At 30.3% G+C, this 54,628-nt stretch carries 45 protein-coding genes and 1 other annotated feature; of the genes, 36 read left to right on the top strand and 9 right to left on the bottom strand.

Annotation, left to right across the window (positions count from 1 at the left end):
- The first annotated feature begins 399 nt into the window (after positions 1–399).
- Entirely contained in the window at positions 400–1,860 is a 1,461-nt protein-coding gene (gene mobQ / locus HMPREF0629_RS00795; RefSeq protein WP_009221471.1) for a MobQ family relaxase, read from the top strand.
- A 66-nt stretch (positions 1,861–1,926) separates the two neighbouring features.
- Positions 1,927–2,568, top strand: a complete 642-nt coding sequence (locus tag HMPREF0629_RS00790) for a hypothetical protein (RefSeq protein WP_009221470.1) — start codon at positions 1,927–1,929, stop codon at positions 2,566–2,568.
- Positions 2,569–2,811: 243 nt separating this feature from the next.
- Here HMPREF0629_RS00790 and HMPREF0629_RS00785 read toward each other — a convergent pair whose 3' ends face one another.
- Positions 2,812–5,706 carry an insulinase family protein gene (locus tag HMPREF0629_RS00785; protein WP_009221469.1) on the bottom strand — a complete coding sequence of 965 codons (2,895 nt, stop codon included), beginning with the start codon at positions 5,704–5,706 and terminating at the stop codon, positions 2,812–2,814.
- Positions 5,707–5,971: 265 nt separating this feature from the next.
- Between HMPREF0629_RS00785 and HMPREF0629_RS00780 the strand changes: the two genes are divergently transcribed.
- From HMPREF0629_RS00780 to HMPREF0629_RS00765, 4 genes are all read left to right on the top strand, one after another.
- Entirely contained in the window at positions 5,972–7,291 is a 1,320-nt protein-coding gene (locus HMPREF0629_RS00780) for an NCS2 family permease (RefSeq protein ID WP_009221468.1), read from the top strand.
- Between the two features lie 121 nt (positions 7,292–7,412).
- The gene (locus tag HMPREF0629_RS00775) at positions 7,413–8,987 is read left to right on the top strand and encodes an S-layer homology domain-containing protein (protein ID WP_050747979.1); all 1,575 of its coding nucleotides are present in this window, start codon (positions 7,413–7,415) and stop codon (positions 8,985–8,987) included.
- 106 nt (positions 8,988–9,093) lie between these two features.
- Positions 9,094–9,450 carry a class II SORL domain-containing protein gene (locus tag HMPREF0629_RS00770; protein WP_009221466.1) on the top strand — a complete coding sequence of 119 codons (357 nt, stop codon included), beginning with the start codon at positions 9,094–9,096 and terminating at the stop codon, positions 9,448–9,450.
- A 55-nt stretch (positions 9,451–9,505) separates the two neighbouring features.
- The gene (locus HMPREF0629_RS00765) at positions 9,506–10,252 is read left to right on the top strand and encodes a nitroreductase family protein (RefSeq protein WP_009221465.1); all 747 of its coding nucleotides are present in this window, start codon (positions 9,506–9,508) and stop codon (positions 10,250–10,252) included.
- A gap of 39 nt (positions 10,253–10,291) precedes the next feature.
- On the opposite strand, the gene HMPREF0629_RS00760 is transcribed toward HMPREF0629_RS00765, so the two are convergent.
- Positions 10,292–11,005 (bottom strand): hypothetical protein, encoded by a 714-nt coding sequence (locus tag HMPREF0629_RS00760; RefSeq protein WP_009221464.1) that lies wholly within the window; start codon positions 11,003–11,005, stop codon positions 10,292–10,294.
- A 497-nt stretch (positions 11,006–11,502) separates the two neighbouring features.
- On the opposite strand from HMPREF0629_RS00760, the gene HMPREF0629_RS07610 reads away from it, so the two are divergent.
- The gene (locus HMPREF0629_RS07610) at positions 11,503–12,957 is read left to right on the top strand and encodes a copper amine oxidase N-terminal domain-containing protein (protein WP_141553384.1); all 1,455 of its coding nucleotides are present in this window, start codon (positions 11,503–11,505) and stop codon (positions 12,955–12,957) included.
- Between the two features lie 422 nt (positions 12,958–13,379).
- Here HMPREF0629_RS07610 and HMPREF0629_RS00750 read toward each other — a convergent pair whose 3' ends face one another.
- Positions 13,380–15,266, bottom strand: coding sequence for an ABC-F family ATP-binding cassette domain-containing protein (locus tag HMPREF0629_RS00750; RefSeq protein ID WP_009221462.1), 1,887 nt, complete (start codon positions 15,264–15,266; stop codon positions 13,380–13,382).
- An 88-nt stretch (positions 15,267–15,354) separates the two neighbouring features.
- Between HMPREF0629_RS00750 and HMPREF0629_RS00745 the strand changes: the two genes are divergently transcribed.
- The 3 genes from HMPREF0629_RS00745 to HMPREF0629_RS00735 are packed head-to-tail and all read left to right on the top strand — an operon-like array spanning position 15,355 to position 17,616.
- Positions 15,355–15,996, top strand: a complete 642-nt coding sequence (locus HMPREF0629_RS00745; RefSeq protein WP_009221461.1) for a redox-sensing transcriptional repressor Rex — start codon at positions 15,355–15,357, stop codon at positions 15,994–15,996.
- A 41-nt stretch (positions 15,997–16,037) separates the two neighbouring features.
- Positions 16,038–16,913 carry a DNA-3-methyladenine glycosylase gene (locus HMPREF0629_RS00740; protein WP_009221460.1) on the top strand — a complete coding sequence of 292 codons (876 nt, stop codon included), beginning with the start codon at positions 16,038–16,040 and terminating at the stop codon, positions 16,911–16,913.
- A gap of 4 nt (positions 16,914–16,917) precedes the next feature.
- The gene (locus tag HMPREF0629_RS00735; RefSeq protein WP_009221459.1) at positions 16,918–17,616 is read left to right on the top strand and encodes a DUF554 domain-containing protein; all 699 of its coding nucleotides are present in this window, start codon (positions 16,918–16,920) and stop codon (positions 17,614–17,616) included.
- A gap of 145 nt (positions 17,617–17,761) precedes the next feature.
- On the opposite strand, the gene HMPREF0629_RS00730 is transcribed toward HMPREF0629_RS00735, so the two are convergent.
- Complete coding sequence (locus tag HMPREF0629_RS00730; RefSeq protein WP_009221458.1) at positions 17,762–18,004, bottom strand: glutaredoxin; 243 nt, start codon at positions 18,002–18,004, stop codon at positions 17,762–17,764.
- Between the two features lie 111 nt (positions 18,005–18,115).
- Between HMPREF0629_RS00730 and HMPREF0629_RS00725 the strand changes: the two genes are divergently transcribed.
- The 12 genes from HMPREF0629_RS00725 (at position 18,116) to HMPREF0629_RS00670 (ending at position 29,463) form a co-directional block, all read left to right on the top strand.
- On the top strand, positions 18,116–18,475 hold the full coding sequence (locus tag HMPREF0629_RS00725) for a hypothetical protein (protein ID WP_039856371.1): 360 nt from the start codon (positions 18,116–18,118) through the stop codon (positions 18,473–18,475).
- A 15-nt stretch (positions 18,476–18,490) separates the two neighbouring features.
- The gene (locus HMPREF0629_RS00720; RefSeq protein WP_009221456.1) at positions 18,491–19,258 is read left to right on the top strand and encodes an alpha/beta fold hydrolase; all 768 of its coding nucleotides are present in this window, start codon (positions 18,491–18,493) and stop codon (positions 19,256–19,258) included.
- Between the two features lie 8 nt (positions 19,259–19,266).
- Positions 19,267–20,802 (top strand): UDP-N-acetylmuramoyl-tripeptide--D-alanyl-D-alanine ligase, encoded by a 1,536-nt coding sequence (murF, locus tag HMPREF0629_RS00715; protein WP_009221455.1) that lies wholly within the window; start codon positions 19,267–19,269, stop codon positions 20,800–20,802.
- A gap of 9 nt (positions 20,803–20,811) precedes the next feature.
- Complete coding sequence (locus HMPREF0629_RS00710) at positions 20,812–21,981, top strand: D-alanine--D-alanine ligase family protein (protein WP_009221454.1); 1,170 nt, start codon at positions 20,812–20,814, stop codon at positions 21,979–21,981.
- Positions 21,981–24,080, top strand: coding sequence for a ribonuclease R (gene rnr / locus HMPREF0629_RS00705; RefSeq protein ID WP_009221453.1), 2,100 nt, complete (start codon positions 21,981–21,983; stop codon positions 24,078–24,080). Before HMPREF0629_RS00710 ends, rnr begins: the two co-directional genes overlap by 1 nt.
- Complete coding sequence (gene smpB, locus HMPREF0629_RS00700) at positions 24,058–24,525, top strand: SsrA-binding protein SmpB (protein ID WP_083763136.1); 468 nt, start codon at positions 24,058–24,060, stop codon at positions 24,523–24,525. The genes rnr and smpB overlap by 23 nt, the downstream gene beginning before the upstream one ends.
- A gap of 109 nt (positions 24,526–24,634) precedes the next feature.
- Positions 24,635–26,239: a hypothetical protein gene (locus HMPREF0629_RS07605; RefSeq protein ID WP_009221451.1), complete on the top strand. Its 1,605-nt coding sequence runs from the start codon at positions 24,635–24,637 to the stop codon at positions 26,237–26,239.
- Positions 26,240–26,365: 126 nt separating this feature from the next.
- Complete coding sequence (locus tag HMPREF0629_RS00690) at positions 26,366–26,620, top strand: Veg family protein (RefSeq protein ID WP_255263838.1); 255 nt, start codon at positions 26,366–26,368, stop codon at positions 26,618–26,620.
- A 74-nt stretch (positions 26,621–26,694) separates the two neighbouring features.
- Positions 26,695–27,543, top strand: coding sequence for a 4-(cytidine 5'-diphospho)-2-C-methyl-D-erythritol kinase (gene ispE / locus HMPREF0629_RS00685; RefSeq protein ID WP_009221449.1), 849 nt, complete (start codon positions 26,695–26,697; stop codon positions 27,541–27,543).
- On the top strand, positions 27,533–28,252 hold the full coding sequence (locus HMPREF0629_RS00680) for a hypothetical protein (RefSeq protein ID WP_009221448.1): 720 nt from the start codon (positions 27,533–27,535) through the stop codon (positions 28,250–28,252). The genes ispE and HMPREF0629_RS00680 overlap by 11 nt, the downstream gene beginning before the upstream one ends.
- Before the next feature lie 12 nt (positions 28,253–28,264).
- On the top strand, positions 28,265–28,633 hold the full coding sequence (locus HMPREF0629_RS00675) for a metallopeptidase family protein (RefSeq protein ID WP_009221447.1): 369 nt from the start codon (positions 28,265–28,267) through the stop codon (positions 28,631–28,633).
- Positions 28,630–29,463 carry a DnaJ domain-containing protein gene (locus HMPREF0629_RS00670; RefSeq protein WP_009221446.1) on the top strand — a complete coding sequence of 278 codons (834 nt, stop codon included), beginning with the start codon at positions 28,630–28,632 and terminating at the stop codon, positions 29,461–29,463. The genes HMPREF0629_RS00675 and HMPREF0629_RS00670 overlap by 4 nt, the downstream gene beginning before the upstream one ends.
- 38 nt (positions 29,464–29,501) lie before the next feature.
- On the opposite strand, the gene HMPREF0629_RS00665 is transcribed toward HMPREF0629_RS00670, so the two are convergent.
- Positions 29,502–30,770: an amidohydrolase gene (locus HMPREF0629_RS00665; protein WP_009221445.1), complete on the bottom strand. Its 1,269-nt coding sequence runs from the start codon at positions 30,768–30,770 to the stop codon at positions 29,502–29,504.
- A gap of 46 nt (positions 30,771–30,816) precedes the next feature.
- On the bottom strand, positions 30,817–31,707 hold the full coding sequence (locus HMPREF0629_RS00660; RefSeq protein ID WP_009221444.1) for a fructose bisphosphate aldolase: 891 nt from the start codon (positions 31,705–31,707) through the stop codon (positions 30,817–30,819).
- A 140-nt stretch (positions 31,708–31,847) separates the two neighbouring features.
- Between HMPREF0629_RS00660 and HMPREF0629_RS00655 the strand changes: the two genes are divergently transcribed.
- The 5 genes from HMPREF0629_RS00655 to HMPREF0629_RS00635 all read left to right on the top strand — a co-directional run bounded on the left by HMPREF0629_RS00655 (position 31,848) and on the right by HMPREF0629_RS00635 (position 35,980).
- The gene (locus HMPREF0629_RS00655) at positions 31,848–32,441 is read left to right on the top strand and encodes a viroplasmin family protein (protein WP_009221443.1); all 594 of its coding nucleotides are present in this window, start codon (positions 31,848–31,850) and stop codon (positions 32,439–32,441) included.
- A 7-nt stretch (positions 32,442–32,448) separates the two neighbouring features.
- Complete coding sequence (locus HMPREF0629_RS00650) at positions 32,449–32,880, top strand: cytidine/deoxycytidylate deaminase family protein (RefSeq protein WP_009221442.1); 432 nt, start codon at positions 32,449–32,451, stop codon at positions 32,878–32,880.
- Positions 32,881–32,987: 107 nt separating this feature from the next.
- Positions 32,988–34,133, top strand: a complete 1,146-nt coding sequence (locus HMPREF0629_RS00645; protein ID WP_009221441.1) for a patatin-like phospholipase family protein — start codon at positions 32,988–32,990, stop codon at positions 34,131–34,133.
- Positions 34,130–34,750 carry a CoA pyrophosphatase gene (locus HMPREF0629_RS00640; RefSeq protein ID WP_009221440.1) on the top strand — a complete coding sequence of 207 codons (621 nt, stop codon included), beginning with the start codon at positions 34,130–34,132 and terminating at the stop codon, positions 34,748–34,750. The genes HMPREF0629_RS00645 and HMPREF0629_RS00640 overlap by 4 nt, the downstream gene beginning before the upstream one ends.
- A 228-nt stretch (positions 34,751–34,978) precedes the next feature.
- Entirely contained in the window at positions 34,979–35,980 is a 1,002-nt protein-coding gene (locus HMPREF0629_RS00635; RefSeq protein WP_009221439.1) for a 3D domain-containing protein, read from the top strand.
- Positions 35,981–36,246: 266 nt separating this feature from the next.
- On the opposite strand, the gene murJ is transcribed toward HMPREF0629_RS00635, so the two are convergent.
- Positions 36,247–37,821: a murein biosynthesis integral membrane protein MurJ gene (gene murJ / locus HMPREF0629_RS00630; RefSeq protein WP_009221438.1), complete on the bottom strand. Its 1,575-nt coding sequence runs from the start codon at positions 37,819–37,821 to the stop codon at positions 36,247–36,249.
- A 115-nt stretch (positions 37,822–37,936) separates the two neighbouring features.
- Between murJ and HMPREF0629_RS00625 the strand changes: the two genes are divergently transcribed.
- The gene (locus HMPREF0629_RS00625; RefSeq protein WP_009221437.1) at positions 37,937–39,685 is read left to right on the top strand and encodes an ABC transporter ATP-binding protein; all 1,749 of its coding nucleotides are present in this window, start codon (positions 37,937–37,939) and stop codon (positions 39,683–39,685) included.
- A 42-nt stretch (positions 39,686–39,727) separates the two neighbouring features.
- Here HMPREF0629_RS00625 and HMPREF0629_RS00620 read toward each other — a convergent pair whose 3' ends face one another.
- Positions 39,728–40,408 (bottom strand): endolytic transglycosylase MltG, encoded by a 681-nt coding sequence (locus HMPREF0629_RS00620; RefSeq protein ID WP_009221436.1) that lies wholly within the window; start codon positions 40,406–40,408, stop codon positions 39,728–39,730.
- 71 nt (positions 40,409–40,479) lie between these two features.
- Here HMPREF0629_RS00620 and HMPREF0629_RS00615 point away from each other — a divergent pair, with 71 nt between their 5' ends.
- Genes HMPREF0629_RS00615 through HMPREF0629_RS00595 form a run of 5 tightly spaced genes read left to right on the top strand, consistent with a single transcriptional unit; the run spans position 40,480 to position 50,972 of the window.
- Complete coding sequence (locus HMPREF0629_RS00615) at positions 40,480–41,469, top strand: RluA family pseudouridine synthase (protein WP_009221435.1); 990 nt, start codon at positions 40,480–40,482, stop codon at positions 41,467–41,469.
- Complete coding sequence (locus HMPREF0629_RS00610; RefSeq protein ID WP_009221434.1) at positions 41,457–44,171, top strand: PD-(D/E)XK nuclease family protein; 2,715 nt, start codon at positions 41,457–41,459, stop codon at positions 44,169–44,171. The genes HMPREF0629_RS00615 and HMPREF0629_RS00610 overlap by 13 nt, the downstream gene beginning before the upstream one ends.
- The gene (locus HMPREF0629_RS00605; protein WP_009221433.1) at positions 44,171–47,281 is read left to right on the top strand and encodes an exodeoxyribonuclease V subunit beta; all 3,111 of its coding nucleotides are present in this window, start codon (positions 44,171–44,173) and stop codon (positions 47,279–47,281) included. Before HMPREF0629_RS00610 ends, HMPREF0629_RS00605 begins: the two co-directional genes overlap by 1 nt.
- Before the next feature lie 30 nt (positions 47,282–47,311).
- Positions 47,312–49,573, top strand: a complete 2,262-nt coding sequence (locus tag HMPREF0629_RS00600; RefSeq protein WP_009221432.1) for a cation-translocating P-type ATPase — start codon at positions 47,312–47,314, stop codon at positions 49,571–49,573.
- 55 nt (positions 49,574–49,628) lie between these two features.
- On the top strand, positions 49,629–50,972 hold the full coding sequence (locus HMPREF0629_RS00595) for a butyryl-CoA:acetate CoA-transferase (RefSeq protein WP_009221431.1): 1,344 nt from the start codon (positions 49,629–49,631) through the stop codon (positions 50,970–50,972).
- A 38-nt stretch (positions 50,973–51,010) separates the two neighbouring features.
- On the opposite strand, the gene HMPREF0629_RS00590 is transcribed toward HMPREF0629_RS00595, so the two are convergent.
- Positions 51,011–51,898, bottom strand: a complete 888-nt coding sequence (locus HMPREF0629_RS00590) for a YitT family protein (protein WP_039856356.1) — start codon at positions 51,896–51,898, stop codon at positions 51,011–51,013.
- 107 nt (positions 51,899–52,005) lie between these two features.
- Positions 52,006–52,246: a binding site (T-box leader), on the top strand.
- Positions 52,247–52,304: 58 nt separating this feature from the next.
- Here HMPREF0629_RS00590 and HMPREF0629_RS00585 point away from each other — a divergent pair.
- From HMPREF0629_RS00585 to HMPREF0629_RS00575, 3 genes are read left to right on the top strand one after another with little or no spacing between them, the layout of a single operon-like run.
- On the top strand, positions 52,305–53,147 hold the full coding sequence (locus tag HMPREF0629_RS00585; RefSeq protein ID WP_039856354.1) for a transporter substrate-binding domain-containing protein: 843 nt from the start codon (positions 52,305–52,307) through the stop codon (positions 53,145–53,147).
- Positions 53,148–53,155: 8 nt separating this feature from the next.
- Positions 53,156–53,878, top strand: a complete 723-nt coding sequence (locus HMPREF0629_RS00580) for an amino acid ABC transporter permease (RefSeq protein ID WP_039856353.1) — start codon at positions 53,156–53,158, stop codon at positions 53,876–53,878.
- Between the two features lie 8 nt (positions 53,879–53,886).
- Entirely contained in the window at positions 53,887–54,612 is a 726-nt protein-coding gene (locus tag HMPREF0629_RS00575; RefSeq protein WP_009221429.1) for an amino acid ABC transporter ATP-binding protein, read from the top strand.
- The last annotated feature ends 16 nt before the right edge of the window (positions 54,613–54,628 follow it).

Here is a 54,628-nt window from a genome sequence, read left to right as displayed (position 1 = left end):
TAAAAACTTCACCAAAGATGAATTTTATCAGCTAATCACATCTCTAATTCGTAAAGAAGAAGCCAATCTTAAAATACTAAAAATCATTGAAAGCAGAGAAGAAACAGAAAGTAAAAATATAGAAAACCAAGAGACTGTAACGGACATCGAGGAATAGTCCCTTGTTTACAAGGGCGCACATATACACCTTAACAGGTGCGTGCGTTCTCCGAAGGCTCTTAGCAGAGGGCATATCGGCTAACGCTGATACAGGGGAGCTACACTCCCCTACGGAAATAAATTTCCTACCCCTTGTGTACTTCCCAAAAGAAATCGGATAAAAAGCTATCCGATTTCTTTAGGAAGTTCTATCTATCGCCACCATAACCATATCGGAAAATGGAAAGGAGGTTTTTTACTATGGCGATATATCATCTTTGCATAAAGATTATTTCAAGAGGCAAAGGCAAAAGTGCAGTAGCAGCTTCCGCCTATCGTAGTGGCGAAAAGATAAAAAATGAGTATGATGGCGAGGTTCACGACTTTACAAGAAAAGGCGGAATAGCCCATACTGAAATTCTTTTACCACAAAATGCACCACAGGAATTTTCAGATAGAGGGACATTGTGGAACAGTGTTGAGAAAATAGAAAAAAGTAAAAACTCACAGCTTGCAAGAGAAATTAAAGTTGCCCTACCTAAAGAATTAGACCGAGAAAAACAAATAAATCTTGTAAGAGAATATGTAAAAGAAAATTTTGTAAAAGTAGGTATGTGTGCCGATATTGCCTTACATGATAAAAATGATGGAAACCCACATTGTCATATCCTACTAACCATGCGACCACTAAATGAAGATACAACATGGGGAGCAAAATCAAAAAAGGAATATATCCTTGATGAAAACGGAGAAAAGGTAAAACTTAAAAATGGCAATTACAAAACAAGAAAGATAAATACAACAGATTGGAACGAGCAAGAGAAAGCGGAACACTGGAGAAAAGCATGGGCAGATATTACAAACAAATATCTTGAAGAAAACAGCATACAAGACAAAGTGGATCACCGCTCTTATCAAAGACAAGGCATAGAGCAAATACCAACAATCCACATGGGCGTATCAGCAACCCAAATGGAGAAGAAAGGCATAGCCACAGACAGAGAAAATATCAACCGAGAAATCAAACATCAAAATATGATTTTAAGAGAAATCTCAAGAAGAATAAAGGCATTACTAAATTGGATAAGAGGAATTGGAAAAGAAGAAAAAACAGAAAAAGAAAATACAAAATCCACCCTCTCACCCAAAGAGAACCTGTTATTCATCTTTGAAAATCTTATTCGTAAAAATGCAGATAACAACAATGCAGACTTGGAAAAATATATTGAGAGTTGTCAATTACTAAAAGAGAAAAACATCAATTCATTATCTGAACTGAAAGAAAGCATTACCGATTTACGAGATAAGAATTATAAGACCACAAGAGCTTTAAAAGACACTGAAAAGAAGATTGATGAAAAAACACAACTCATAGACCAATCAGAAAAATATTTGAAGTACAAGGACACCTACAAAGCCTATACCAAAACCAAGAAAAGCAAACAGGAAGATTTTTATAACGAGCATACGGCAGAGATTCTTTTATTTGAAAGTGCCAAGAAATATCTGAAAAAGCATTTAGGTGAAAGTAAGACCTTGAATATATCAAAATGGAAATCAGAAGTTGCCAATTTGAAAAAAGAGAAAATGAGCCTTTACAATCAGATATTAGAGATACGAGAAGAAGTAGGACAGGCAGAAAAAGTTAAGACCTGTATAGAGCAGTTACAGGAACGAGAAAAGCGACCATCACAGGTAAAGCAAAACGAGTTAGACCTATAAAACTAAGTGAAAAAATGCTATAATGATTTAATATAAACAAAATTTGAATTTGGCGGAGAATAGAAAATGAAAGTATTTCTTGAAAAAATAAGAATACCTCAAAAGGGTGTTACTTCAAAATATATATTGGCAACGGTAGGGTTCATGTTATTTGGGTTTGCACTTGGAGTATTTCAGAAATGGATTGATGGTACAGCAAGCAATTATTTCCCAATGATTTTTCAACAACTTGATGTTGTAAATTATTTTGGCAGATTATCTATATGGATTTTGCTTGGAACAATAATATCAGTTTATTCTAAATCTCCTTTGAGAGCATCAATTAACACAATTTCGTTCTTGATTAGTATGCTGATGGGGTATTATTTATATTGCAATTATGTTTTAGGTTTTCTGCCGAAAACTTATATGATGATATGGGTAGTGATTGCTTGTGTATCCTTTTTTATGGCATACATGTGCTGGTATGCAAAAGGAAAAGGGGTTTTTGCAACTGTTCTTTCTGGAACAATTATTGGAGTGTTATTTGCTCAGGCTTTCAATCTTAATCCCCTACAAGGCTTTTATATGTATGACCTTATGGAGGTTATAACATGGATAATAGGTGTTCTAATCTTGTATAGAAAGCCAAAAGAATTTGTTTTAGAATTAGGAGTATCCGTTATAGTTGCATTTATATTTCAATTGATTATTCCACATTGGGGATAACTAAAAATCCTAGCTTTTGTAAAAAACAATTTTTTAATAAAAACTAACACAGAAACAGTAAATCAAAAAGGTTTACTGTTTTTTCTTGTCCAAAAGTGAAAAATATCCTACAGAAAAAGCATCCATAAATATAAAAAGGTACTTGACAAAACGCTCTCTGCGGAACATGTTTAAATTAAAAAATGAAGTATTTATTATTAAATAGATACTTCATTTTTTATTAAAATATTTTTCAATTATTTATTATTTTTTTAAATTTATTATTTCATTAAATAAATCTGAATGTTCTTTAATTTTTTCTTCTCCTCCGATTACACACAGATAGTTTTTATCCATTGCTTTTTTAATTAAAGGTGCGAATTTTTTTAGATCTTCAAGTGTTGCGGATAGAGCTTCTTTTTTATGTTTAGAGAGTTTTTCTTCTGTGATATTTGACAAGTAACGCACAAGATTTATATCACCTTTTGCTGATGGACTTAAAAGCGGGTCAAAACTATTTACAGAGCCTATTATGAAATTTTTAAGTTCTGAAGTGCTAAGTGTCAGCTCTTCCAAGAATTTATACATATTGTCATATACATCAATAGTATTTTTTAAATGTGGATCTCTGTAAGAATAGCTCATCATGTCAGAAGACATTGTAAATTTAACTCCTGCACCATAAGCGCCACCTTTTGCACGAATATTGTAGTGCAAATAATTTGTTGAAAGTATGCTTCCGAGAACTGTAAGAATACCTGAATATTCTTCTCCAAGAGCTTCTATGTCGTATCCCTTAGATACATACTGAACACCCGCTGATGTTGTAAATGCTTGGTTTTTAGGTGTAGGTTCCATTTCAAATTCACTTATTTCATATTTTGAGTCATCTAATTTTTCTGCAAGTTCTAAGATATATTTCTTATTTATTTCAAGTGATTTTCTTGAACCTGTGTAGTTTATTACTAAGTTATTCTTGTTAAATACAAGTTTTTTAAGTTCTATGAGCGAAACTTTAAATTTTTCAAATTCTTCTTCAAAATTGTTTATCAAGTCGGAAAGGTAGAAATAATTTTCAAGTCCGTTAAGTTGTGCGTTGTATGCAGCTTGTCTTGAAAAATAGCTTTTTACTGTTTCCATTACTATATTATGACCATTTTGTAAAATTGTAGCTTCATCAGATGACTTTTCCATCAACAATAATTCTCTTATTCTGTTTTTATCATCAAATGTCGTAGAATTTATTATTTCTTCAACAAGTTGAACTGATTTTTCAAAGTTTACGTCGAGAGTTTTAAAACTCAAATTCAATCTTGGGGAGAAATTGTTTTTTGTTGAGTAGTCTTTGTAAGTCGTAGGGTTTATTACAAAACCGCCCATTGTTTTATAGATTTCGGAATCTAAGCAATGATAGTTGTATTTTTCGGTTGATAATTTTCCGATGAGATCTGTCATAATTGACATATCTTTTAATTTATCTTGTGATATATGTGCTATGTCAAAACTTAAAGTTATATATGAAATTTCATTTGTGAATTGTTCATTAAATAACAGTTTTGCATGTTTTTCATCATAGATTTCATGAGGTATGTGTGTTATACCGTCTTTTATATCGGATAATTCAAGAGAAGGAATTGTATTTTTATCTTCTTCGGAGTCTTCGGTCATTTGAAATTCAATAAGTTCTTGATGTTGTTTGATTATGTTTTCAAGTTCTTCATCCGATAGAGTCTTTTTATATGCTTCAAGTTTTTTAGCACATTCATTTTCTTCAATAACACTCTTATTAACTTCAGGAACAACTGAAATTAAGATTGAATAGTTGTTGTTTAAAAGTTTTTTTTCAATGTAATCTTCAATGAAGTTTGAGTTTATTTTTTCCCTTATTTCATTGATTAAATCATTTGCCTTTAATCCGTCTATTGGACTTAAATCATACAGCCATAAATTTAGAGCACGTATATAATATATAATTGAGCGTTGCGTACCGCCGCCTTCCCTAAAAGCAAATTCAAATTTGTTTAGTGTAGCTTCAAGTAAATTTTTATCTATTCCATTTTCAACTACTTTTCTTAGACAGTTTTCTATGATGCTTTTAAACTCATTAATTTTTGAACTGTCGGTATTTTTGGCAACAATTGATAAATCAAGAGCTTTTGAAGTTGATGTTTCCGCATATACATCTTCTGCAAATCCATTTTGAAGCAGTGCAGTTTTTATAGGAGATGAGTTTGAGTCGATTAAAAGCTCTGCTAAAAAATTTCTCATAAATAAATCAAGTTGATTATCTGCATTTCCAAGGCACCAACTATATCCGAGAAAATCTTTATTTTCTCCGAGTTCATTTTCAGATACGCTATATGTTTCTGTAACTCTTTCTTGTTTTTGAATAGGGTCATTTAAAATTATTTCAGAGTTAATTTTTTTATATTCAAAATTACTTAGATACTCTCTGTCGATATAATCAAGAGCTTCTTCCATATCAAGATCACCGTATAAATATATATATGAATTTGAAGGATGATAGAATTTTTTATGGAATGCTAAGAAGTTTTCATAGGTCAAATTAGGAATATCTTTAGGGTCCCCGCCGGAGTCAATTCCGTAAGAGGAGTTTTTGTGTAAATTAAATGTAATTGCATCAGATACTATATTTTGAGGATCTGAATAGACACCTTTCATCTCATTATACACAACACCGTTATATTTAAGAGGGGCTTCCTTATTTTCAAGTTCATAATGCCAGCCTTCTTGTAAAAATATTTCTTTTTTTTCATACATTCTCGGATAGAAAACGGAATCTAAATATACATCCATTAAGTTATAAAAGTCTTTTTTGTTTCTTGAACTCACAGGATATATTGTCTTATCGGGAAAAGTCATAGCATTTAAAAAAGTTTGCATACTTGACTTGATAAGATCCATAAAAGGTTCTCTTGTCTTATATTTTCTTGAACCGGAAAGAACACAATGTTCTACTATATGTGCAACACCGGTTGCATCTGTCGGAATAGTTCTAAATCCTATACCGAATGCTTTATTTTCATCATTATTTGATAGAGTGAGGATTTTAGCTTTTGTAGATTTATGTTCATACACTCTTGCAGTTGATGCAACCTCACTTATATATTCTTCATTTAAAAGTTTATAATTGTTCATACTTGCCTCCTTAAAATTATATTATACTCGAAAAAAATTATTTTAGTATAAAAATACAACATTTTTAAAAGATATTTTTCTATAAATTTGTTGAAAAATAAATATTCCAAGAGTCATAAAAATCTTTTTTTTGTAATGCCTATGTGATATTATTAAGAAGTAATATTTTTGTTTGTAAGTGATTTCCGAAGTACCGAAATTTATTTAAATAAGAATATTATAGTATGTTTATAGGGACTTATTAGCATGAGGAGGGAATTTTTTTATGGAGAGTAGCTTTTTTGAGAAGAGATTTAAGCTTAGTGAAAGAAAGACTGATGTAAGAACTGAAATTGCTGCGGGACTTACTACATTTATGACAATGTCATATATTTTGATTGTGAATCCGAGTTTGCTTTCACAAACAGGAATGGATAGAGGAGCTGTATTTACTGCAACTATAATTTCTTCGGTAATTGCAATTTTGATTATGGGATTTTACGCAAATCTTCCGTTTGCATTAGGACCCGGTATGGGACTAAATGCGTTTTTTACATTTACAGTTTGCATGCAAATGGGGAAACCCTGGGAATTTGCATTAACAGCAGTATTTTTAGAAGGTATTTTATTTATATTATTATCAATGTTTAAAGTTAGAGAAGCAATTTTTGAATCAATTCCGTTAACTTTAAAAAAAGCTGTATCGGTAGGTATAGGACTTTTTATCGCACTTATAGGATTTACAAATGCTAATATAATAGTACCGGGAGAAGGCGTAATTTTATCTCTTGGAGATCTACTTACACCGAACTCGCTCGTATTATTTTTTGCATTATTTTTGATGGGATTTTTAACAGCTAAAAAAGTTAAAGGAGCTTTACTTCTTGGAATAATAGGATCGACAATTTTAGCTCTTATTTTAGGTGTATCTCAATTACCTCAAACTGCAATATTTTCATTACCACCGTCAATTGAGCCGATAGCATTTAAGCTACAATTAAACAGTATCTTTACATTTGAAATGTTTTCGGTAATGTTTACATTTTTATTTGTAGATTTATTTGACACAATAGGAACTCTTACAGGAGTAGCTACTAAGGCGGGATTATTGGATGAAGATGGAAAGTTACCGGATGTAGGAAAGGCACTTCTTGCAGATGCAATAGGTACAGCGGCAGGAGCAGCTCTTGGAACAAGTACAGTAACAACATTTGTAGAAAGTGCAAGCGGGGTTGCAGATGGAGGAAGAACAGGACTTACTTCACTATCGACAGGATTTTTCTTTTTGATTTCACTGTTTTTCTTTCCGCTATTTTCAATAGTGCCAACAGAAGCTACATCAGCAGCTCTTATCGTAGTTGGATTATTTATGATGAGCCCTATAAAGGAAATAGACTTTGATGATTTTACAGAATCACTTCCTGCGTTTTTAACAATTTCAATGATGCCCTTTGCATACTCAATTGCAGAAGGTATTGCATTTGGAATGATGAGCTATGCATTGTTAAAAGTAACAACAGGAAGACGCAAAGAAGTATCTCCGATAATGATACTCCTTGCAGTAATATTTTTGCTTAGAATATTAAAACCGTTATTTCCATTTTAACGGAAAAAAAGAGTATATCACAGTAAATGATATACTCTTTTTTGTATAACCTATTTTGTAACAGTAATTTAATATACTAAATTTATAATACATAATATAATATAAATAGAGGGGTGATTATGTGATAAAAATTAGGAATATGATTGTATTTGTTTTTTCCATATTATTAATTACAATACAAGTATATGCAAAGGAAGATATTCAAGTTGTGCTCGAGCATCCTGCTATATATTCTGCGCAGGAGGGGGACAAGTTAAATTACCAATTGAAGATAAGTCTTCCGGAGAGCTATGAAAAGTATTATAAATCATTTGCAGTAACTGTACTTATGGATTCAAACCTTTCTGTAGTTGAAAATAAACTGGACGGAATAGAACTTGTCGACAGTAAAATTGAAGTTAAAGTTACAAGTGTAAAGAAAAATACTCAAAATTTAGTTACACTATCTATAAATGATGTAAATGTGTTAAATGGACTTAGAAACTTTACTTTAAATATATCTACAGTAGTTAAAAAGGACACGGTATCCGGAAGTAACTTTAATAATTCATTTGTTTTATCCTATGTTGATAAGACCGGTTCAGAAAGTTCACAACAAAAAGATATTACATCAAATACGAAGGTACAAGACGGCAAAATAGTAGTTAGTGATGTCTTTTCAAAATCAACTGAGGTAACAGGAGTAACTGAAAAAAATTCAAAGATAAAGATTTTGATTGAGGGTAAAAAAATTGCAGAGGGAATAAGTGATAAAAATGGCAATTTTAAGATTGGAATAGAACCTCAAGAAGTGGGAACTAAATTAAATATTGTAAGTTATTTTACAAAAGATGCAGAAGATAAGACGGCAAGTGTTATAGTTGTTGTAAAAAATAAAGAGGATTCTTATGTGGCGGGAAGCATGGTAGATGAAAGCATTAAAAGTTATGATGAAAATAAAATGAAACTTTTACATGACTATGTTGCTATGGCAAGAGATCTTAATGTATCGTCAGTAGAGAAAGAACATGCTGCAAGACTTATGGCTGCTGTTGCCAACGGACAATATATTGAAGTTAAGTCGAAAGTTTCAGGAGCTGAAATTGAAGATGCCATAACAAAATTGAAGGAAGCTGTTGCCATTATAAGAAAACCGTTCATGAACGGATATTCAAAAACGACCTTCGGACCAAAAAATAATATGAAAAGGGCGGAAGTTGCAAGTGTACTTACAAAAATATACCTTGGAAAAGATGCACAGGGAGTTTTCAGTTCATTTAGTGATGTAAGTCAAGAAGCATGGTATGCAGATGCAGTTGGATTTATGGAGAAAAAGGGTATAATTACCGGATACAACAATGGTAAATTTATGCCTGAAAAGTCTATAACAAGAGCAGAATTTGCAAGTATAATTTCAAAATTTGCAAATATAAATATTGATAATACGCCTTTATCATTTAATGATGTAAATGAAGAACATTGGGCAAAAAATGCTATAGATGCGGTAACATCAAAGGGGCTCATGAATGGAAGAGGAAAGAATTTATTTGCTCCGAATGAGCCTATAACAAGAGCGGAAGTTGCAACTGTATTAAATAAACTCCAAAATAGGACTCCGAATAAGGCATTTATGGATTCATATAGTAAAAATCCATTTAAAGATGTCAGCAGCAAGTTTTGGGCATATTATGAAATATTGGAAGCGACAGGGAATTAAATTTATATTAAAAAGTAATTAAATTTAAAAAAATATATAAAAATAGTGTAAATTTTAATAAAAGGGGTATTATTTAATTAAGTTATAATATGGGGGTAATAAAAGTATGAAAAAATTAACAGAAACAGTACAATCAGGAGATTGGAAAAATGAAAAACACGTGCCTGTAATACACGTTGAAAATAATGGTGAAGAGCTTGTAGTAAAAGCATTTGTAGGAGAAGAAATAGCACATCCAAATACTTTGGAACATCATATTTCTTGGATTAAGTTATTTTTCCAACCTGAAGGAGCAAAATTTCCTATTGAAATAGGAAGTTATGAATTTAAGGTTCATGGAGAAGAAGAACTATTTACTAAACCTGAAGTTGTTTCTACATTGAAAACTACTAAAAAAGGAATATTATATGCAATGAGTTATTGCAATATTCATGGACTTTGGGAAAATTCACAAGAAGTTTAATGCTTTATAGAGGATCCTCTTTTGAGGATTCTTTTTTATAGGGGGTATGTCATAAGTGAACGAGACAATAAATATGCAGCTTAATCATAGAACTATCAGAGAGTTTGATAACAGAGCGGTTGAAGATGAAGTATTGGAAGAGTTGTTTGAGGTTTTTAATAGAGCGCCAAGTTCAACGGGACTTCAACAATGTTCAATAATAAGAGTCACTGATCAGAAAATAAAAGATGAAATAATGAAAGTATCCACTCAAAAATATCTTGCAAAATGTCCCGAATTGTTAATATTTATAGTAGATATTTATAGAAATTCGAGAATAGCAATAGAAAACGGATTTAAAGATAATTCATATAGAGATATGGATAGATTTTTTCAAGGATTTACAGATGCGCTTGTAGGAGCTCAAAATATGGTGAATGCCATTGAAAGTTTAGGACTTGGAGCAGTCTATTTCGGATCTATTTTAAATGATTATGACAGGATTTGTGAAATCTTGAAATTGCCTGAATTAACATTTCCAGTTGTTGGACTTGGATTCGGATATCCTATGCAAAATCCTCAAATTAAACCTAAAATGCCTGTAAATTTAAAAATATTTGAAAATAAATATAAAGTATTTGATAACTATATGGATTCCATTAAAGGGTATGATGATGAAATGACGAACTACTATGATACAAGAGATGAGGGAAGAAGATCAGATTGTTTTTCAAAGCAAGTTGTTAAGAAATTTGAAGATATAGTTATAAAGAGAAAAGATGTTTTAAAATCTATTGCCAAGCAAGGGTTTAATGTTGAATAGAAAAAAGCTATTGTCAAAACAAAAGTTTCGACAATAGCTTTATATATTTATGATATTTTTATCAATTTTTTCAGCTAAAACAGCTTCATCAATTAAGCTTATTGTATTGTACATACTTTTTACAGCACTAATTGAAATTCTGAAATTTCCGTTTTCATTTTTCCCCTTTAATACTAAAGCATTCGGTTTTTTATCATAATAAATTGATTTGAAATCAGAGTATTTTATAGGTAGATTTCCAAATACAATTCCATCTTCAAAACTGCCTATCACAGTTCCGAACATTTCTCTGCCGTATTTAAAAGAATTTGTATTGCTGATAGAATACACATTTATATTTTCAGAACCTTCTTTTTTAGGGAATACACCACATAAAAGATTAATTATAAATGTCATTAGTATAATTATAACTACAATAGGTCTTGCAACTGTATTTAAAGCTGAATTATCTCGGATATATAATTGCTGTATAAAGTAACAGTTAATATAAATTAAAAATGCTATGTAGACAAATAAATTCATTATGAAAGTAGTTTTTGATATTACAAGTTTTTTTAATTTAAACATTTTGCTATAATTTGAAAATAATTCAATCACAGTTGATAAAAATAGATAATTCATTATAACCCAGAATCCTACAAACATTCCGGAGCCCTTTATAAAAGCACTATCTCCCATAGTAAATTGGCAATACATAGGTAAAATAGCTGATATTAAAATAGTTGCACCCATTTTTACGTTTTCGTTCTTCATTTTGCACCTCCACTATGAAATTATAACATATATTTTAAAAAAATAATGAGAAAAAATGATAATTTAGTTTAAAATTGATTTAATGGGGTATTATGATAATAACACTTGTGAATGAAAATTGTGTAGACAAAAGAAAGCGTGATACCAATGAAGATTTTAAGTAAGACATTGCTTTAGAATTTAAGGTATGGTGATTCCATTGAAAATACAGAATAAAAGCCTTTTTGAAAGAGAAAAGGCGAGCAGACAATCACAATAAAATAAGATTGAAGTAGTTAAATACTAAAAGCTGAAACACTTATGTTTATATAAAAATATTGTGATCTAAAAAAACTTAATATTAAATTTAGTCCGACATATTTTGTCGGATTTTTTATACTTAAATTATTAATATAAAAGGTTAAAATATATCTAAATATTACAAAATTAACTTTTCAAATACGGCCTATAGGTATATAATTTAGTGTAATAAAATTTTGAGGAGGGAATTATTGATTATGAAGAAGAAAATTTTATCATTAATTATGATTTTAGCTATGATGTTTTCTTTAGTAGCATGTACTCCAAACATGAAGGCATATGTTGCTGAAGCAAATAAAGTAGCTGAGTGGAAGGGTTATGACGTAGATGCAAAAGCTGAGATGAAAGTATCTATGCAAGATGAAAAAAATGGTACTATGACATTTTCAGTTCCTATGACTATCAAAGGAAAAAGCTCAAAAGATATGGCTGAATTAGTAATGAATTTAAACGTTAAGTCAATTAAGGAATTGGCAGCTAAAGAGGGAGAAGATGTTAAATCTGTTCCTGACAGCATAGAATTTAAAGTTGTAACAGACGGTAAGAAAGTTTATATTGCAAAAGAGGTTTTTATCAAACTTCTTGGAGATGATGTTCCGAAGGCAATAAAAGAAGCTAAAGAAGAATATATTGCTCTTGATACTCAATTTGCAACTGCACCAATTCCGGTTGCCGCATCAGAAAAAGCTAATACAGGAAATATGGATATGAAATATCTACAAAGTGCTGAATTTAAATCTGATGTTATGAAAATTTTTGATGCAGCATTCGCAGATTATAAACCTGTTGTTGATTTTAAGGTTGAAGGAAACAAATTCAGCTATGAGGCAACTATCGACGAACTTACAAAAGAGGCGGTTAATGTTGCAAGTACAATAGCCAAAAATTGGGAAAAAACTGAACCTACTTTAACTCCTGTATTAAATAAGATGGGAATTAAAGTAGTTAAGGAAGACCTTAACAAGGGAATGTCTGAATTTAAAAAAGATGAATTTGAAAAATCCGCAGAACAAGTTAAGGAAACATTAAAAGGTTCAAAAGTTAAATATAATGTAGAATTTAAGGAAAATTCATTTGTTCAAAATTATGACATTACATTTAACATTGATAAAGTAATGAAGATGGAAATGAAAATACAGGAGACAGACACAAAACTTGAAAGTGTAAATATAGCTATTCCTACATCAGTTAAAAATATGACTATGGAAGAATATGTGAACTTATTTATGCCTGAAAGCAAAGAAACTGCTATATTAGTTGCTTATAATGGAGAAATGATTGAATTTGAAGATCAAGAGCCTGTTATAAAAAATGACAGAACATTAGTGCCATTTAGAGCATTACTTGAAAAAATGGGTGCTGAAGTTAAATGGGACGCAGTAACTAAAAAAGTTACAGCTGTAAAAGACGGTAAAGAAATCATTCTTGAAATTGGAAACAAAACAGCGGTAGTGGACGGAAAGAAAGTCGAAATGGATGTTCCGGCACAAATTCTTAATGACAGAACTATGATTCCTTTAAGATTTGTATCTGAAAATTTAGGTTACAAGGTTAAGTTTGATAATTCTACAAAAGGATTATACTTAATTGATATTTACAATATTAGCGATGAAGAGTTAGCAAATAAAATTAAAGGTGACTCTAAAAATTAAAAAGTTTATTTTAAAAGCTCTCGGTTTAGAACTGAGAGCTTTTAAAATATAAATAAAAAGTATATGTATAAAGACATTTTTGTAAATCAATTAAAAAATTTCCACAAAAAATTTGTTCTTAATTTTGTGGATAATGTGTATAACTTTGGGGATAAAGTAAATAAGTGCATTAAGAGGAAATAAGAACTGGGGATATATAAAAAACGAGTAAAATGGCTTTAATTACAGAAAAACTTATATTATGAATGATATTGTAGATGATAATGAGATGTTTAGCTATGTTAAACCTGTGAATAAATTGCCGGGTTAATAAATTTATTAACATAAAAATTAAATCTAAATACATAGCTGTAGATATTTATTGGATATAATATTAAACCAAAATTGGATTACATAACTTAGGGGCAGTTTGAAATGAAGAATCAGTTCTCCATTTCAAACCAAGCTTCATATAAATTTTCAAGTTCTTCATTTTTGACATTTCTTGTTTGAGATAATTTTTGAACTTTTTCTATGTTATTATATATTTCGGGGACAGATAGTTCGATATCAATTTCATTTATTTCAGATTCAATTTTATGGATTGCTTCTTCAAGATTTTTACGTTTGGCTTTTTCTTTTTTCAGCTGTTCATTTTTTTGTTTTTCAAGTTTTTTAATATTATTAAGTTCAGTTTTTGAAATATATTTTTCTTCATCGTCTGTTATGGGAGAGGTTTTTTCTAAGTAGTAATTATAATTTCCCAGATATTCATCTATTCCGTTTTCAGACATTGCAAATATTTTATTGCAAACTGAGTTTAAAAAATATCTATCATGTGATATTGCTAAAATTGTTCCATCATATAAACTTAAAGCTTCTTCTAATGCTTCCTTTGAATCAATGTCAAGATGATTTGTAGGTTCATCAAGGAACAACAGATTTGCCCCTTTAAGCATTATTTTAAGCAGGGATATGCGCCCCTTTTCTCCGCCGGACAAATCATCAATGAGCTTAAAAACATCATCACCTATAAACAAAAATTTTGCAAGATATGAGCGAATTTCATAGTGATTTAGATGCGGATATTCATCCCATATTTCATCAATAACTGTATTTTGAGAATTTAGATTTTCCATTTCTTGGTCAAAGTATGCAGTGCTGACTTTTGCACCAAAATTAAATTTTCCGTTATAAGAATCTATTTTCCCTGTCAGTATTTTGAAAAGAGTTGATTTACCGACACCATTTGAACCGATAAGACCGATTTTATCTTGCTTGTATACATTGAAATTTATATTTTCAAAAATTTTTGTTGAGTTATAAGATTTAGAAAGTTCTTCGACTTTTAAAACCTCTCGTCCGGATTCATATTTTGGTGAAAATCTAAAAGATGTTTTTTTAATATCTTGCGGTGGAGGAAGTTTTTTCATTTTATCAAGCAGTTTTTGTCTTGATTTTCCCTGCCTTATAAATCTGTCTCTTCCAAGAGAAAGGTATCTTTCTATTATTTCTTCCTGACGTTTAATTTCTTTTTGTTGATCTTCAAATTGTTTTTTTAGAAGTTCGAGTTGGATTTTACGCTGTTTTACATATACGGAATAATTGCCTTTAAATGTTGTTACAGTATTGTGTTCAAGAAGTGCTATTTTATTTACGACATTATCTAAGAAATATCTATCATGAGATATTATAATCATAGCACCTTTAAAGTCTTTGAGATATTTTTCGAGCCATGATATTGCATTGATATCTAAGTGGTTTGTAGGCTCGTCAAGTAACAATAAGTCAGGTTCACTTAAAAGTAGCTTTGCAAGAGATAACCTTGATTTTTGCCCTCCTGAAAGTTCATCTACATTTTTGTCAAAATCTTCTGTTGTAAAGCCCAATCCTATCAATGTGCCACGTATTTTAGACGGATATGAATAGCCGTCAAGCTCTGAAAATTTTTCTTGTAGTATACCATACCTGTTTACATCTTCATCAAAATTTAGGCTGTCAGGATTTGAAATTTTGATTTCCAAATCTCTGAGTTCTTTCTCTATTTTTATTAAATATTCAAATTCTTTTTCACATTCAGCATATATGGAGTTTTGACCGGTGCTTTGTAGGTGTTGTTTTAAATAGCCTATCTTTAAATTTTTAGGTATAAAAATATTTCCGCTATCCTTAGAAATTTCATCTGTAATTATATTAAACAAAGTTGTTTTACCGCTTCCGTTATTTCCGATAAGACCTATTTTATCTCTGTCTTCCACTATTAAATTTACATTTTCCAAAATTAAGTCGGTTATGTATGACTTATTTAAATTAGATATACTTAATAACATAATTCACCTCGGAATTTTATTGTATCAAAATTTACAAATTAATAAAAGATTGATATAATACTATGTGAAAAATATAGGAGGTGTGCAGGTGGCAAATAGGGTTAACAGAGTTTCGGAAACTGTAATTAGAAGATTACCTATATATCATAGATATTTAACGGAAATTTTAGATAAAAAAATAGAGAGAATATCATCATCTGAACTTAGTAATTTAACAGGCTTTACAGCATCTCAGATAAGACAGGACTTAAATAATTTCGGCGGTTTCGGTCAGCAAGGATATGGATATAATGTTTCTGATTTAAGAGATGAGATTGGAAATATTCTTGGAATGGATCATATCTATAAAACTATAGTCATAGGAGCAGGTAGATTAGGTTCTGCAATTGCAAGATATAGCGGTTTCAGAAAAAGCGGTTTCAAAATTCAGGCGCTTTTTGATTCCGATAAAGACATTGTCGGAAATGATATAGATTCAATACCGATATTGGATGCTGATGATTTAGAGGAATATGTAAGAACGAATAAGATAGATGTTGCTATAATAACAGTACCTAAAGATCATGCAGTTGAAGTAATAAATGATCTTATAAGCTATAAAATAAAAGGTATATGGAATTTTGCACCTATAGATATAAGTGTTCCCGATGATGTGGTAATTGAAAATGTAAGACTTAATGATTCTCTTTTAAAATTATCATATTATTTAAAAGAAAATAGTTTAAAATAGAGGTGCTAAATGTACCTCTAATTTAATTAAAAGGTAATGAAATGAATATAGAGATTAAAAAAAATGAATTGATAATAAAAGATTTATCTTTCTTTGAACCCGCTCATATATTTAAATGCGGTCAAGCATTCAGATGGAAAGAAGAACAAGATTTATCTTTTACAAATATTGCATTTGGTAAAATATTAAATATATCTAAAATCGGTGAAGATGTAATTTTAAAAAATACTTCTATTGAAGAATTTAATGAACTTTGGGTGGATTATTTTGATTTGAATAGAGATTATTTTTCACTTAGGGAAGAGCTGTCGTTTGATGAAATATTAAGAGCTGCACTTGAGTATGGGAATGGAATTAGGATTTTAAATCAGGATCCGTTTGAAACAATAATAACATTTATAATTTCTGCAAATAATCAAATTCCAAGAATAAAAAAGTCGATAGAAAAGATTTCTCAAATGTATGGGGAAAAAATCGGAGAGTATCTCGGAGAAGAGTATTATAATTTTCCGAGTGCAGATAAATTAGCTTTGGCAGATCCGAAAGATTTAAGAGAATTTGCTAAGGTCGGTTTCAGGGATGAGAGAATAGTAAAAGCATCAAAGATGATTAGAGATAGAGAGATAGATATTGGACTCTTATATGATTGTCCGATTGAGATGGCTAGAGAAGAGCTTATGAAACTTCCGGGTGTAGGTCCGAAAGTTGCGGATTGTGTGCTTTTGTTTGCATTTAAAAGACAAGAGTCATTTCCTGTTGACGTTTGGATAAAGAGGGTAATGGAAGAACTATACTTAAAGAAGAGTACAAACAAAAATAAAATCGCTGATGAAGGTAGGAGAATTTTTGGAAAGAATGCCGGATTTGCTCAGCAATATTTATTTTTCTATGGCAGAGAGAATCAACTTGGAAGGTGAGTAAATGATAGCAGCACTTGTAAACGGAATAGCAATAATTATATGCTCAATATTCGGGAAGTTTGTCGGAGGAAAATTTAGAACTGAACTTCAGGACCAGTTAATGGATATATTAGCTATATGTATTTTTTTCATAGGAGTTTCAACTTCGCTATCGGGAGAAAATGTAACTCTTGTTGTACTTTCATGTATAATTGGAGTTATAATAGGAGATGCGATAGGAATAGAAGATAAGCTTTATTTATTTGGTGATAAAGTTAGAAATTTAGTTATGAAAAATAGAAATGATACTTCATCTAAATTTGTTGAAGGATTTATAACGGGGTCCATATTATTTGCAATGGGAAGTATGGCAATACTGGGTTCAATAGCGGCAGGAGTTTCTAAAAATTATTCCGTATTGTTTGCAAAATCAATAATAGATGGAGTTACGGCAGTGGTTTTATCATCTATGTACGGAATAGGTGTATTGTTTTCCGGTATAGTAGTATTTTTATATGAAGGAGCAATAGCATTATTTGCAGGTTCACTTCAGTCGTTTTTCACACCTACAATAGTTGCAAATATATCAGGAGTTGGGGGTATATTGATTATGGCAATAGGAATAGATATGTTAAAAATAAAGGAAATAAAAACATCGAATATGATGCCGGCAATATTAATTCCCATCGTTTACGAGATACTTTTAAATTTAATTAAATAATAGAAGAGAGTACATTCAGTACTCTCTTTTTATAAGTTCAGATAAAATATAATTATATTGTTTGACGATTTTATACTTGTTATCATGACGATTATTATTCGGATTTTATTTTATAATTCATATATGATAATCTGAAGATGTATAATTACTTTTCATATCTATCTTTTAAATAATTTATAATATCACGTGATTCATACATGGGTTTTTCTCCGATAAAAAGACATGGCACTTGTCTCATTCCACCTTTTTCTATAAGATAATCTCTTGCATCTTTATCTTTATCAATGTTTATAATTTCGATATCTGAAATATTATTTTTACTTATAAAAAATTCTACTCTCTTACAAAATGGACACCATGTTCCTGTAAATAATCTTAAATTTTCCATAAATCCTCCTAAATTTTAATTCTTATGAATTATTTACCCCATAACAATACGTTCAATCATTTAAAAACTATGTAGTTTTTGATATAATAACATAGATTAGAGGTGAATTATATGAATTTATTTGATGACTTTGCAAATAATTTTAGTGATGTTACTAAAAAGATTAGAGAAAATTCTAAGGAAATAAAAAGACAAACTCTTATTAAGATTGAAATAGCAAAAGAAGAAAGACGCTTAAACAAGTCTTATGAAGAGTTGGGAAGAGAATTTTATAAAATTAACAAAAGACTTTCAGATGGAAATTCAAATTATATAGATAATATAATGGATAAAATAGATATTTCTATATCCAAAATAGAGGCGTTAAAGACAAAGCTTTCTACAGTTTTTAACAATGTTAAAAGTGAAAAATTTGATGAATATAAACCTGATGAGTCTGTGATATATATTGATGAAAGAGATTTAAAATAATTTCTTGGAGGATAAATGGAAAAAGAAAAGATTAAAGTATTTGATACTCTTCTTAGCTATATTGAGATTGGAGAAGGAGAACCTCTTGTAATACTTCACGGATGGGGGGCAAATATTGAGTCAATTATGCCGATAGTAAATTGTGCTCCAAAAAAATTCAAAGTATATGCTTATGACGCAGCCGGATTTGGAGACAGTGAAGAGCCTAAAGATGCTCTTTCTACCGAAGATTATGAAAGGTATCTGGTTGAATTTTTAAGGCTTAAAAATATAGATAAGGCTACTTTTATAGGACATTCATTTGGAGGTAAGACACTTAGTATCTTTGCGGCTAAACATCCTGAAAGAGTAAATAAACTTGTTTTAGTTGATGCATCCGGTGTAATCCCGAAGAGAACTTTAAAATATTATTTAAAAGTATACAGCTTTAAATTTTTAAGGGGAATTTATACAAAATTAAATTTTTTCAAGGATAGGGAAGAGGTATTAAAAAAATTTTATGAAAAATTTGGTTCTGATGACTATCAAAATTCTAAGGGAATTATGAGAAAAACTTTTGTCAAGGTTGTGAATGAAGCTACAACACAGTATTTTGATAAAATTATTGCGCCGACTTTATTAGTTTGGGGAGAGAACGACGATGCTACTCCGCTATATATGGCAAAGGTTTTTGAAAGTAAAATAAAAGATAGCGGACTTGTAGTTTTAAAAGGGGCAGGACATTTTAGTTATATAGATGATTACTCTACGTTTAGTGCAATTATAAATTCATTTTTAAGATAGGAGAATTTATGTTATATATTTTTTTGATTAAATTTTTAGTTATTTTTGTTACACTTTATTTTTCAATAATAAGAAGTAATTATCCGATTCATATGCTACAGCTTGAAGGATATGAAAATGATGAATATTTAAAGTGGATTTCAGAGAATAAAGATAAAGTGACAAAACTCTGGTATAAAAAGCAAGATGAAGAAAAAAGTCCTCTTGTTTGGACTGATAGGGCGAAAAGGCTTATGAAAAAGCATGAGCTGGTAAATATTATTATAGTTTTTATTATTTGTATAGTAGCAGATATAATCTATTTATTTTTTGATAATATTGCATTTTTAGTTATATTTCTTTTGATAACAGGATTTCTGCTGTATTTTTATCAATATAAGTTGATTGTAGTTTCGAACAAGTTTGCAATACCGAAAGAGTTGGAAATAAATATGGGATTTTATAAACAGGCCCAGGAAAAGATTAGAAATTATAAAGAAAATTATGACCTTAAAGTACTTGGAATAACAGGTTCATTTGGTAAAACATCAGTTAAATTTATTTCAAACACAATATTATCTGAAGGGCTTAGAGTTAAAAATACTCCTTCATCATTTAATACCCCAATGGGACTTTCAAAAATAATAAATAATGAGCTTGAAAATACTACGGAGGTATTTATAGCAGAACTTGGTGCGAAGAAAAGAGGAGAAATTGAAGAAGTAGCAGCATTGGTTCAACCTAATATAGGAATAATTACAGCAATAGGACCTACACATATGCATCTTTTCAAGACGATAGATAATATTCAAAATACCAAGTATGAATTAATAGAGATGTTACCTGAAAATGGAGTTGCAATTTTTAATTATGATAATGACTATGTAAAGCCTCTTGCAGATAAGACTGAAATAAAGACAATAAGGTATGGAATTAAAGATGTAGAGAAACTTGATGTATATGCAACCGATATTAGTGTAGATGAAATGGGATCTAAATTTATTTTACACATAAGAGAACTTGGAGAGATTGAGTGTGAGAGTAAACTTTTAGGAGTGCATAATATTTCAAACTTACTTGCAGCTGCATCGAGTGCATATATTCTTGGACTATCATTGGAACAAATAGCAAACGGAATGAAAAAAGTTGAACCGGTTGAACATAGGCTCAATATTGTAAATTCAAATTCAGGAGTAATAGTAATTGATGATGCTTTCAATTCAAATCCGATTGGATTTAGAGCGGCACTTGATGTAATTTCCGAGTTTAAAGATGGCAGAAAAATTATAATAACTCCGGGAATGGTAGAACTTGGAGATATGGAAGAAGAAGAAAATTATAAGATAGGTTTTGAAATCGCAAAAACATGTGATTTTGTAATACTTGTTGGGAAAAAGAGGACTGCTCCGATTTATAGGGGACTTGAAGATGCGAAATATAATTTGGAAAATGTATTTAGAGTTAACAGTCTGAATGAAGCTACACAGGTGTTAGGACATTTAAGTGCACCTAAGGATGTGGTTTTGTTTGAAAATGATTTGCCTGATAATTATAGTGAGCAATAGGAGGAAAAGATGGAAAATATAGCAGTAGTATTCGGGGGACGAAGTGTTGAACATGAGGTATCCATAATTACAGGGATGCAAATAATGGAAAATATGGATAAGAGTAAATATAATCCAATTCCATTATATATAACTAAGGAAGGTAAATTTTTAACAGGAGATTGTTTAAAGAATTTTTCAACATTTAAGAAAAATGATTTTTCTGAGGCGATAGAAGTATTTTTTAAAGGATACACAGGGGATTCAAATATGTATACTATAAAAATACAAAAATCGGGTCTTTTTTCCAAAGAAAATTTCGGGATAGAAGTATATGCTAAAATTGATGCGGTATTCCCCGCATTACATGGAACATATGGTGAAGATGGATGTTTTCAAGGTTTGCTTGAGTTAATTCAAGTTCCGTATGTCGGATGTGGTGTAATGAGTGCAGCAGTCGGTATGGACAAAGTAGTAATGAAAAAAGTATTTCAATCAGAAAACATACCGATGACAGAGTATTTTTATTTTTATCGAGATGAGTGGAAAAACAGAGATGAAATAATAGAAAAAGCTGAAAAATTGGGATACAGTTTATTTGTAAAACCTGCCAATTTAGGTTCTTCTGTAGGAATATCAAAAGCAACAAATAGAGAAGAATTTGTTGAGGCAGTTGAAATTGCAGTTCATTATGATAGAAAGATCATAGTTGAACGTGCTGTTGAAAATCCGAGAGAAATAAATGCTGCAGTTATGGGCTATGAGGGAGATATAATTGTTTCTGCGTGTGAAGAGCCTATCGGTTGGAAAGATTTGTTGAAATATGAAGATAAATATATTGCAGGCTCCAAAGGTTCTAAAGGGATGAAAAATAAAAAGAAAAATTTACCTGCAGATATACCTGAAGATGTAAGAGCTGAAATTGAAAAATATGCACATCTTGCATTTAGAGCAATAGATGGTATGGGAGATGCAAGAATAGATTTTTTACTTGATGGAGATAAAGTTTATGTAAATGAAATAAACACTCTTCCGGGTTCAATAGCATTTTATCTTTGGGAAGAAAGCGGAATTTCGTTTAAGGAATTAATTACAAGACTTATTGAGCTTTCAAAAATAAGATACAAACAAAAATCTGAAAATATAACATCGTATAATTCTGATTTATTGACAAAAACTTCTTATGGAGCAAAATTGTAATGATAAAAGAAAAAATCTTTGAGAGTATAAAAGATCGTGCGCCAATGACAAAAGAGCAAATTGCTAAACTCTTTGAAATAAAAAATAAAGAAAAATCTGAATTTTACAAATTACTTCAAAAACTTGAAAATGACGGTCTATTGTTTTTGCTCGATCATAAATATATTGCTATTGACAATAAAAGATATAGATATGGAAAAGTTCAGGGAAATGAAAAGGGATTCGGATTTTTATTACAAGACGATGAAGATGTTTTTATTTCTGAAAATAATATGAATTCAGCATTAAATGGTGATGAAGTAGTTGTTAAAGTTCTTGATAGAAAAGCCGGAGACAGCATTGAAGGAAAGATAATCCTCATAGTAAAAAGAGCTAATGAAAAGGTAGTCGGTACATTTCAAAATTGTCAAAAATTTGGTTTTGTAGTTCCTGATGATAATAAAATTTCCTTTGATATATTTGTTTCAAAAAAAGATTTTTTAGGAGCCAAGGATGGACAAAAAGTTCTTGTAAAAATTGAAAAATGGCCTGAAAAAAATAAGAAGCCCGAAGGGAAAATAATTAAAATTTTTGGTTATGAGGGAGAAAAAGAAGTTGATATTTTAAGTATTGCAGCAAGTTTAAATCTGCCTATGGAGTTTAGTAATTCTGCATTATCTCTTGCAAAGTCAATACCTACATTTGTAGCTGAAAAAGATTTAAAGGATAGACTTGATTTAAGAGATATAACTACGTTTACAATTGATGGAGCGGATTCAAAAGATTTTGACGATGCTGTTTCAATAGAAAAACTTGAAAATGGCGGCTATAGACTCGGTGTGCATATTGCAGATGTATCGCATTATGTAAAAGAATCTGATGAAATTGATAAAAATGCTTACGAAAGAGGAAATTCGGTTTATCTTATAGATAAAGTAATACCTATGTTGCCTGAAGAACTTTCAAATGGCATATGTTCGTTAAATGAAGGGGTAGATAGACTTACTCTTTCAGTTATGATTAATTTGGATAATAATGCTAAAGTAATTGAACATCAGATTGTGCCTGCAGTTATCAGATCCTCTAAACGATTAATTTATGACAATGTTTCTGATTTAATAGAAAAAAATATCGTAGATGAAAGTGTTTTAAATATTAAAGATGATTTACTTTTAATGAATGAACTTGCTCTTAAACTTAGAAAAAGAAGAATGGACAGGGGATCTATTGATTTTGATTTTCCGGAGGCGAAAATAACAGTTGATAATAATGGACGACCTACAGATATAATACGCGAAGAGAGAAGAAGTGCAAATAAATTAATAGAAGAATTTATGCTGTTATGCAATGAAACAGTTGCGGAACAATATTTTTGGATGGAACTTCCATTTATATATAGAATACATGAAGAGCCTGATGAGGAGAAAATTGAAAGTTTAAATAAAATATTAAGACATTTAGGCTTGAAATTAAATACTCAAAATTTGGATTCTAAAGAAGTTCAAAGCCTTATAGAAAAAGTAAAGGGAAAAGAGTTTGAGTTATTTGTGAGTACTCTAATTTTAAGAAGTATGAAAAAGGCGAGATATTCAGAACAAAATGATATACATTTCGGACTTGCGGCAAAATATTATTCGCATTTCACATCGCCGATAAGAAGATATGCCGACCTTACAATACACAGAATAATAAAAGACTCTATAAAAAATAAATTGACAACAGGAAGAATAAACTATTTTGAAAATGTACTTTCGGATTTTGCGAAACATATATCTGCAACAGAGAGGCTTGCACAAGATGCGGAGAGAATGGTCGAATCAGTTAAGATGGCTGAGTACATGTCTGATAGAATAGGAGAAGAATATCCTGCAATCCTTTCTTCTATTACAAGTTTTGGAATGTTTGCTCAACTTGAAAATACAATTGAAGGGCTTATAAGCTATCAAAGCCTTTCGGATTATTTTGAATATAATGAAGAAGAATATTCTGCAGTTGGTAGAGATACAGGAAAAGTTTATAACATAGGAGATAAAATTACCGTAAAAGTTGTAAATACAAATATTACAAGAGGAACTATCGATTTTGAGATAGTAGGTGATGAAAATGGCAAAGAGTGTTGATAATGCCTTAGCTACGAATAGAAAAGCAAGACATGATTATTTTATTGAAGATACAATTGAAACAGGAATAGAACTTAGAGGAACAGAGGTAAAATCTCTTAGAAAGGGCAAGGCAAATATTTCAGATGCATATGCGGAAATTAAAAATGGAGAAGTTTTTGTGGAAAATATGCATATCAGTCCTTATGAACAGGGAAATATTTTTAATGTAGATCCGCTTAGAGTCAGAAAATTATTACTTCACAAGAGTGAAATAAGACGTCTTGAAAGAGATACTACTTTGAAGGGATACACTCTTATTCCGCTTAAGTTATATTTGAATAGAGGTAGAGTTAAACTTGAACTTGCCGTTGCAAAAGGTAAAAAATTATATGATAAAAGAGAAACCTTGGCAAAAAAAGATGCTCAGCGGAAAATAGAGCAGGCAATTAAGGAAAGATATTAAAAATATTGTGTCTAATATGAGTAGAGCCTAAACGGCTCTATTTTTTATAATTAACAGTAATTGATTTAAATTTAAAAGATTAATATAATTAAAAACAGGAGATGATTTTATGAAAAAAATAAAAACTGTGATGACATTAACTTTACTTTTATCGTTAATTTCGACAAGCGTATATGCAAAAGAAAAAGTAACGCTCCCGACATTTAAAGTTAAATTAAACGGAATTGAAATGAAAAATGACTATTCAAAATATCCGTTAATTGTCTATAAGGACGTAACATACTTTCCGATGACATATCACACAACAAGATTTTTAGGACTTGAAACAAAATACACAAACAGTGAAGGACTTAGAATAGAAAAGATAAATTCAAACAGTAAGGCTGAATTTTATGAAAGCACAATAAAAAACGATAAAAGTCAATCGGCAGATAAACCTATATTTAAAGTAAGATTGAACGGAAAAGAAATAAAAAATAATGAAGAAAAATATCCATTATTAGTTTTTAGAGATGTAACATATTTTCCTATGACATGGAGGTTTTGTGTAGATGAGTTTGGCTGGGAATATAGCTTTGATAAAAATAACGGGCTTGTTATTAATTCAAAGAATATTTCTGAAAAAGATGTCTCTAAAGATTTAATAGGTAATATTTCCGGAGACCTTACAATAAATGAATCAAAGGATAAGGCAAAAATCAAACTTGGGAAAAGTGATGTAATAGCAGTTAAAAATAATGTAGCTTATTATACTTTAAACGGAGTATTATATTCGGCTCCGGTTGATAGACTTGATGAGAAAAAAGAAATTTTAAAATTAGATGCCAATTCTATTAATATTACAATTAGAGATGTAAACGGGAGATTAATTTTATATTATCAAAGTGGATACAGTCCGATTATGTCGAGTTCAAAACAATTTGAATTAAAAGAATCAAAGGCGGAAGAACTAAAATACAATCCGAGTTTTTCGGCATCTGTATATGGAAGAGATTATTGTGTTGACATTGACAGATTTATGGGAAGTAATATTGAGAATTTATATGAAATTGGAACTTATTCAAATAAGTTGGTTGGAGAAAAGGGATATAGTTATGGATATATTACAGTAAATAATTTACAATCTTCGGCAATCAACTATAGTTCTGAAAATTTAATAGGGTATAATGGAAATTTATATGCAATTTCAAATCATCTAAATAAGACAAGATTGTCTAAGATAGATGTTGTGAAAAATACAACTAAAGTATTAAATACCACAGATACATTTGGGATATTCAGAGATAAAAATTTAATTTACTACACAGATTTGAAAAATGTTTATACTTATAATATGGATAACGGAGACAATGTAACTATATTACAAGATATAAATGCAAATAAATCATCAAATATGATTGAAAATAAAATGGCAGTTTTAAACTCAAATATATATTATAGAGGATACGACTCATATTTATATTTAAATAAAAATAAGATTGCAGATACTAATAATTTATCCAATTTAAGAACAATGGGAAATAATAACAGATATATTGTTGCAACATTTTCAGATACAGGCAGTTCTTCAAACAAGATAATGGTATTTGATGAACTTGGAAGGATTGTCTTTAAAACTGCAGATGCAAGTCAGAATATTTCCATAGATGGAAATAAACTGTATTACCATACAATTGACAATAATAAATTAAATAGTGTAGAACTTAATAAATAATAGGAAAAAAGTAATTGACAATTATTTAATGATATAGTAAAATATAAAATTTGACTTTTTTGCTTGACTATATTATAATGGTATAAGTCATTGGATTATAGTATAGAGGTGATATCTGTGAATCAAATGATGCTGATAAAAAATAAGCTGGAAGAGAATTTAGGTAAAAAAGTCATAGTTAAGGCTGAAGTCGGAAGAAAAAAATATACAACCAAAGAAGGTATTTTAAAATCAGTGTATTCGAGTATATTTTTAGTTGATATTCAAAACGGTGATGATTTTTCCGCATCTACATTCACTTACTCAGACGTTTTAACACAGACAGTCAAGATTATTATTTTGGATGATGTAAAAAATAATGACATAAAGAAAATTTCTTAAAAGAGAGCAAAGGCTCTCTTTTTTCCTATGTAAAGAATAGGGGTTGTGCTATAATTAAAATAATGAGGTGCAATATGAAAGCTAAATCATACGCAAAAATAAATCTTTCTTTAGATGTTGTAGGAAAAAGAGAAGACGGATATCATAATATAAAAACTATAATGCAGAAAATTTCTCTATATGATGAAATTGAATTTAGAAAAATAGATAGAGGGTTTAATTTAAAATCGAATGTAAGCAGTATTAATAATGATGACAACTTGATATATAAAGCATGGAAGTGTATGTGTGAATATAAAAATCGGGAACTGCCGATAGAAGTTACTCTGAAAAAAAACATACCGATAGCAGCAGGGCTTGCGGGGGGAAGCGGAAATGGAGCGGAAACTTTAAAGGCAATTAATAAGTTGTATAATATTGGACTCAGCATAGAAGAACTTAGAGAAATGTCTTTAAAAATCGGAGCGGATTTTCCGTATATGTTAACCGGAGGTACAGTGCTTGCAAGCGGAATAGGAGAAAAACTTGAAAGGCTTACAGATTTTAACGGAGTAAGTGTTTTGATTGTAAATCCTAATTATGGAATTTTCACAAAAAGTGTATATCAAAATATTTCAATTGAAGATAATAGGATAGATTTTGATAAAATAGTGGAAAGTATGAAATATAAAAGTGCAAAAAAGCTTAAGGGATTACTTGAAAATAAGATGGAAAAAGTTGTATTTAAAAATCATCCCGATATAGCTTTAATAAAATGTGAGCTTGAAAATTTTGGAGCGACTTCTTTGATGAGCGGATCAGGCTCAACTGTATTTGGATTATTTGATGATGATATTGCTTTAAATAAAGCCTACTTATATTTTTTTGAGAAATATAAAAATTGTTACAAGGCAGTTACTGTTGGAGGAGAAGATGAGATTTAATGTTGCTATAATTGGCGATGGAATAGGGACAATAGAGTTATACCGAAGTCTTAGAGAAAAAGTATCTGAAAAATTCGTAATCACAATTGATAACATAAATTATCCATATGCTCTCAGAAAAAATGCAATAGCTGAAAATTCGCATAAGCTTCAAAATTTTGCACAGAAGATAATTAAACTTATGATTATTTCAAGCCCTTCAATAGCTCTTAACATAAATAGAGATGTAAGATATAAGATAGCAGATGGATTGGCGGAATTTTATGATAAATTTGAAACTGCAGGGGATAGACTTGTTTTAAGTGATGCTTATTTTAAAAGCTATCTTGAAGAAAAATACTTTGCAATCAATGTAAAAGATGTACAAATACTTTTAAACAGTATAAATGATTTTGACTTTAATAGATATATAATTTCAGAATTGCTTAAGTGCTACATTGGAAATGAAAAAAATATCTTTGTAATGGATATATCACTTTGCCTTATAAAAGAATATTTTTATGAATTATTTCCGGACAAGAACTTTTATTTTTTAGATGAATTTATTTTGGAAGAGATAAATAAATTAGATGTACTTAAAAATAATGAAGAAAAATCTACTGTAAAATACAGAGTCAGTGCATATAGACGAGGATTTTATTTAAGTTGTGAAGAAATTTTTAAAGAAGATTTCAGCTCTGTAAAAGAAGTATTAATAGATGAGAATTAAACAGAGGTAAAGATGGAAGATAGATTAGATGAAGTTGAAAATATTTTAAATGAAATATATGATGAAATTCCGCAGAGAATGTTTAAGTATTTAAACGGCGGCATAATAATAGAAGAGAATATTTGCTATCATCCGGAGTCAAAAAATGATGATTTAATATGTCTCGGAGCATATAAACGCAGCATGCTCGGTAACAGCATTATAATATATTATGGTTCATTTATGAATATGTATGGGTATTTATCACATGAAGAACTTAAAGAAAAGCTCAGAGAAACTTTACATCATGAATTGACACACCATCTTGAATGGCTTGCAAAAGAAAATGATCTTGAAATTGAAGATAGAGAATTTATAAATAGATATAAGGAGAGAGAATGAATAAAATTTTAGGATATTTTAATAAGGCTATAGGTACATTAATAGATTATATACTTCAAGGATTTATATACATTGTAAATTTTTTAGTCAGCATCTTTTCATCATTCAGACAGATTATCGGATTGATGCTTTCTATGAGTGGTTGTCTGGTATTACTTTTTATTTTTAACCCTATATTTTTTGGGTTTTTACTTTCAAATCCGTTTATACTCACAATAATAATACTTTCTGTTGTAGTTCCATTTATAGGGAAAATTGCAGTTAGCTATTTAAAATATATTAAATATATGGCGACAGAATATTTTTATGATAAGGCGGACTTTTATTTGCTTGGCAGAAGAGCTTCATTTGAAAAAATGGAAGATTATGGCAAGAAATATAGAGATGATATGGAAAGAGAAAGAATAAAAAGAGAAGAGGCAAGACGCAAGAGAGAGGAAGAAGAATTTAAAAAAAGATTTGAGAATATGGGTGGAGGTACTTATTGGACATTCGGAGATTATGGCGATTTTGAGGAATTTTTCAGACAAGCCCAGCAAGGCGGAGGATATTATCAAGGTAGCTATAACGGACAATATCAAAATCAAGGAAATTATCAGGGATATACATCTTCATCTTTTAAGTCTCAATATGAGCAAGCTTGTAATACATTAGGAGTAGGTTATAATGCCGATAAATATGAAATAAAGCTCGCATACAAAAAGATGGCAAAAATGTATCACCCCGATATCAATAAAGAGCCGGGGGCAACAGAAATGTTTCAAAAAATTAATAGTGCCTACGAGTTTTTAAATGATGCCAACATACAAAAATATAAAACTATGAATTAAAAAGTTCCGACATTGTCGGAACTTTTTGATATCTGAATTCAAATTTTATTTAGAAGTATGTGTATCGTCTTAATATAAAGATTAAGACCTCTTGTTAAAACTTCTTCATCATAGTCAAATGCTTCATTATGGTGAGGAGCTTTAAGTGTTGTACCGAGTAAAAAGTGAATTGATTTTCCGCCTTTATCTTCAGTACTTTTTAATAAATAACTAACATCTTCAGAAGCATTTAATCTTGGATTGAGCGTAGTCTTAAAACCTATTTCATTTAGCTTGGAATTTATATATTTTGTAAATTCAGGGTATTTAGTTTCAAAACATATGGCTTCTCCGACGATTTCTATTTTATATTCAAGACCATAGCTAATGGCAGTACCCTTGACTGCATTATTTAGCTTGTCATATAGATCATTTAAGATGATTTCGTTTTCGCCTCTTATTTCAACTTGCATGTAACTATTTTGTGCGATTATATTTCTGGCATTTCCTGAGTGGAGTGTGCCGACATTTATTCGGGCCATTCCATTTGAATATTGAGCGAAACTGTGAAGTGTAAGTGCAAGAGATGCAGCGCCGAGTAATGCATTTCGACCGAGTTGAGGATTTGCCGCAGCATGAGACGATATTCCGTAAAAGGTTATATCTATTTTTTTTGTAGCAAGAAAACCTATGCTTCCTACTCCTATAGTAGAATCCGGTTGATTTAATCCTATATGTGAAGAAATCATATAGTCTAAATTATCAGTGGCACCTGCGCCATCAATTGATTTTCCGCCACGAACTTCTTCTTCTGCAGGTTGAAATATAATTCTAAATGCTCCGGACAGGTTGTCTATATTATCTGCAATATATTTGCAAAGCGAAAGTCCGATTGCAATATGACCATCGTGGCCGCATGCATGACATGTGTTTTCATTTTTTGAACGAAATGACAGCTTATTTGGAATATGATCAATATTTTCTGTTTCGTGAATTGGAAGGGCGTCTATGTCAAATCTAAATCCGAAACTTGGACCTTTTTCAGGCGATACCATTTCAGCAATACATCCTGTATACCCTTCAAAGATTTCGGATGTATCAAAGTCTACATCATCAAGCAAGATATGCTTGGAATGATTTTTAAGTTCTTCATTTGAAGGAACACCCAAGCGTTTTGAGTGAATGGATTTTCCGTATTTTACATTAAAGCCCATATTTTTTAATTGTTTTATTATTTCTATTGTGGTTTGCATTTCAAGAAATCCGGTTTCGGCAATTTGTCTAAAAAACCTTCTGTTTGCAATTGCATTTTCAATATATTTTTCCATTTTATTACCTAATCAAATAAAAAGAGGAGCTAAGTCCTCTTTTATATTATTTTTCTATTGATGCTTTGTATATAGATTCTATTGAGCTGTCAAGAAGCTCATCAAATTCTTTTTCAGTTTGATTTACATTAAGTCCTTCTGAAAGAGCTCTTGAGAAACTTGCTATCATATTTTGATTTTTAGAAAGCAATTCATTTGAAAGTTCTCTTGAATAACCGCCTGAAAGAGCTACTATTCTAACAACTTGTTCAAAATTCACCAAATCGGAATATAAATTTTCAACTGTTGGAATTGTGAATTTGAACATTACATATACATCTTTTTCAAGAGCTTCAAGTTGTTTAACAACTTCCTTTTTTAATACTTCTTCAATTTCAGATTTTTTTTCTGCATTAATATCAACTTCAGGTTCAATAATAGGAACGAAGCCTGCTTTTGATATTTTCTTTGCATATTCAAATTGTTGTTCAACAATTTCTTTTATTCCATTTTCATTGAGTTCTTTAATTACAGATCTCATTTTAGTTCCGAATATGTTTCTTTCTTTTGCATTTTCAAGAAGTTCATCTAAATTTTTCATAGGTTTCATAAGTTGAACTCCATTATTTAAGTCTGCTAAGCCTTCATCTACTTTTAGGATAGGAACTATGCCTTTTTGTTCCCAAAGAAAATCTGCTGTGTAAAGGTCATCTATTTTTGAATTCATAGTAACTTTAAATAATATAGCTGCAAGAATTCTTTCACTTGAGAATGATGGACTTTTTATAATTCTTGTTCTCATATCGTGAACTAATTTAAACATTTCTTCATCATTATTGTAAGAATCTTCCATTACACCGTAAAGCTTTAAAGCTTTTGGAGTGGAACCGCCACTTTGGTCAAGTGCAGCTACAAAACCTTTGCCTGTTCTCATTCTTTCAAGTTGTTTAGTATTCATTTAGTACCTCCATATTTAATATTTATTTGTAATATTAATCATATTAAGTATATCACAAAAACACTTAATGTTATAGTTATTATTAAACTTGTATAATCGGTTCTTTTAATATAAAATTAATTTAGTATAAGGAGAATATAATGTATTACGCAGTAAAAAAAGGAAGAGAAGTAGGAATATATACTACATGGGATGAATGTAAAGCGCAGGTTATAGGATATAGCGGTGCGGTTTATAAAAAATTCAATACAAAAGATGATGCCGTTTTATTTATTAAGGGTATACCGGAAGAGCGGACAGAAATACAGTTTGAGGAAGATATTAAGGATGGAGAGATAATTTCCTATGTGGACGGTTCTTATTCGGTTATTGACGGAAGTTTTTCCTATGGAGCTGTTCTATTTGACAATGATATATATGAAACTTCATCCAAGAGATATTATGACGAAGATTCTACTATGAGAAATGTTGCAGGGGAACTTAAAGGTGCAATGTATGCCATACAAAGAGCGGTAGAACTTGGGAAAAAAAGGATATATTTACATTATGATTATGCAGGTATAGAAAATTGGGCGACTGAAACTTGGAAGGCAAATAAAAAAGGTACTATTGAGTATAGAAATTATTATAAATCCATCAAGGATAAAATTGATGTTGTCTTTATAAAAGTGGCTGCACATAGTGGAGTCAAATATAATGAAATTGTAGACAAGCTTGCCAAAGAAGCAAAGTGAGGTATGTATGAGAAAGTCTTGGAACGAATATTTTATGGAAATAACAGAGATGGTTGCTATAAGATCTACTTGTGACAGAGCTTTTGTAGGGTGTGTCATAGTAAATAAAGATCATCGAATAGTATCAACCGGATATAACGGTTCGCTTGCGGGCAATCCTCAGTGTGATGAAATAGGACATACAATGCGAGACGGTCATTGTATAGCTACGATTCATGCTGAAATGAATGCCTTATTATATTGTGCAAAAGAGGGAATACCGGTAAAAGATTGTGTTGCCTATGTTACTCATTTTCCATGTTTAAATTGCACAAAATCACTAATTCAGGCAGGAATTAAAGCGATTTATTATAAAGAGGCATACAGAGTAGATGAATATGCCTTGGAACTTATAAAAAAGAATAACATAGAGCTTAAACAAATTAAAGGATGTAAATAGTACAGGGATTTGTGATGTACAATTTAAAAAATAGCAGTTTCGACAGGGCTGTGAATTGTACTGGTGAATAACAAGACATTATAGAATTAGAATAAGGTGATTATAATATGTACGGATTAGTTTTAGAAGGTGGAGGAGCAAAGGGAGCCTATCATATAGGTTCCTATTTTGCTCTAAAGGAGTTAGGATTTGAATTTAAAGCGGTAGTAGGGACTTCAATAGGGGCAATTAACGGAGCTATGATAGTGATGAATGAGCCGGATAAGTGTGCAAATTTATGGAAGAGTATGTCATTTCAAGATTTTAGCACGGACGATTCAGACACAACGAATGCTATAGTTGCATTGATGTCAGAAAATACACAGGATGGAAAATTTTCATTTGAAAAGTTTAAAGGTATAAAAGAAACATTAAGCAGCAGGGGAATACCGGTTGATCCGTTAAGGCAATTAGTTACAACTTATATTGATGAAGAAAAGGTTAGAAACTCAAAAATAAAATTTGGGCTGACAACTTTAAATCTTACAGATAAAAAAGGAGAAGAGTTGTTTATAGATGAAATTGAAGAGGGAAAACTTCATAACTATATAATAGGGAGTTGTTATCTTCCGATATTTAAACTTGAACCGCTTGACGGTAAATACTATTTAGACGGAGGATTTTTTAATAAAATTCCATATAATATGGTGCAAAGGTTAGGGCTTACTCCTGTGATAGTCAGAGTCAATCCGTCAAATTTAAGAGATATCGCATTTCCGGATGATGCAATAGTAATATCACCAAGTAAAAAATACACGACATCTATGGATTTTGATCCCAAAAAAGCTGATGAGATAATGAGAATAGGATATTTTGATACTTATAAAAAATTAAATGGATTATTTGGAGATAAGTATTATATAAATCCATTTGATGAAGAAATGGCGTTTGAAATTTTACAGAATATGTACTTTGACAGATTAGATGAAATTTTAATTAGCGGTAAGTATAAAAACACTTCAAAGTATAGAGTTTTTTTTGAAGAAATAATCCCGGACCTTGCGAAAGAGTTGGGACTTAAGAGCGGTTATAACTATGTAGATTTGGTAGTAGCTATGATTGAAAGAGATGCACAAAAGTATAATATAGACTTCTTGAGAATTTATAATGTAGATGAGTTACTTAATGAAATTATGTCAAAAGAACCTATAATTAATCGAGAAATAGAGGTAGGAACTATAAATAAATTAGTTAAAAAGATGATTAAGCAATGAGATTAAACAAGATAGAAGAAATAGTAAAAAAATTAAAATCAGAACCAATGGAAATAAAAAATAAATATTCAATTTTTGTACCATTTATAGAAGTAGAAAAACAGACACATTTGTTGTTTGAAGTACGCTCTAAAAATCTCAACAATCAGCCGGGCGAAATTTGTTTTCCCGGAGGAAAAATTGAAAAACATGAAGATTATATACAGGCGGCGATAAGAGAAACCTGTGAAGAATTACTAATATCAAAAGTAGATTTAGATGTGTTTAATGGGGGAGATTTTTTAGTAAACTCCTATGGTTCTGTGATATATACTACCGTGGGAGAGATAACTAAAAGCATTGAAAATATATTTCCGAATAAAGAAGAGGTTGAAGATATATTTACTGTTCCCTTAAATTTCTTTTTTGAAAATGAACCTGATATATATGAAGTAGAGTTAATTGCAAAGAGAAATGATAAATTTCCATATAGCTTAATACCGAATGGAGAAAAGTATGATTTTAAAAGATCAAAAGATAGAGTTATATTTTATCAATATGAGGATAAAATAATTTGGGGATTCACAGCAAAAGTCATATATAATTTAATAAATAAATTAAAAAGTAACAAAATTTAACAATTATTATAGTGATATATTGAGTTTATACTCTTGATTTATTACAAAAATCAATTTAAATTCCAGAAATAAAATGTTGGAAAATAGCCGTTTTCATCTAAAGGTAACAAAAAAGTTACAAAAAACTTGACAAAATTATCAAAACCTTATATACTTAACAAGGAAGCAAAAGTTACAAAAAAGTTACAGAGTTTACAACAATGTAATTTTTATGGGAGGTTATTGGTAATGAATTTAACACAAAATAGTCTTAGAAAAAAAGCTGCTACTTTGTTAATAGGAGCTGTACTTTTATCTTCGACTATAACAATGGGTTTTTCAACTGTGTTGGGTAAGAGTGTAAATGTTATAATAAAGGGAGAAGAAAAGAAATTTATAACATATTCTGCAACAGTTGAAGACTTTTTGAAATCAGAAAAAATAATACTTAAGGATAAAGAAGTTATAACACCTAGCTTGAATACAGAAATAAAAGATGACATGGATATAATAATACAAGCTCCGAAGAGTTATCAAATTAATAACGGTAACGAGATTTATATTGCAAAAGCAGTAGGAGAAACAGTTTCTGAAGTTTTAGAAAATTTAAATATTAAAGTTGACTCTGACGATGTAGTAACACCTAAGCTGAATGCTAAGGCAAGTATAGAAAAACCGATAGTAATAGAAAGAGTTTTTAAGGAAAGTTCAGAAGTTAAAACTGAAATTCCATTTGAAACAATAAAAAATGAAAATGCTTCTTTAGTAGTAGGAGAAACAAAGATAATAAAAAAAGGTAAAGTTGGAGTAAAATCTGAAATAATACAAAATACATTTGTAAATGATAAGCTTGTATCGATAGATGTATTGAAATCGGAAATTCTTGAAGAACCTGAAACTGAAATTGTTGAAATCGGTACTAAGAAAACAGCCGCATCAGCAACTCTTGAGGGTAAAAAAATTAAAAAAGTAATAACAATGCAAGCTACAGCTTATGATCCTACTGCAGGTTCATTAACTGCACTTGGAACAAAAGCAAGAGTAGGAGCAGTTGCAGTTGACCCTAAAGTAATTCCGCTCGGTTCAAAATTGTATATTGAGACAATGGACGGATGGCCATCATATGGATATGCAGTTGCAGAAGATACGGGTGGAGCAATTAAAGGAAACAGAATAGATTTATTTTTCAACTCAAATGCTACTGCAAATGATTTTGGAAGAAGAAATGTAAAAGTATATGTAATAGAATAGTAAAAAGGCTTAGGATTTAATCCTAAGCCTTTTTAAAGTTAAATCAGCATTGAGATTTTAGTTTAAGGATATAAGAAAATATACTTGAAACTTCCATTATGTAAAGTGTTTTGCAGTGATATAATTTAAAGAGTTAAATTTTAAGTTAGTGGTATAAAAATAGGCAGAAGATTTTTTCTGCCTATTTTTATTTCATAAATATCTGAAGGATTGATATTTTTAAATTTTTCAAAAATATTTTATATGTTGAGCTCTGTATGATTATTTTAGGATGCCTTTTTTAATCTTCGATTTATTATTTTAACTACATCTCTGATTTCCCTAACACCTAAATGATATAGACATAATCCATAAATTATAGCTGCAATTCCGACAACAATCATAAGTAAGAGTAATTTTATAATTATTGATGAACCATGAGAATGCATTAATGGTGTAAGGACTTTTTCTATAGGGAAATATATCAGACAGAAAATTCCCATTGCTGTTGATGACATTAGAGTTTTAACTAATGCTTTGACATAGGATTTTATTCCGAGATTTCCAATTTTTTCTCTAAGTAAAATAAATGATATTAATACTGCTACTGTTGTTGCAATACTAACAGATGCTGCAAGTCCCCTTGTACCGAATTTATGTGCCACAAGTAAATTAAGTCCGACATTTATTGAAACATTTATAAGCCCTATTATGAAGGGAGTTTTTGTATCGGCTATTGAATAATATACTCTGTTTAAAACATTGCTAAGTGATATTGAAATTAGCGCAAGAGTATAAAATCTAAGTGTTGCAGTAGTATCTATTGCATTTTGTAATGTAAATTTTCCGTGGAAGAAAGCAACATCTACAATAGGTCTTGCTAAAATAAGCATTCCTATTGTTGCGGGTACTGTTAAAAATAATACAGTTTTAACTGAGGCATTCATTACACGTTTACCGTGAATCATATCTTTATTTCCGAATGCTCTTGACATTGTCGGAAATATTATAGCTGTAATTGCAGTTATGAAAATTCCAAGAATCATCATATTCATTTTATTTGCATAGTTTAAAACTGATGCAGAGCCTTCTACCATACCCATTGCAAGTCTTCTGTTTACGATTACATTTACATCATTTACTGCTGTACTTATAAGTATAGGGACTGCAAGAAGAAGTGCTTCATTTACATATTTATCTTTTAGATTAAAGACAAATTTCGGTCTGTATCCCGCTTTAAATGAATCTGGCAATAGAAATATTACCTGTGCCAATATACCTACAACAGATGCGATTGTAAGTCCGACTATACCGGCGTGCGGGGAAATAAAACCGAGATATATAACGTAAACTAAGTTTAGCGGAATTGCAACAGCACCTGCTGCAGCAAACTTTCCTTCATATTGCAAAAAACCTGTAAAAACTCCGACTACTGCAGAGAATATAACTACCGGCATCCCTATTTTTATTAGTTTCACTACAAGTTCATAAGCTTCAAGTTTTGATTTAGGAGTAAATAAGATTGAAAGTGCCGGAGCAAAAACAATACCTAAAGCTATAACTATCAATGAAATTAATGAAATAATCATTAGCATATTGTTTGTAAATTTAAGCTTTTCTTCTTCACCAAGTTCTCTTTCGGCTTTTTGCAGACTTGGAATAAAAATAGTAGCAATGGCTGCTGTTATTAGCATAGAAATAGTAGCTGTTGCAGACTGACTTGCGGTAAAAGCATCCATTTCAAGAGTTGCACCGAATCTTGCAGCTGTTAAACTTTCTCTAACGAATCCTAAAATTTTTCCTAAAAGAGAAAATACAATTATCGCAAGAGTAGATCGGGCTAATTTTTTAGTAGTTTCCATTTTTACCTCCTAAGTTTCTTATGTGAGTATATTATTGATTTTATTTAAAGTCAACAACAAAAGAGTTACATTTGATAAATGTATTTATATAATGTAGAATAAAAGAGGTGATTTTATGAAGAATATACAATTAATTAAAAGAATTTCTCCTTATTTTAAAAAATATAAGTCAATTTTATTTATAGATTTATTATGTGCAGCTTTTACAACTGCATCTGAAATGATACTTCCATTAATTTTAAGGTATATATCAAGTGTTGGAATGAAAGATATCAAATTGCTCAATGTAGAGCTGATAATAAGACTTGCTTTGTTATTTTTAATTTTGAAGTCTATAGATTTGGTTGCAGCATATTATATGGCAAGTATAGGTCATATAATGGGAGCTAAAATTGAAACTGATATGAGAGCTGATGTATATGCCCATCTTCAAACTATGAGTGATTCATACTACAATGAAACTAAAATAGGTGTATTGATGAGCAGGATAACAAATGATTTATTTGATATAACGGAATTTGCACATCATTGCCCGGAAGAATATTTTATAGGCGGTATAAAAATTTTAGTATCATTTATAATTTTATTGTCTGTTAACTTGAAAATGACAATTTTTATTTACCTTATGATACCTATTATGGTGGTATTTGCATCTAAGTACAATCATAAGATGAGAGAAGCACAAAAGATGCAAAGAGTTCATATTGGAGATTTAAATTCATCGATAGAAGATTCGCTTCTTGGGATAAAAGTTGTTAAGAGTTTTGCAAATGAAGAAATAGAGGCAAAAAAATTCAATATTCAAAATGCAAAATTTTTAGGAATTAAAAAGAAATTTTATAAAGCTATGGCAGGATTTACAGTAATTACAAAGCTTTTTGACGGATTGATGTATTTGATTTTGATAGTATCTGGCGGTTATTTTATGATGAAAGGAGAAATCAAGCCGTCTGATCTTATAGCCTATGTAATGTATGTAACATCACTTCTTGCAACGGTTAGAAGAATTGTAGAATTTACAGAGCAATTCCAGAAAGGTATGACCGGAATTGAAAGATTTTATGAGATAATGGACACCAAGTCGGAGATAGAGGATTCTGAAAATGCAATTGAACTGAAAGATGTTAAGGGCAAAATTGAATTTAGAGATGTTACATTTAAATATGAGAAAGATACGGAAAATGTACTTGAAAATTTTAATTTAAATATTAACCCGGGAGATAATATTGCAATAGTAGGGCCGAGCGGTGCTGGAAAGACTACAATATGTAATCTGATTCCAAGATTTTATGATGTAAGTTATGGTGAAATTTTAGTAGACGGTGAAAATATAAAGAATGTAACATTGAAATCGCTTAGAAATAATATAGGTATAGTACAACAGGATGTATATTTGTTTTCCGGAACGGTTATGGATAATATAAGATATGGGAATCCGTCGGCAACAGATGATGAAGTTTTAAGAGCAAGTGAACTTGCGGGTGCAAGAGAATTTATAGAGCAGCTTCCTGAAAAATTTGACAGTTATGTCGGAGAACGAGGAGTAAAACTGTCAGGAGGACAAAAACAGAGAATATCCATAGCAAGAGTGTTTTTAAAAAATCCCCCGATTTTGATTTTAGATGAGGCTACATCTGCACTGGATAATAAGTCTGAGCAAATAGTTCAGGAGTCACTTGAAAAGCTTACAAAGGGAAGGACAACACTAACAATAGCACATAGACTTACAACTGTTCAAAATGCCGATGAAATTTTAGTCATGAGAGACAGAAAAATTATAGAAAGAGGAACTCATGATGAACTTATGAAGAATCAAGGGTATTATTTTGACTTATACACTAAGGGCGGACTTCTTGAACAATGAGTGTTTACAATAAAAAAAGGAGATGATTATCTCCTTTTTTTGTTAGAAATTTTCTCCTGTAAGCATTTCGATTATTTTAATTACTTTTGAAGGAGTTTCAATTGTGTATGTTCCCGGCTTGAATTTGTAGAAACAATTTAAGTCTTTACATTGCTCTTCAAAAGCTTTTGCTGATTGGATTGCTCCTATTTTTTCAAGTTTAGCTCCAACTGCATCTGCCGCTGCACCTTCACTTATTGTAATTTCGTAGTTTTTAATGGTTGAATTTGTAATTGTTAATATAGTATTTTTTATTTTATTGTCTTTAGGTATTTGATAGGTGCCACATATAAATTTATCGGTAAGTCCCATACTATCCACAAGTGCTTTGAAATCAGGTATGCTTGTCATTAGTTTTTTATTTAAAAGTTCATTTGCAATATCATCTATACTTGCACCTTCAGGTATCGTAATTGAAACCAAATCTTCTTCTTTATCTTTGATTATTTCAATCTGTGGAGTAGATTTTGGTTCATCTCCGTTTAGATATAGTTCAATATCGAGTTTTGTCTTTTCAATTTCATCAAGTAGAGTAAATTCAATTTCATCTCCTGCAATATTCTCCATATAAAGTGTATCAATTTTCCACCTTATAACTAATGCAAGTCCTATTATTATTGACAGTAATACTACTACTGAAATTATTTTAAGTAAAAAATCAGTTAAATTTGTAAAAAATTTCAAAATGACCCTCTTTTCTAAAATTAATTGCTATAATATATTATAGCAGATAATTTAGGTAAGGTGAAATAATATTGATAGAAATTTTTGTGAATGAAAATGATGAAGGTCAAAGAATAGACAGATTTTTAAAAAAGTATTTTGAAAAAGCAACTTTGTCCTTCATATATAAGAATTTAAGAAAGAAAAATATAAAACTAAATGACAAAAAAGCGGAGCCTGAAGATTTATTATCAAAAGGAGATTGTATTAAGTTATATCTTAGCGATGAAACTATTGAAAAATTTAAAAGAGAGCCTATTAATTTCAAAAATAACAAATTTCCAAAAATTATATTTGAAGATGAAAATATAATTTTAATGAATAAGCCTGCAGGAATTTTATCACATAATGATTCTAAAGATTTTAAAAAGAATATGGTTGATATGATGATAGATTATTTGATTGCAAGGCAGGAATATAATCCGAGAAATGAAAATTCTTTTAGACCGGCAATTTGTAATAGACTTGACAGAAATACCTCCGGAATTTTAATCGGAGCAAAAAAATCCGGCGTACTTAGAAGCTTAAATTATGAAATTAAAAAAAATAATATAGATAAATTTTATCTTGCACTTGTAAGTGGAGAAGCAAAAGAGCAATTTAGTGACAGGTCATATCTTTCAAAGGATGGGGATAGAAATAAAGTAACAGTACTTAAGAAAAATAGTATCGGAGCAAAAGAATCTATTACAGAATTCAAGAGAATTGCTATGCAAAATGATTACAGCTTATTAAAAGTCAATTTGATTACAGGGCGAACTCATCAAATCAGAACAGTACTCAGCAGTAAAAAGCTTCCGATTGTAGGAGATGTAAAATATGGAGATAGCAGTGTAAATAGATTATTTAAGAACAAGTATAAGTATGAGAGTCAGTTTTTGCACAATTATTCTATTCATTTTAATAAAATTGAGGGAGAGCTTTCTTATTTAAGCGGGAAAACTTTTTATTTAGTACTTCCGAAGCTTGAATCAGATATATTGGAGGATATTTTTGGAGATAGAAATATATGGAAAAGCTGAAGGTAATTTATAAGGCGAATTTATATGCTGAAAATATAGAAATAAAAGAAAAAATTTTGGAATATATTAGAAATGGTAAACAAGTATTTTATATATTGCCTACAAAGGCATCAATACATCAATATAAAAAAATGTATATAGAAGAACTTGGAGGAATTTCAAATTTAAAATTTCATACATTTGATTCACTCCGAAGAGAAAATAATAATAAGAAAATAATTGACGATCCATTTAGAAGTTATATACTTAAAGACATTATCCAAAAAGGAAATTATAAATTATTTAAAAATTATAGGGGGATAATAAATTCAGTTTCAAAATTCATATTAAGAGCAAGGGAAAATCTTGTAAGTAGTGATATGATAACTGCAAATAATTCTCTATTTTCTGAGCTTAAAGATATTTATGTAAAATACGAGCAGTTTTTAAGTGAAAAAAATCTTACGGATTTAATAGAACATGTAGATATAAATGATAAGAATATTGATTTAATAGTCATAGATGGATTTTACTCTTTTAAGGAAATAGAGTTAGGGCTTATAAAAGATTTTTCAGATAGAATAAATGTAATAGTGAACGTGCCGTTTTTTTTAAGAGATTTAAATTTTGCGGAAAAGATGGTAAATTCACTTGAGCGGATTGGCTTTGAAACTAAATTATTTCTTGAGGATAAAAGTATTCAAGGTTATATAAATGATTTAGTCAGAAATAACAGAGTTTTTTTAATTGAAGAAGAAAATAGATTAAGTGAATTTAAAACTGTATTTAAATTTTTAAAGAGTTGTTTAATTGAAAATGAGAAGTGTGATTTAGTTTCTTTAAGTAAAGACATGAAAAATTTAAAACAGGTAGAGATGTTTGAAAATTTAACTTTGAATGAAGAAACGATTTATTCAAAATATCCAATAATTGAAGAGTTTTTGTCTCTGATAGAATATTTAAGAGTTCAAAGCAGAAAAAATATATTAAGTAGGATAAAACTTAAATATTTTGAAATAACAGATTCGGATGAAATGGAATATGAGATTTCAAAGATGAGTTTTAGAAATTTAGATGAGCTTGTAGAAAATACAAGGACAAGTGTTGAACTTGATGAAAAAAATTTAATTGAGTTTTATGAACTTTTAAAAAAGTTAAAAGTTAATTTTGAAGGTAGAGAAAGTTTTAAGTACTATAGTGAAAAATTGGAAGAGTATCTTGAAACTGCAGAATTAGTTTCCGAAAGAGTATACGCATCTACAAGAGATGAGATTATTCTGAAAAGAGATAGACAAAATATAAGGTCTATAAAACTGCTACTTGATAAGTTGAAAAATTACGATGTATATTTTAAAAAAGTTAGTTTTGGATTATATATAGACTTTTTAAACAGCTATTTAGAGATGATTGCATTTGACAATACAAATGAATATGCACCATCGGTTATGAGTATGGATAAAAGTCTATACTTAAGATTTAACAATGTTTTTATAACTGATTTCAATCTTGAGTTTCCATCGTATCCAAGTAGAGATTTTATCTTTAATAAGACAAATAATAATGAACTTATAAATATGGGATTTGTAATTGAATCGGATAGACAGATATATGATAGAGAACTTCTGAAGTTGTTAAAGCTTATTTCTCTTTCAAAAACGGCTTATTTATGTTATGCGAGGGAAGATGACAGTTCTGTTTATAAAGATTTGTTTAAGAAAATAAAAATTGCTTCAAGTGTAGAGATATCTACCGTTGAGCAACTTTCACTTGAAATTATAGATGAGATTGAAGAGAATAAGGTTGATGAGAATAAGATAAAATTATTTAATTCATTTTCAAATTATAATCTGTTGAATGAAAAAATCGAGCTTGAAAACAAGAGGCTTCTTGGGAATAAGGAGATAATTTTAAGCGGAGATGCATTAGTAAGTCTTAGAAATTTAATAGATAGGCGCGGTTTTAAAGTTACAGATTTTGATTTGTATGTAAAATCTCCATATACATTTTTATTTGAGAGAATATTAAAAATTGAAGAAATGTTGAGAAGACAAAAAGATACTTATCACATTGATATTGGAAATATATACCATCATATATTGGAGAGATATTTTAAAAAATATCCTAATGAATTAAACGAAACAATGCTAAAAGCGATTATCAAAAGCGAACTTATAGATGAGTTGCCGGTATCCGGAAAATATACGGCTCTTGATAGTGCAAAGGTAGACGGGATATTTTCTATACTAAAAAATTTTATAGAATTGGATTTATCTCTAAGAGATGATTTTATACCGGTAGGATTTGAAGTTCCAATAAATATTAAGCTTGATAAATACCAAATCAATGGCAGAATAGACAGAGTAGATAGAAAAGGAGACTATAAAATATTAATAGACTATAAAAAAAGTAATTTTGGTGTTCCCACTCAAAAAGATATGGCTAATAAAGAGGCTTTTCAATTTCCTATTTACATTATGGCGGAAGATAAGTGTTCTATTGTAGAAGCTAAGTATGGAGTTATAAAATCGGCAGAATATAAGAGTGCATTAAGGGATGAGAAGTATTTTGGACGTAAAATGATGAAAATAGAAAACTTTGAATTTTTTATTGATGAACTTAAACAGGAAGTAATAAGACTTTGCAACGAAATATATAATGGTAATTTTACGACAGAATCTGTTGATAATGAAATGTATATAGATATTTTCAGGCAGGTGAAATAGTGGATAGATTAAATAGAATACAAAATATAGCTGTAAATACAATTGATAAAAACATATGTCTCAGTGCCGGAGCGGGAACGGGTAAGACTAAAGTTTTGACTGAAAGATTTTTAAATATACTAAAAAATGGAAATCTTACAAAAGGATACGAACTTGAAGAAATATTAGCTATAACTTATACAAATAAGGCCGCTTTTGAAATGAAGAGTAAAATAAAGGGTGCTCTTTCTAAGTCGAAAGATAATAAGTTAAAAGATATTTATAAATTTTTTTCAAATGCACAAATTTTTACAATACATGCATTTTGTGGCGAATTAATCAGAAAATATCCATTAGCTGTTGAGGTTGACCCGGAATTTGAAATTTGCGAACCGCTTGAGGCGGAAGATATTTTACGAGATGCAACAAATACGGTATTAAAAAAATATGAAAATGATATGAGATTGTATGAACTTTTGATGGAGCTTTCAGAAATTGATATAAGGAAATTTAGCGATGCAATAATTTCACTGTATGATGATTTAAAAAACAAGTCTTACAGCATAGATGAAATTTCATTTAAAAATTCAGAATTTTTAAATGAAATTTCAAAGATAAAAACAGATTTTTCCACATTGATTTATTGGATTCATGAGCTTGGGAATCATAAAAAACTCGCTTCAAATTCAAAATTCAGAAAATTATATGCGGGAGATGACATCAAAAAATTTTTTGAAAGTCCAAATTTTGATTTTTTTGAGAAAATAAGAAGTTGTGTACAAGACTCTAAAAATAAAGAGATCTATGAGATTATGGGAAAAATACGCTTGGAAATGTTAAGATTGGAATTAGTTAATGAACCTAAAAATCAGAAGTACTATGAGCTCATCACGGATATTTTAAAAGATATTGAAATTGAATATACTTTCAAAAAAAGAGAAAAAAATTATTTAGATTATGAAGATTTACAAAAATATGCTCTGAAAATTTTAAATTCTGAAATAGATATTGAGTATAAGTACATTATGGTTGATGAGTTTCAGGATACGAATAAAATTCAAACAGAAATTCTTAAAAAACTTACAAACAATTTATCTGATAATGTAAATTTATTTGTAGTAGGAGATGCAAAGCAGAGTATTTATGGGTTTAGAGGCGGAGATTTATCACAGTATAAAAAATTTGTAAAAGAAATGGAAAGTAAAGACTGCATTTCACTTGATATGAATGAAAACTACAGAAGCAGCAGTAGCCTTATAGAGAGTTTTAATGAGTTATTCCCAAAAATTTTAGGTGAAGAATACACAAACCTTAATGCAAATTTAAAAGGAGACGAAAAAATAAAAATTTTGGAATTTTGTGATGATTCAAAGGAATCCGTAGTTGCTGCAAATTATATTGACAGTTTGATAAAAGCGGGAATAGATAAAAAAGACATAGCAATTTTATTTAGAACTGCAAAAAATATGGAATCTTTTGAAAGTGAACTTATAAGCAGAAATATAAGCGTAAATAATACTGCAAAGAAATTTTCGGAATTTAGAGAAATTAGAGATATTATTGTTTTACTTAAGGCATTATCAAATAATAGAGATATTTTAAATATACTTGCGTATTTTAAAAGTCCGCTTGTTGGACTTAGTGAAAACTCAATTTTTAAACTTGCACTTAGAAGCAAAGATACTGATATTTTAAATTTTGAACTTGAAAAAGAGCTTGACGATAGAGATAAAGAATTATTTAATAACGGGATTTCAAAATATTTTACTCTTAGAGAATATAAAAATGTTTTAACTCTTAGTGAGTTTATAGCAATGGTGGTAAAAGAACTTAGATGCTATGAAATTTTTAGAATGTGTTTTGGAAAAAATTCGATTCTAAACATTGATAAGTTGATTTTATTATCAAATGAATTTGAAAAGAAGTCATTAAACCTTGAGGAGTTTATAAATTATGTGCAGAATGTTGTGCTTGATGGAGAAAAAACAGAAGATGCTGTTACTCTGATGACAATTCACAAATCAAAGGGTCTTGAATTTGACCATATAATATTATCTGATTTTAAAAAAAATCTATTAAAAAAACCGACTGAAAATATAATTAAAATTGGGGAAAATGGACTTGGAATAAAAATTAAAAACAGAGAATCGAAGTACTATTTTATAATAGAAGCAGAAAAACTGAATGAACTTGAAGAAGAAAGAAGAATTTTTTATGTTGCTGCAACAAGGGCAAAAAAAACTCTGACTTTTTTAAGTTGTAAGTATAAGGAAAAAGAAGATATAGAAAAAGGAAATGAAAACAATGTAAAAAACAGCTATCATGAATTATTAAAAAATACACAGTTTAATAATTTAAAAATTATTTCTCCATCATATGAAGAAGTTTTGAGAAATAGTAAGCCCAATATCTTTGAAAAGCTGAATATGATAGGTGATTTTGAAAATAATACGTTAATAAGAGATGAATATTTTGACAGGAATAAACAGTTCAGATATTATTCAGCTTCAGGGTATATGGCATTTAAAAAAGATCCTGTTAGTTTTTATCGGACATATATTCTTGGAGATGAGATTGAATATAAACCTGAGGGAAGTGAATATGAAGGAATAGACCCGATAAAAAGAGGGATTATAGTTCATAAATATGCACAATTTTGTCCGAGTGACATAGATGAATTTTTAAAGAGAGAGCTTGAACAAAATGATATAGCTGTGACAAATTATGTATTGGATTTATTAAAAGATAGGATTAAAAATGTAGATAAATCTCAAAGAGGAACTATTTTGCACAGAGAGTATGAATTTTACTATCCTGTAAAAAATGGGATAATAAACGGATTTATAGATCAAATTCGTGAAGTTAATGGAGACATTGAAATAATTGATTTTAAAACAGGACACCTTACAAAAGAATCAATAGAATATTATAAGTTGCAGCTTCAAATTTATACAAGGGCATATGAAAGCATAAGCGGTAAACATGTTAAGTCTGCAATTTTAATATCACTTGCCGATAATACCGAGCATGAAATTGATATAAGTAAAACATCAGTAGATAATACAATTGCGGATTTTGAAAAGTTTATAGACTTTGTAGAAACTCACGATAAAATCGAAAATTATTATTAAAATTGGGTAATAAATATCTGAGGTGATTGTGTGAAAGAAAAATATACTGTTACGGGAATGACTTGCTCAGCTTGTCAAAATGCAGTTGAAAGAAGTGTTAAATCACTTGATGTTGAAAGTGTGAGTGTAAATTTACTTTCAAACACTATGAATGTAGAATATGATGAGTCGAAAGTTTCATCTGATGATATTTTAAAGGCGGTTAAGGATGCCGGGTATGGAGTTATTGTAAAGGGAGAAAAAAGTAATAAATATAAAAACTCTAAAGCATCTGATCCGTATGCAGATGAGATGAAAACAATGAAAGGTCGTCTGTATACATCTCTTATATTTATGATTCCACTATTTTATATTGCAATGGGTGCCATGATTGGATTACCGCAACCTGATATTTTAAAGGGTTATGAAAATCTATTGATACTCGCAATTTCTCAAATGTTGTTATCCATACCTGTTATAGCTATAAATTTTCATTTTTTTAAGAATGGGTATAAGGCATTATTCAGAAGAGCACCTAATATGGATTCACTAATAGCAATAGGTTCTTCGGCATCATTTGTTTACGGAGTGTATGCTATATTTAAAATATCATATGGAATGGGGCATGAAGATATTCAGCTTGTTCATAAATTTGCCCATGATTTGTATTTTGAATCGGCAGCTATGATACTTGTGTTGATTACACTTGGTAAATATTTTGAGGCGAAGGCAAAGAAAAAAACTTCATCTGCAATAAACGGACTTATGAATTTAACTCCGAAGGTTGCGACAATTGAGAAAAATAATGTTCAAATTGAAATTCCGGTCGATGAAATAGAGATAGGAGATATTGTAATTATAAAAGCGGGAAGTAATATACCGGTGGACGGCATAATTATAAGTGGAAGTTCCACTGTAGATGAATCTGCGCTTACGGGGGAAAGTATACCGGTTGAAAAAACTGTTGGAGACAAGATAATGGCGGCCACTACAAATAAAACCGGATTTATAAAATTTAGAGCAACAGTAAATTCCGAGAATACGACAATAGCAAAGATAATAGAACTTGTAGAAGATGCAAATACAACTAAAGCTCCTATAGCAAAGCTTGCAGATAAAATTTCCGGTAAATTTGTTCCGATTGTAATAGCAATTTCGATTATTACTTTTATAACTTGGTTTTTTGTGAAAGGAGATTTTGAATTTGCACTTTCAATGGGCATATCTGTTCTTGTAATAAGTTGCCCGTGTGCACTGGGACTTGCTACACCTGTTGCTATAATGGTTGGAACAGGCATAGGAGCAAAGCTTGGGATTTTGTTTAAATCAGCAGAAAGTCTTGAAAATTTACACAATATGAACGTTGCATTATTAGATAAAACAGGAACTATAACTACCGGAGAATTTGAAATTAAGGAAATAGTTTCAAATAGATTTTCCGAGGAGGAGTTTTTAAGACTTGCCGCATCCATTGAAAAAAATTCAGAACATTCTTTGGCAAAGTCGATAGTTAAATACGCATTAAGTAGAGATCTTGAGCTTACAGAACCGAGTAATATTACAACTCTTGCCGGTATGGGAATAGTTGCGGAGATTGATGGAAAAAATTATTTGACGGGAAATGAGAAGCTTATGGAGGAGGAAGATATTGAGCTTGATGAATATAAGACTTACACGTCAAAGTTTACGGAAGAAGCTCAAACTTCGATTTATTTTGCGGATGAAGATGGAATTATAGGGGTGATATCTCTTTCCGATACTATAAAGTCAAGTTCAAGTGAAGCTATTGAAAAATTAAAGAAACTTGGATTTGAGGTTTGTATTGTGAGCGGAGATAATAAAAAAGCAGCTAATGTGATAGGAAACAGGCTAAGAGTTGACAGAGTTTACTCTGAAGTATTGCCACATGATAAAGAACAAATAGTTAGAGAATATATAGAGAATGGAAAAAAAGTATTATTTGTTGGAGACGGAATTAATGATGCACCGTCTTTAGCAAGAGCGGATATCGGAGTTGCGATAGGAGCAGGAACAGATATTGCAATAGAATCTGCCGATGTAGTGCTAATTAAAAATGAGCTTTTAGATCTAGTAGGTGCAATAGAATTGTCAAAAGCCACTATAAAAAATATAAAACAAAATTTATTTTGGGCATTTTTTTATAATACTATAGGTATTCCGATAGCGGCAGGATTGTTATTTAACAGCTTTGGATTAAAGCTAAATCCTATGATAGGAGCTTTTGCAATGGGTTGTTCATCACTGTTTGTTGTTACAAATGCACTTAGATTAAATAAATTTAGGGTTGATTAAATATCACTTCTACGTGGTATAATATTATATAAATAATTTATGTCAGGAGGCAAAAATGGATTGTAAAAATATTTATAAAGATAAACTTATAAGTGCAGCTAAAGCAGCTTCATTTGTGAAAAGTGGAGATTACGTTGATTATGCTTGGGGAGCTCAAACTCCTGTGGCTATTGATAGAGAACTTGCAAAAAGAGCAGGAGAACTTAAAGATGTTGTAGTTAGAGGAGGAGTTTTACTTTGGACTCCGGAAATTTTCAAAGCAGATCCCAATGGAGATTCTTTTATATGGTATTCATGGCATTCAGGAGGAGCGGACAGAGTTAGAATAAATACAACAGATGCCGGATTTTATGCACCTATAAGATATTCTGAAGTTCCAAGATACTATAGAGAAAATTGTAAAGTAGACGTTGCGTATATTACAGTTACTCCAATGGATGAGCATGGATATTTTAACATGGGACTTAATGCATCGCATATGATGGCTATATGTGAAACTGCTAAGATTGTAATTGTAGAAGTAAATGAAAAGCTTCCGGTTGCACTTGGAGGCTTTGAAAATACAATTCACGTTTCTGAGGTTGATTATATTGTTGAGGGAGATAATCCTGAAATGGCAGAGCTTCCTGCAGGAGCATTCGGTGATGTTGATAGAAAGGTTGCGGAAATAATAGTAAATGAAATTCCAAATGGCGCTTGTATCCAACTTGGAATTGGCGGAATGCCGAATGCTGTAGGTTCACTCATAGCAGAATCTGATTTAAAAGATTTAGGTGTTCATACAGAAATGTTTGTAGATGCATTTGTAGATTTATATAACAAGGGAAAAATTACAGGTGCAAAGAAAAATATAGATAGATTTAGACAGACATATGCTTTTGCGGCAGGAACTAAAAAGCTTTATGATTTTATAGATAACAATCCTCAATGTATGGCAGCTCCGGTTGACTATACAAATGATGCAAGAGTTATTTCAAAAATAGATAACTTTGTATCTATAAATAATGCGGTAAATGTAGATTTAGTTGGACAGGTATCATCAGAAAGTTCGGGAAAGAAGCATATTTCAGGAGCGGGCGGACAACTTGACTTTGTTCTTGGAGCATATTTATCAAATGGAGGAAAGAGTTTTATTTGCCTTTCATCTAAATTCTATAATAAGAAAACAGGTAAGGAAGAATCCAGAATAGTTCCGAATTTTGAAACTGGAAGTGCAATAACAGTTGCAAGACCTAATACACATTATATTGTAACAGAATACGGGTTATTTAATTGCAAAGGTAAATCAAATTGGGAAAGAGCGGAGGGAATAATTAATTTAGCAGCTCCGGAATTCAGAGATGATTTAATTAAAGAAGCAGAGAAGTTTGGTATTTGGAGAAATTCAAACAGAAGATAAAAAATACGTCCTTAGTTTTAAAACTAAGGACGTTTTTATTATTTCTTTTTTTGTTCGTAAGTAAACCCTCTGCCTTCTACTTCCGTTATGTGTGAAATATACATAAACGCATTAGAGTCTGCTCTTTTAACGAATTCTCTTAACAAAATATAATCTTTTCTATCTACTATTGTGGTTAAAATTTTCTTAGTCTTGTGAGAATAACCGCCTTCTGCAACATAAATTGTACTGCCTCTAAAAAGATCGACTAAGATAAACTGATTTATATCTTCTAATTTTTCAGATATTATTGTTATGTTGTATTTTGAGTCAAATCCTGCGAGCATTTTATCAATTATAAGTGAATTCATAATTACACCCATAAGAGCATACATACCAAGCTTTGGACCATAAATTAAACAGGCTCCCAAGGTTATAATACCGTCGCTTATTACAAGGCCGTTTCCGAATGAAAAACGTGTATATTTTTCTACAATTTTTGCGACTATATCAGTTCCGCCGGTAGATGCGCCTTTATTTAATACAAGACCTACACCGATACCCTGAATGAAAATACCGAATACTAAATTTAAAAATACATCATCTGTAAATGGAACTTTCATTGGAGTAAATACTTCAAAAATTCTTAAGAATGCAGAAAGTGCAACTGAGGCATAGATAGTATATGCACCGAATTCCTTGCCTATTGTAAAAAAACCGAGAACAATTAAAAAGATATTTATGAATAATAACGTTCCGCTGACGGATAAAAATTTAAAGACCGATGCAAGGAGAATTGCAAGCCCTGCAGCTCCTCCAACGGCTAAATTTGAAGGAACCAAGAAAAAGTGAAGTGCAATTGACAAAATTAGAACTCCAATATTAACAATTATGAATTTTTTTATATTATATAAGCTGAACATATTTTTAAAATTAACAGACTCCATATTATCACCCTATTATATTATATTTGCTTAATGCAAATTGAACAAGAAAAAATATTAATAAAAAACAAAAAAATACTTGCATTTTTTGACAGGTGTGACTATAATAGACAAAAGCGTTGAAGAGAAGAGTAGAATTCAAAACGATTTTTTAGAGAGCATTAGGTTGGTGTAATTAATGTAAATTGTTGGATTTGAAAGAAAGGCTCTGAGTTTTTTGAAGGATAGTTTGATTTCAAAACGTGAGTGACCTACGTTACAGGGCAGAGGTATGATAGTACCTTGCGAGGCATATATTGTGAAGTATATGTGAATATGGGTGGTAACACGGATTTTACTTTCGTCCCAAGGATGGTTCCTTTGGTGCGAAAGTTTTTTTATTTTGTAAATTAATTAGGGAGGAAAGAAAATGAAAAATTTAAAGGGAATGACGGTATTATTAATTGTTATGGTATTTTTAACTGCATGTGGAGGAAATGCAACAAGTAAGACAGATGTGCAAGAAAAAGAAAATATCTTAAGAGTTGGTATGGAATGTGGATATCCGCCATATAATTGGACTCAACAAGATGATTCAAACGGTGCAGTTGAAATTGAAGGTTCATCTGAATTTGCAGGAGGATATGATGTTGAACTTGCAAAAAAAGTTGCAGATGCCCTTGGTAAAAAACTTGTTGTAGTAAAAACTGAATGGGATGGACTTCCGCCGGCAGTCCAATCGGACAAAATAGATATGATTATGGCAGGTATGAGTCCTACAGCACAAAGAGCGGAAGTAATAGATTTTACAGAACCTTACTGGGTAAGCGACTATGTAATGATTGTCAGAAATGATTCTAAATATGTAAATGCAACTTCAATTTCAGACTTTAAAGATGCGAAGGTAACAGCACAGCTTAATACCGTTCACTATGAAATAATTGATCAAATAGATGGTGTCTTAAAACAGGAACCTATGGAAAATTTCACACAGCTTAGGGTTGCACTTCAAAGTGGAGTGATTGACGCTTATATCGGAGAAGTACCTGAAGGTAAATCTGTTGAAGCAGTTATGCCGGATTTTAAAATGGTAAAGTTTGAAGATGGAAATGGCTTTGTAGTTAAGGATAATGAAAATAGAATAGCTGCAGGGTTAAAAAAAGGTAATGACGAATTAAAGACAAAGGCAAATGAAGTTTTTAGTGCAATAACAGAAGAAGAAAGACAACAAATAATGGATATGGCTATTAAAAATCAACCTGCAATGAATTGAGGGATATTATGGAAAAATCTATATTGATATTTAACAAGTATAAAATGATGTTTTTAATTGGAACGGTAAATACATTAAAAATTTCAATTTTATCTACAATAATTGGATTATTAATAGGACTTATAGTTGGAGGAATAAGGACAATTCCAAAGCAAAAGGGACTAAAGGGAGTAATGCAAAAATTTGTAAATTTAATATTATCTATATATATTCAAGTTTTTAGGGGAACACCGATGATAGTACAAGCTATGCTTTTATATTATGGATTGGCACAATTTTATTCGATTCAAATAGATAAGATGCTTGCAGCATACATTGTAGTTTCTGTAAATACCGGAGCATATATGTCTGAAGTGGTAAGAGGAGGAATAATTTCAATTGACAAGGGACAATTTGAAGCTGCACAGGCAGGCGGAATGAGTCATTTGCAGCTCATGTTATATGTAATAGCGCCACAGACTATGAGAAATATACTTCCTGCAACAGGAAACGAATTTGTAATTAATATAAAAGATACTTCGGTATTAAATGTAATATCTGTAGGAGAATTGTTTTTTGCGGCAAAGACTGTTGCAGGACTTTCATTCGATACTTTTAGCACTTATTTTATAATTTTAGTAATATATTTAGTGCTTACAAGCGTTATAACTCAAATTTTAAAATTTATAGAGATGAGATTGGAAGGACCAAAATCTTACGAACTTAAAATGGGAAATCAAATACAGGTGTGAGGTATGATATGGCAGCAATACTTAAAATAGAAAATTTAGAGAAGAATTTCGGAAATAACAAAATTTTAAAAAATATAAGTTTTACAGTTGATAAAGGAGATGTAATTTCAATAATAGGTTCTTCGGGTAGCGGTAAATCTACATTGTTAAGATGTATAAATCAGCTTGAAGAAGTAAACGGAGGTACAATTTTATTTAAAGATAAAAATATTTTAAATGGAGAAATTTCACTTCGTGATTTGAGAACTAAAATCGGGATGGTATTTCAGTCATTTAACTTATATAATAATTTAAATGTATTGGATAATTGTACTATAGGACCGAGAAAAGTTTTAAAAATTTCAAGAAGTGATGCTGAAAAGACAGCTATTTTAAATTTGACTAAGGTAGGTATGCAACAATATGTAAATGCAAAACCGTCTCAGCTTTCAGGAGGACAGAAACAAAGAGTTGCAATAGCGAGAGCACTTTGTATGAATCCTGATATACTTCTCTTTGATGAGCCTACTTCGGCGCTTGATCCGGAAATGGTAGATGAAGTTTTAAATATTATGAAAGACCTCGCAAAAAGCGGTCTTACTATGATAATAGTAACTCATGAAATGAAATTTGCCCGTGAGGTTTCATCTAAAGTAATATTTGTAGATAAAGGTATAATTTTAGAAAGTGGAAGTGCCGAAGAAATATTTGAAAACCCGAAAGAAGCGCGGACAAGAGAATTTTTGAAAAAATAACGTAAAAAATCCTACA

It is taken from the genome of Peptoniphilus sp. oral taxon 386 str. F0131 (assembly GCF_000090945.1).
In the GTDB taxonomy this organism is placed as follows: Bacteria; Bacillota; Clostridia; order Tissierellales; family Peptoniphilaceae; genus Anaerosphaera; species Anaerosphaera mikwangii.
This window is presented reverse-complemented; position numbering and strand designations above follow the sequence as displayed.

Excerpts from the sequence above, each read along its gene's own strand:
- mobQ (WP_009221471.1), top strand. The coding sequence starts at position 400 with ATGGCGATATATCATCTTTGCATAAAGATTATTTCAAGAGGCAAAGGC.
- HMPREF0629_RS00790 (WP_009221470.1), top strand. The coding sequence starts at position 1,927 with ATGAAAGTATTTCTTGAAAAAATAAGAATACCTCAAAAGGGTGTTACT.
- HMPREF0629_RS00785 (WP_009221469.1), bottom strand. The coding sequence starts at position 5,706 with ATGAACAATTATAAACTTTTAAATGAAGAATATATAAGTGAGGTTGCA.
- HMPREF0629_RS00780 (WP_009221468.1), top strand. The coding sequence starts at position 5,972 with ATGGAGAGTAGCTTTTTTGAGAAGAGATTTAAGCTTAGTGAAAGAAAG.
- HMPREF0629_RS00770 (WP_009221466.1), top strand. The coding sequence starts at position 9,094 with ATGAAAAAATTAACAGAAACAGTACAATCAGGAGATTGGAAAAATGAA.
- HMPREF0629_RS00760 (WP_009221464.1), bottom strand. The coding sequence starts at position 11,005 with ATGAAGAACGAAAACGTAAAAATGGGTGCAACTATTTTAATATCAGCT.
- HMPREF0629_RS07610 (WP_141553384.1), top strand. The coding sequence starts at position 11,503 with ATGAAGAAGAAAATTTTATCATTAATTATGATTTTAGCTATGATGTTT.
- HMPREF0629_RS00750 (WP_009221462.1), bottom strand. The coding sequence starts at position 15,266 with ATGTTATTAAGTATATCTAATTTAAATAAGTCATACATAACCGACTTA.
- HMPREF0629_RS00740 (WP_009221460.1), top strand. The coding sequence starts at position 16,038 with ATGAATATAGAGATTAAAAAAAATGAATTGATAATAAAAGATTTATCT.
- HMPREF0629_RS00735 (WP_009221459.1), top strand. The coding sequence starts at position 16,918 with ATGATAGCAGCACTTGTAAACGGAATAGCAATAATTATATGCTCAATA.
- HMPREF0629_RS00730 (WP_009221458.1), bottom strand. The coding sequence starts at position 18,004 with ATGGAAAATTTAAGATTATTTACAGGAACATGGTGTCCATTTTGTAAG.
- HMPREF0629_RS00725 (WP_039856371.1), top strand. The coding sequence starts at position 18,116 with ATGAATTTATTTGATGACTTTGCAAATAATTTTAGTGATGTTACTAAA.
- HMPREF0629_RS00720 (WP_009221456.1), top strand. The coding sequence starts at position 18,491 with ATGGAAAAAGAAAAGATTAAAGTATTTGATACTCTTCTTAGCTATATT.
- murF (WP_009221455.1), top strand. The coding sequence starts at position 19,267 with ATGTTATATATTTTTTTGATTAAATTTTTAGTTATTTTTGTTACACTT.
- HMPREF0629_RS00710 (WP_009221454.1), top strand. The coding sequence starts at position 20,812 with ATGGAAAATATAGCAGTAGTATTCGGGGGACGAAGTGTTGAACATGAG.
- rnr (WP_009221453.1), top strand. The coding sequence starts at position 21,981 with ATGATAAAAGAAAAAATCTTTGAGAGTATAAAAGATCGTGCGCCAATG.
- smpB (WP_083763136.1), top strand. The coding sequence starts at position 24,058 with ATGAAAATGGCAAAGAGTGTTGATAATGCCTTAGCTACGAATAGAAAA.
- HMPREF0629_RS07605 (WP_009221451.1), top strand. The coding sequence starts at position 24,635 with ATGAAAAAAATAAAAACTGTGATGACATTAACTTTACTTTTATCGTTA.
- HMPREF0629_RS00690 (WP_255263838.1), top strand. The coding sequence starts at position 26,366 with ATGATGCTGATAAAAAATAAGCTGGAAGAGAATTTAGGTAAAAAAGTC.
- ispE (WP_009221449.1), top strand. The coding sequence starts at position 26,695 with ATGAAAGCTAAATCATACGCAAAAATAAATCTTTCTTTAGATGTTGTA.
- HMPREF0629_RS00680 (WP_009221448.1), top strand. The coding sequence starts at position 27,533 with ATGAGATTTAATGTTGCTATAATTGGCGATGGAATAGGGACAATAGAG.
- HMPREF0629_RS00675 (WP_009221447.1), top strand. The coding sequence starts at position 28,265 with ATGGAAGATAGATTAGATGAAGTTGAAAATATTTTAAATGAAATATAT.
- HMPREF0629_RS00670 (WP_009221446.1), top strand. The coding sequence starts at position 28,630 with ATGAATAAAATTTTAGGATATTTTAATAAGGCTATAGGTACATTAATA.
- HMPREF0629_RS00665 (WP_009221445.1), bottom strand. The coding sequence starts at position 30,770 with ATGGAAAAATATATTGAAAATGCAATTGCAAACAGAAGGTTTTTTAGA.
- HMPREF0629_RS00660 (WP_009221444.1), bottom strand. The coding sequence starts at position 31,707 with ATGAATACTAAACAACTTGAAAGAATGAGAACAGGCAAAGGTTTTGTA.
- HMPREF0629_RS00655 (WP_009221443.1), top strand. The coding sequence starts at position 31,848 with ATGTATTACGCAGTAAAAAAAGGAAGAGAAGTAGGAATATATACTACA.
- HMPREF0629_RS00650 (WP_009221442.1), top strand. The coding sequence starts at position 32,449 with ATGAGAAAGTCTTGGAACGAATATTTTATGGAAATAACAGAGATGGTT.
- HMPREF0629_RS00645 (WP_009221441.1), top strand. The coding sequence starts at position 32,988 with ATGTACGGATTAGTTTTAGAAGGTGGAGGAGCAAAGGGAGCCTATCAT.
- HMPREF0629_RS00640 (WP_009221440.1), top strand. The coding sequence starts at position 34,130 with ATGAGATTAAACAAGATAGAAGAAATAGTAAAAAAATTAAAATCAGAA.
- HMPREF0629_RS00635 (WP_009221439.1), top strand. The coding sequence starts at position 34,979 with ATGAATTTAACACAAAATAGTCTTAGAAAAAAAGCTGCTACTTTGTTA.
- murJ (WP_009221438.1), bottom strand. The coding sequence starts at position 37,821 with ATGGAAACTACTAAAAAATTAGCCCGATCTACTCTTGCGATAATTGTA.
- HMPREF0629_RS00625 (WP_009221437.1), top strand. The coding sequence starts at position 37,937 with ATGAAGAATATACAATTAATTAAAAGAATTTCTCCTTATTTTAAAAAA.
- HMPREF0629_RS00610 (WP_009221434.1), top strand. The coding sequence starts at position 41,457 with ATGGAAAAGCTGAAGGTAATTTATAAGGCGAATTTATATGCTGAAAAT.
- HMPREF0629_RS00595 (WP_009221431.1), top strand. The coding sequence starts at position 49,629 with ATGGATTGTAAAAATATTTATAAAGATAAACTTATAAGTGCAGCTAAA.
- HMPREF0629_RS00590 (WP_039856356.1), bottom strand. The coding sequence starts at position 51,898 with ATGGAGTCTGTTAATTTTAAAAATATGTTCAGCTTATATAATATAAAA.
- HMPREF0629_RS00585 (WP_039856354.1), top strand. The coding sequence starts at position 52,305 with ATGAAAAATTTAAAGGGAATGACGGTATTATTAATTGTTATGGTATTT.
- HMPREF0629_RS00580 (WP_039856353.1), top strand. The coding sequence starts at position 53,156 with ATGGAAAAATCTATATTGATATTTAACAAGTATAAAATGATGTTTTTA.
- HMPREF0629_RS00575 (WP_009221429.1), top strand. The coding sequence starts at position 53,887 with ATGGCAGCAATACTTAAAATAGAAAATTTAGAGAAGAATTTCGGAAAT.